Origin of the sequence: Tsuneonella amylolytica, from assembly GCF_003626915.1 — a bacterium.
GTDB classification, from domain to species: Bacteria; Pseudomonadota; Alphaproteobacteria; order Sphingomonadales; family Sphingomonadaceae; genus Tsuneonella; species Tsuneonella amylolytica.
In genome coordinates, this window is sequence record NZ_CP032570.1 from 2,045,001 (window position 1) to 2,102,671 (window position 57,671).

General features: G+C 63.4%; 42 protein-coding genes, 5 tRNA genes and 2 rRNA genes (1 of these 49 only partly in view). 28 read left to right on the forward strand and 21 right to left on the reverse strand.

All coding sequences use genetic code 11. The features are described 5' to 3' along the window. The first annotated feature begins 136 nt into the window (after window positions 1-136). The 11 genes from D4766_RS10040 to D4766_RS10090 all read left to right on the forward strand — a co-directional run bounded on the left by D4766_RS10040 (window position 137) and on the right by D4766_RS10090 (window position 9,268). Window positions 137-213 (forward strand) — tRNA-Ile (locus D4766_RS10040). Between the two features lie 14 nt (window positions 214-227). Beyond that, window positions 228-303 (forward strand) — tRNA-Ala (locus tag D4766_RS10045). A gap of 251 nt (window positions 304-554) precedes the next feature. Beyond that, window positions 555-3,347: ribosomal RNA gene (locus tag D4766_RS10050) — 23S ribosomal RNA — on the forward strand. Between the two features lie 105 nt (window positions 3,348-3,452). Further along, window positions 3,453-3,567: ribosomal RNA gene (rrf, locus tag D4766_RS10055) — 5S ribosomal RNA — on the forward strand. Between the two features lie 121 nt (window positions 3,568-3,688). Next, window positions 3,689-3,765: transfer RNA gene (locus D4766_RS10060), tRNA-Met, on the forward strand. A gap of 228 nt (window positions 3,766-3,993) precedes the next feature. After that, window positions 3,994-4,449 (forward strand): VOC family protein, encoded by a 456-nt coding sequence (locus D4766_RS10065; protein ID WP_120717336.1) that lies wholly within the window; start codon window positions 3,994-3,996, stop codon window positions 4,447-4,449. Between the two features lie 98 nt (window positions 4,450-4,547). Further along, window positions 4,548-4,931, forward strand: a complete 384-nt coding sequence (locus D4766_RS10070) for a response regulator transcription factor (RefSeq protein WP_120717337.1) — start codon at window positions 4,548-4,550, stop codon at window positions 4,929-4,931. After that, a complete protein-coding gene (locus D4766_RS10075; protein WP_120717338.1) occupies window positions 4,928-5,938 on the forward strand; it encodes a YaiO family outer membrane beta-barrel protein in 1,011 nt (336 codons plus the stop codon). Before D4766_RS10070 ends, D4766_RS10075 begins: the two co-directional genes overlap by 4 nt. Beyond that, window positions 5,878-6,963 (forward strand): HEAT repeat domain-containing protein, encoded by a 1,086-nt coding sequence (locus D4766_RS10080; RefSeq protein WP_162935738.1) that lies wholly within the window; start codon window positions 5,878-5,880, stop codon window positions 6,961-6,963. The genes D4766_RS10075 and D4766_RS10080 overlap by 61 nt, the downstream gene beginning before the upstream one ends. Beyond that, window positions 6,960-8,405 carry a glycosyltransferase family 2 protein gene (locus tag D4766_RS10085; RefSeq protein ID WP_199798084.1) on the forward strand — a complete coding sequence of 482 codons (1,446 nt, stop codon included), beginning with the start codon at window positions 6,960-6,962 and terminating at the stop codon, window positions 8,403-8,405. Before D4766_RS10080 ends, D4766_RS10085 begins: the two co-directional genes overlap by 4 nt. Window positions 8,406-8,458: 53 nt before the next feature. After that, entirely contained in the window at window positions 8,459-9,268 is an 810-nt protein-coding gene (locus D4766_RS10090; RefSeq protein ID WP_120717340.1) for a crotonase/enoyl-CoA hydratase family protein, read from the forward strand. On the opposite strand, the gene D4766_RS10095 is transcribed toward D4766_RS10090, so the two are convergent. After that, window positions 9,269-10,045 (reverse strand): acyl-CoA thioesterase, encoded by a 777-nt coding sequence (locus tag D4766_RS10095; protein WP_120717341.1) that lies wholly within the window; start codon window positions 10,043-10,045, stop codon window positions 9,269-9,271. Between the two features lie 121 nt (window positions 10,046-10,166). Between D4766_RS10095 and D4766_RS10100 the strand changes: the two genes are divergently transcribed. The 3 genes from D4766_RS10100 to D4766_RS10110 all read left to right on the forward strand — a co-directional run bounded on the left by D4766_RS10100 (window position 10,167) and on the right by D4766_RS10110 (window position 14,956). Beyond that, window positions 10,167-10,240: transfer RNA gene (locus D4766_RS10100), tRNA-Cys, on the forward strand. Window positions 10,241-10,302: 62 nt separating this feature from the next. After that, window positions 10,303-10,378, forward strand: a tRNA-Thr gene (locus tag D4766_RS10105). Window positions 10,379-10,897: 519 nt separating this feature from the next. Continuing rightward, window positions 10,898-14,956 (forward strand): HigA family addiction module antitoxin, encoded by a 4,059-nt coding sequence (locus D4766_RS10110; protein ID WP_120717342.1) that lies wholly within the window; start codon window positions 10,898-10,900, stop codon window positions 14,954-14,956. Window positions 14,957-15,059: 103 nt separating this feature from the next. On the opposite strand, the gene D4766_RS10115 is transcribed toward D4766_RS10110, so the two are convergent. Beyond that, window positions 15,060-16,997 carry a DUF2075 domain-containing protein gene (locus D4766_RS10115; RefSeq protein ID WP_162935739.1) on the reverse strand — a complete coding sequence of 646 codons (1,938 nt, stop codon included), beginning with the start codon at window positions 16,995-16,997 and terminating at the stop codon, window positions 15,060-15,062. 281 nt (window positions 16,998-17,278) lie between these two features. On the opposite strand from D4766_RS10115, the gene D4766_RS10120 reads away from it, so the two are divergent. The 7 genes from D4766_RS10120 (at window position 17,279) to D4766_RS10150 (ending at window position 23,667) form a co-directional block, all read left to right on the forward strand. Beyond that, complete coding sequence (locus D4766_RS10120; protein WP_120717343.1) at window positions 17,279-18,193, forward strand: PDZ domain-containing protein; 915 nt, start codon at window positions 17,279-17,281, stop codon at window positions 18,191-18,193. Window positions 18,194-18,207: 14 nt separating this feature from the next. Further along, the gene (locus D4766_RS14240; RefSeq protein ID WP_120717344.1) at window positions 18,208-18,909 is read left to right on the forward strand and encodes a thermonuclease family protein; all 702 of its coding nucleotides are present in this window, start codon (window positions 18,208-18,210) and stop codon (window positions 18,907-18,909) included. Window positions 18,910-19,216: 307 nt separating this feature from the next. After that, the gene (locus D4766_RS10130) at window positions 19,217-19,840 is read left to right on the forward strand and encodes a DUF4230 domain-containing protein (protein ID WP_120717345.1); all 624 of its coding nucleotides are present in this window, start codon (window positions 19,217-19,219) and stop codon (window positions 19,838-19,840) included. A 68-nt stretch (window positions 19,841-19,908) separates the two neighbouring features. Then, on the forward strand, window positions 19,909-20,187 hold the full coding sequence (locus tag D4766_RS10135) for a hypothetical protein (RefSeq protein ID WP_120717346.1): 279 nt from the start codon (window positions 19,909-19,911) through the stop codon (window positions 20,185-20,187). Between the two features lie 79 nt (window positions 20,188-20,266). Beyond that, window positions 20,267-20,653, forward strand: coding sequence for a hypothetical protein (locus D4766_RS10140; protein WP_120717347.1), 387 nt, complete (start codon window positions 20,267-20,269; stop codon window positions 20,651-20,653). A gap of 168 nt (window positions 20,654-20,821) precedes the next feature. Continuing rightward, window positions 20,822-22,285 (forward strand): AAA family ATPase, encoded by a 1,464-nt coding sequence (locus D4766_RS10145; RefSeq protein ID WP_120717348.1) that lies wholly within the window; start codon window positions 20,822-20,824, stop codon window positions 22,283-22,285. 230 nt (window positions 22,286-22,515) lie between these two features. Continuing rightward, on the forward strand, window positions 22,516-23,667 hold the full coding sequence (locus D4766_RS10150) for a site-specific integrase (protein ID WP_267896422.1): 1,152 nt from the start codon (window positions 22,516-22,518) through the stop codon (window positions 23,665-23,667). Between the two features lie 445 nt (window positions 23,668-24,112). On the opposite strand, the gene D4766_RS14160 is transcribed toward D4766_RS10150, so the two are convergent. The 3 genes from D4766_RS14160 to D4766_RS10165 all read right to left on the reverse strand — a co-directional run bounded on the left by D4766_RS14160 (window position 24,113) and on the right by D4766_RS10165 (window position 29,367). After that, window positions 24,113-24,514, reverse strand: a complete 402-nt coding sequence (locus tag D4766_RS14160) for an excalibur calcium-binding domain-containing protein (RefSeq protein WP_325049079.1) — start codon at window positions 24,512-24,514, stop codon at window positions 24,113-24,115. 460 nt (window positions 24,515-24,974) lie between these two features. Next, window positions 24,975-27,932, reverse strand: a complete 2,958-nt coding sequence (locus D4766_RS10160; protein ID WP_120717350.1) for a TonB-dependent receptor domain-containing protein — start codon at window positions 27,930-27,932, stop codon at window positions 24,975-24,977. 43 nt (window positions 27,933-27,975) lie between these two features. Further along, window positions 27,976-29,367, reverse strand: a complete 1,392-nt coding sequence (locus tag D4766_RS10165) for a carboxylesterase/lipase family protein (protein ID WP_234024770.1) — start codon at window positions 29,365-29,367, stop codon at window positions 27,976-27,978. Window positions 29,368-29,561: 194 nt separating this feature from the next. Between D4766_RS10165 and D4766_RS10170 the strand changes: the two genes are divergently transcribed. Continuing rightward, on the forward strand, window positions 29,562-30,419 hold the full coding sequence (locus D4766_RS10170) for a TetR/AcrR family transcriptional regulator (RefSeq protein WP_120717351.1): 858 nt from the start codon (window positions 29,562-29,564) through the stop codon (window positions 30,417-30,419). A gap of 39 nt (window positions 30,420-30,458) precedes the next feature. Here the strand turns inward: D4766_RS10170 and D4766_RS10175 are convergent, their stop codons facing one another. The 3 genes from D4766_RS10175 to D4766_RS10185 all read right to left on the reverse strand — a co-directional run bounded on the left by D4766_RS10175 (window position 30,459) and on the right by D4766_RS10185 (window position 34,336). Continuing rightward, window positions 30,459-31,055: a TetR/AcrR family transcriptional regulator gene (locus D4766_RS10175; protein WP_120717352.1), complete on the reverse strand. Its 597-nt coding sequence runs from the start codon at window positions 31,053-31,055 to the stop codon at window positions 30,459-30,461. A 121-nt stretch (window positions 31,056-31,176) separates the two neighbouring features. Continuing rightward, on the reverse strand, window positions 31,177-32,355 hold the full coding sequence (locus D4766_RS10180; RefSeq protein WP_120717353.1) for an amidohydrolase family protein: 1,179 nt from the start codon (window positions 32,353-32,355) through the stop codon (window positions 31,177-31,179). A 325-nt stretch (window positions 32,356-32,680) separates the two neighbouring features. Further along, a complete protein-coding gene (locus D4766_RS10185; RefSeq protein WP_120717354.1) occupies window positions 32,681-34,336 on the reverse strand; it encodes a carboxylesterase/lipase family protein in 1,656 nt (551 codons plus the stop codon). A gap of 161 nt (window positions 34,337-34,497) precedes the next feature. On the opposite strand from D4766_RS10185, the gene D4766_RS10190 reads away from it, so the two are divergent. The 3 genes from D4766_RS10190 (at window position 34,498) to D4766_RS10200 (ending at window position 40,030) form a co-directional block, all read left to right on the forward strand. Beyond that, window positions 34,498-36,150, forward strand: coding sequence for a carboxylesterase/lipase family protein (locus tag D4766_RS10190; RefSeq protein ID WP_234024771.1), 1,653 nt, complete (start codon window positions 34,498-34,500; stop codon window positions 36,148-36,150). A gap of 125 nt (window positions 36,151-36,275) precedes the next feature. Then, window positions 36,276-39,248 (forward strand): TonB-dependent receptor domain-containing protein, encoded by a 2,973-nt coding sequence (locus tag D4766_RS10195; RefSeq protein ID WP_120717356.1) that lies wholly within the window; start codon window positions 36,276-36,278, stop codon window positions 39,246-39,248. 107 nt (window positions 39,249-39,355) lie between these two features. Beyond that, on the forward strand, window positions 39,356-40,030 hold the full coding sequence (locus D4766_RS10200) for a TetR/AcrR family transcriptional regulator (protein ID WP_120717357.1): 675 nt from the start codon (window positions 39,356-39,358) through the stop codon (window positions 40,028-40,030). Window positions 40,031-40,060: 30 nt separating this feature from the next. Here D4766_RS10200 and D4766_RS10205 read toward each other — a convergent pair whose 3' ends face one another. Then, window positions 40,061-41,527, reverse strand: coding sequence for an MmgE/PrpD family protein (locus D4766_RS10205; RefSeq protein WP_120717358.1), 1,467 nt, complete (start codon window positions 41,525-41,527; stop codon window positions 40,061-40,063). 253 nt (window positions 41,528-41,780) lie between these two features. Here D4766_RS10205 and D4766_RS10210 point away from each other — a divergent pair, with 253 nt between their 5' ends. Continuing rightward, the gene (locus D4766_RS10210) at window positions 41,781-43,085 is read left to right on the forward strand and encodes a DUF3089 domain-containing protein (RefSeq protein ID WP_199798085.1); all 1,305 of its coding nucleotides are present in this window, start codon (window positions 41,781-41,783) and stop codon (window positions 43,083-43,085) included. A gap of 278 nt (window positions 43,086-43,363) precedes the next feature. On the opposite strand, the gene D4766_RS10215 is transcribed toward D4766_RS10210, so the two are convergent. The 6 genes from D4766_RS10215 to gmd are packed head-to-tail and all read right to left on the reverse strand — an operon-like array spanning window position 43,364 to window position 50,107. After that, a complete protein-coding gene (locus D4766_RS10215; RefSeq protein WP_120717360.1) occupies window positions 43,364-44,605 on the reverse strand; it encodes a class I SAM-dependent methyltransferase in 1,242 nt (413 codons plus the stop codon). A 2-nt stretch (window positions 44,606-44,607) separates the two neighbouring features. After that, window positions 44,608-45,576, reverse strand: coding sequence for a GDP-mannose 4,6-dehydratase (locus tag D4766_RS10220; protein WP_120717361.1), 969 nt, complete (start codon window positions 45,574-45,576; stop codon window positions 44,608-44,610). A gap of 7 nt (window positions 45,577-45,583) precedes the next feature. Next, on the reverse strand, window positions 45,584-46,630 hold the full coding sequence (locus D4766_RS10225) for a glycosyltransferase family 2 protein (RefSeq protein WP_120717362.1): 1,047 nt from the start codon (window positions 46,628-46,630) through the stop codon (window positions 45,584-45,586). A gap of 3 nt (window positions 46,631-46,633) precedes the next feature. Beyond that, the gene (locus tag D4766_RS13855) at window positions 46,634-47,434 is read right to left on the reverse strand and encodes an FkbM family methyltransferase (RefSeq protein WP_162935741.1); all 801 of its coding nucleotides are present in this window, start codon (window positions 47,432-47,434) and stop codon (window positions 46,634-46,636) included. Beyond that, a complete protein-coding gene (locus D4766_RS10235) occupies window positions 47,431-49,029 on the reverse strand; it encodes an oligosaccharide flippase family protein (RefSeq protein WP_120717363.1) in 1,599 nt (532 codons plus the stop codon). The genes D4766_RS13855 and D4766_RS10235 overlap by 4 nt, the downstream gene beginning before the upstream one ends. After that, window positions 49,013-50,107: a GDP-mannose 4,6-dehydratase gene (gene gmd, locus D4766_RS10240; RefSeq protein WP_120717364.1), complete on the reverse strand. Its 1,095-nt coding sequence runs from the start codon at window positions 50,105-50,107 to the stop codon at window positions 49,013-49,015. The genes D4766_RS10235 and gmd overlap by 17 nt, the downstream gene beginning before the upstream one ends. A 210-nt stretch (window positions 50,108-50,317) precedes the next feature. On the opposite strand from gmd, the gene D4766_RS10245 reads away from it, so the two are divergent. Together D4766_RS10245 and D4766_RS10250 are read left to right on the forward strand one after the other, a co-directional pair. Beyond that, window positions 50,318-50,812 (forward strand): DUF427 domain-containing protein, encoded by a 495-nt coding sequence (locus tag D4766_RS10245; RefSeq protein WP_120717365.1) that lies wholly within the window; start codon window positions 50,318-50,320, stop codon window positions 50,810-50,812. A gap of 4 nt (window positions 50,813-50,816) precedes the next feature. Continuing rightward, window positions 50,817-52,184: an ABC1 kinase family protein gene (locus tag D4766_RS10250; protein WP_120717366.1), complete on the forward strand. Its 1,368-nt coding sequence runs from the start codon at window positions 50,817-50,819 to the stop codon at window positions 52,182-52,184. Window positions 52,185-52,197: 13 nt separating this feature from the next. Here D4766_RS10250 and D4766_RS10255 read toward each other — a convergent pair whose 3' ends face one another. The 6 genes in view from D4766_RS10255 to D4766_RS10280 are tightly spaced (at most 4 nt apart) and all read right to left on the reverse strand, a layout consistent with a single transcriptional unit that may run on beyond the window. Then, window positions 52,198-52,797, reverse strand: a complete 600-nt coding sequence (locus tag D4766_RS10255) for a 3,4-dihydroxy-2-butanone-4-phosphate synthase (RefSeq protein ID WP_120717367.1) — start codon at window positions 52,795-52,797, stop codon at window positions 52,198-52,200. After that, entirely contained in the window at window positions 52,794-53,369 is a 576-nt protein-coding gene (locus tag D4766_RS10260) for an NADPH-dependent FMN reductase (RefSeq protein ID WP_120717368.1), read from the reverse strand. Before D4766_RS10260 ends, D4766_RS10255 begins: the two co-directional genes overlap by 4 nt. Further along, complete coding sequence (locus D4766_RS10265) at window positions 53,366-54,835, reverse strand: glycerol-3-phosphate dehydrogenase (protein WP_120717369.1); 1,470 nt, start codon at window positions 54,833-54,835, stop codon at window positions 53,366-53,368. The genes D4766_RS10260 and D4766_RS10265 overlap by 4 nt, the downstream gene beginning before the upstream one ends. 4 nt (window positions 54,836-54,839) lie before the next feature. Continuing rightward, window positions 54,840-55,940 carry an LLM class flavin-dependent oxidoreductase gene (locus D4766_RS10270; RefSeq protein ID WP_120717370.1) on the reverse strand — a complete coding sequence of 367 codons (1,101 nt, stop codon included), beginning with the start codon at window positions 55,938-55,940 and terminating at the stop codon, window positions 54,840-54,842. Further along, a complete protein-coding gene (locus D4766_RS10275) occupies window positions 55,937-56,851 on the reverse strand; it encodes an aldo/keto reductase (protein WP_120717371.1) in 915 nt (304 codons plus the stop codon). The genes D4766_RS10270 and D4766_RS10275 overlap by 4 nt, the downstream gene beginning before the upstream one ends. Next, window positions 56,848-57,671, reverse strand: partial view of a LacI family DNA-binding transcriptional regulator gene (locus tag D4766_RS10280; RefSeq protein WP_120717372.1) — the 3' portion only. It continues 190 nt past the right edge of the window; 824 of the gene's 1,014 nt are visible here — the last part of the coding sequence; its start codon lies off the right edge, out of view; its stop codon occupies window positions 56,848-56,850. The genes D4766_RS10275 and D4766_RS10280 overlap by 4 nt, the downstream gene beginning before the upstream one ends.

Below are 57,671 nucleotides of genomic sequence, written 5' to 3' on the forward strand. Positions count from 1 at the left end.
CTTCGTCCTTTCCAAAGAACACTGCCGTCGTCCTCATGTCCTTTCATCACTGGAAAATCACCGCGGGGTTTCTTCGCGTGTGACGCCTGAGCCGGCTCACGCCCCTCGCGGCCTATTGGCCGATCGGGTGCTGTGTGGGCCTGTAGCTCAGTTGGTTAGAGCGCACCCCTGATAAGGGTGAGGTCGGAGGTTCGAATCCTCCCAGGCCCACCACTCTTGTCGCTCATGGGGCCTTAGCTCAGCTGGGAGAGCACCTGCTTTGCAAGCAGGGGGTCATCGGTTCGATCCCGATAGGCTCCACCAGCGGCTTGACCAAGATTTCCAGGATGAAACGAAAAGCTATCCGGCTTCGGCCGGTAGTGGGTGGATCTGCCGCCCGCGTCTTTGACATTGTGAATGGGTTTTTAATCGATGCCGTGGCGCATGACGCCGCAGGTCTACGGACGTGCGGTTTATGCGACACTTTACAGATGTAATATCTGGCTGAGATTATCCTCCGCGCCATCGTGAGGCGTCAGGCATTATGCAGGCCTGTCGTTGATGGTGTGGATTCTCAAGCGTGAGGTAAGAGCATTTGGTGGATGCCTTGGCACATACAGGCGATGAAGGACGTGGCACGCTGCGATAAGCGTCGGGGAGTTGTGAGCAAACTTTGATCCGGCGATTTCCGAATGGGGAAACCCACCCTCACCATTTCCTATCGGTTTAGCTTCGGCTGGATCGGTAAGAGGTGGATAGGGTATCACCGAACCGAATACATAGGTTTGGTGAAGCGAACCCGGGGAACTGAAACATCTCAGTACCCGGAGGAAAAGACATCAACAGAGATTCCCGTAGTAGTGGCGAGCGAACCGGGACCAGGCCAGTGCCTTCAATTCAACTAGCGGAACACTTTGGAAAGAGTGGCCATAGCGGGTGACAGCCCCGTACGCGAAAGTGATGTTGAAGGACTCGAGTAGGGCGGGACACGTGAAATCCTGTCTGAACATGGGGGGACCACCCTCCAAGCCTAAATACTCGTATGTGACCGATAGCGAACAAGTACCGTGAGGGAAAGGTGAAAAGCACCCCGATTAGGGGAGTGAAACAGTACCTGAAACCGAATGCTTACAAGCAGTGGGAGCTTCTTTAGGGAGTGACCGCGTACCTCTTGCATAATGGGTCAGTGACTTAGTGTATCATGCAAGCTTAAGCCGATAGGTGTAGGCGCAGCGAAAGCGAGTCTGAATAGGGCGACTGAGTATGATGCATTAGACCCGAACCCCGGCGATCTAGGCATGGCCAGGTTGAAGGTGCGGTAACTCGCACTGGAGGACCGAACCGGTGAATGTTGAAAAATTCTCGGATGAGCTGTGTTTAGGGGTGAAAGGCCAATCAAGCCGGGAAATAGCTGGTTCTCCGCGAAATCTATTGAGGTAGAGCGTCGGACGTATGCCGATGGGGGTAGAGCACTGGATGGGCTAGGGCGGCGCGAGCTGTACCAAACCTAACCAAACTCCGAATACCATCGAGTCTTATCCGGCAGACAGACGGCGGGTGCTAAGGTCCGTCGTCAAAAGGGAAACAGCCCTAACCTACAGCTAAGGTCCCCAAGTCATCACTAAGTGGGAAAGCATGTGGGAATCCCAAAACAACCAGGAGGTTGGCTTAGAAGCAGCCATCCTTTAAAGAAAGCGTAACAGCTCACTGGTCTAAATAAGGGTTCCTGCGGCGAAGATGTATCGGGGCTAAAGTGATGCACCGAAGCTTAGGGTTCAGATCTTTGATCTGAGCGGTAGCGGAGCGTTCCGTAAGCGAGTGAAGCCGAAGGGTAACCGACGGTGGACGTATCGGAAGTGCGAATGCTGACATGAGTAGCGACAAACAGGGTGAGATGCCCTGTCGCCGAAAGACCAAGGGTTCCTGCTCAACGCTAATCGGAGCAGGGTTAGCCGGCCCCTAAGACGAGCCCGAAGGGGGTAGTCGATGGGAACCACGTGAATATTCGTGGGCCTGGAGATGTGTGACGGATCATGGAAGTTGTCTGGCCTTATTGGATTGGTCGGGCAGCCAAGTGGTTCCAGGAAATAGCCTCTCCATATAGACCGTACCCGAAACCGACACAGGTGGTCAGGTAGAGTATACCAAGGCGCTTGAGAGAAGTATCCTGAAGGAACTCGGCAAATTGCCTCCGTACCTTCGGAAGAAGGAGGCCCCATCTATGCGCAAGCACTGGTGGGGGGCACAGGCCAGGGGGTAGCGACTGTTTAGCAAAAACACAGGACTCTGCTAAGTCGGCTTCAAGACGACGTATAGGGTCTGACGCCTGCCCGGTGCTCGAAGGTTAAGAGGAGGAGTGCAAGCTCCGAATTGAAGCCCGAGTAAACGGCGGCCGTAACTATAACGGTCCTAAGGTAGCGAAATTCCTTGTCGGGTAAGTTCCGACCTGCACGAATGGCGTAACGACTTCCCCACTGTCTCCAGGATATGCTCAGCGAAATTGAATTCTCCGTGAAGATGCGGAGTACCCGCGGTTAGACGGAAAGACCCCGTGCACCTTTACTGCAGCTTCAGAGTGGCATTAGGAAAGAGTTGTGTAGCATAGGTGGGAGGCTTTGAAGCATTGGCGCCAGCCGATGTGGAGCCATAGGTGAAATACCACCCTGCTGTTTTCTGATGTCTAACCACGCACCGTTAGCCGGTGTTGGGACCCTCTGTGGCGGGTAGTTTGACTGGGGCGGTCGCCTCCTAAAGAGTAACGGAGGCGCGCGATGGTAGGCTCAGGACGGTTGGAAACCGTCTGCAAGAGTGCAATGGCATAAGCCTGCCTGACTGCGAGACTGACGAGTCGAGCAGAGACGAAAGTCGGTCATAGTGATCCGGTGGTCCCTCGTGGAAGGGCCATCGCTCAACGGATAAAAGGTACGCCGGGGATAACAGGCTGATGATTCCCAAGAGCTCATATCGACGGAATCGTTTGGCACCTCGATGTCGGCTCATCACATCCTGGGGCTGGAGAAGGTCCCAAGGGTTTGGCTGTTCGCCAATTAAAGTGGTACGTGAGCTGGGTTCAGAACGTCGCGAGACAGTTTGGTCCCTATCTGCCGTGGGCGTCGATTGTTGAGAGGAGTTGCCCCTAGTACGAGAGGACCGGGGTGAACGTACCTCTGGTGTACCTGTCATCGTGCCAACGGTGCAGCAGGGTAGCTATGTACGGACGGGATAACCGCTGAAAGCATCTAAGCGGGAAGCCTCCCTCAAGATAAGCAATCATCGAACCGTCGTAGACCACGACGTTGATAGGCCGGGTGTGGAAGTGCAGTAATGCATGGAGCTAACCGGTCCTAATAGTTCTGTTCATGCTTGGGAATTCCACCATCAACGACAGGCCTGCGGGCTTGTCTGGAGGATTTCACAGCCAGACGCTCATCATACAACATGCATCGATTAAACCCCTTTCGCTGGCTCCATTGCTTGGTGGCTATAGCGTCCGTGACCCACCCGATCCCATCTCGAACTCGGCCGTGAAACCGGACTGCGCCGATGGTACTAACGCTCAAGCGTTGGAAGAGTAGGTCGTCGCCAGGCATTGCAGCCAGCGATAGCGGGATAACCCATTCACGATTTCAGAAAGCCGCTGCCGGTGCAAACCGCGCGGCGGCTTTTTCGTCTGTTCTCGGCACGCCGGGGCGGACAAATCGTACGGTGCCGCGGGGTGGAGCAGTCCGGTAGCTCGTCAGGCTCATAACCTGAAGGTCGTTGGTTCAAATCCAACCCCCGCAACCAGTAACCTACAAAGGCCCGTCGCTCTTTTCGAGTGACGGGCCTTTGTGCGTTCTGGAAAGGCTTCGTAGCCGTCCGAACTACGAACCATTGTGCGATCAAACCCCGTTCCATTCGCTCGGCAGGGCCGGCACGAAGGACTCACTCGGCCCGTATTCGTCCTCCCCCGCTGGAACGCTGCCGATGGGCGAGGATTGGTTCCTCAAACCCTCCTCAATCAGGACTGCCCCGATGCACTACCTCCACACCATGCTCCGCGTCACCGACCCGGACGCCAGCCTGCGCTTTTTCGAATTGCTCGGTCTCAAGGAAACGCGGCGCTTCGACGTGGAGGCAGGGCGGTTCACGCTTATATTCCTAGCCGCCGACGAAGATCTGGCGGGGGAGGGCGAGCGTGCGCAGGCCGAAGTCGAGCTGACCTACAACTGGCCACCGCAAGACGGCTCGCCGGCGGAGGACTACACCGGCGGCCGCAACTTCGGGCATCTCGCGTACCGGGTCGAAGACATTTATGCGACGTGCCAGCGCCTGGCGGACGGGGGCGTGACGATCAATCGGCCCCCGCGCGACGGGCACATGGCGTTCGTTCGCTCGCCCGACGGGATCTCGATCGAGCTTTTGCAACAGGGCGAGCGGTTGGCGCCAGCCGAACCATGGGTTTCGATGCCCAATGTGGGCGAATGGTGAGCCGGCAACGGGGGCTGCAGCGATGAACCGCCCCGCTAGTGGGTTGTCATGCGATATGCTTAACCGCTTCTTCCCGATTGAGAACGTATGAAACCGGTATGACCGCCGAACGCCTGATCCTGATCGCCGATGATGAGCCGTTGCTCGTCGAACTGCTCGAGTTCCGCTTGTCGGCGCGTGGCTACCGTACCGTGTCGGCAAACGACGGGCGCGAGGCCCTGGAAGCGCTCGCGGCCGACGAAAAACCCGACGCCGTGGTGCTCGATGCCATGATGCCGGTGCATGACGGGTTCGAAGTCCTTCGCCGGATGCGGGCCGACCCCGCGACAAAGGACATTCCCGTCATCATGCTCACCGCCCGGCGCGGCGAGAAGGATGTCGTCGGTGCGCTGGAACTGGGCGCGAACGATTACCTGGTGAAACCTTTCATGCCCGAAGAACTCATGATCCGCCTCGCCCGCATGCTCGCGGTGCGCGCGTGAAGGCGCTTCTGGGCGCCTTCGCCCTCGGCACGGCTGCGATCGCCTCGCCGGGTCTCGCGCAGCAACAGAACGACTACGAAGCCGGGGTCGCCGCGCGTCAGGCCGGGGATCCGGTCCGTGCCGAGGCACTGCTGGACCGCTGGATCGCGGCGCATCCGGCCGATGCCGACGCGCTTGTTCAGCGTGGCTACGCGCGGCTTGCCCGGGGCGACCGGCGCGGGGCACAGGCAGACTTCCGCGCAACGCTGGCCATAGCCCCGGATTACGCCGACGCGCGCGACGGGCTTGCGAGAGCGCAGGCGGCCGATACCGATCGCGCACCGGCCACGCTTGCTCTCGAAGGCGCCTGGAGCGACCTGACCGGCAGCGCCCGCGACTGGCGGGAAGTCACGCTCGACGGGGAAACGTCCGTTTCCACACACACGCGCATCGGCGGCCGGGCAAGCTGGTACGAACGGTTCGGGCGCGAGGACGTCGAGCTCGTCGGCCGGGTTGGCCTGCACCCATCGCGCAACGTGTGGCTGCGTGCATTCGCGGGCGGCACGCCGAACGCGGACTTCCGGCCCGAACTGGAGGCGGGGGCGGGCATCGACTACCGGCTCAAGCCCAGCGCGAACCCGACCGTGCTGACGTTCGATGCGAGCTGGCAGCGCTTCCCCTTGCAGGAGGTCGTCACCATCAATCCGGGCATCGTCCAGTATTTCGCCGGCGGTAAGGCGTGGGCTACGCTGCGCGGCATCGGGACAGTGGCCGATGGCGGACCGTTGCAGCTCGGCGCGCTCGGCCGCGTCGACTACGCGCCGCGCGATCGCGCCCGCATCTACGCGGGCATCGCCAACGGCCCGGACACCGATCTCGGCATCGTGACGCGGGTCACTTCGCTCTTCGGCGGCGGAGAAATGCCGCTGGCCGACACGTTCGCACTCACCGGCGGGCTGTCGCACGAGTGGCGGCAGGGCGGGGCGGAACGCACCGAAGTTCGCGTAGGCGTGAAGGCGGCGTTCTGACCACGCTCGTCGCCCTGTGGAACTTCAGCCTCGCGCTGTGCGGAGTGGCGTTGCTTGCGCTGCTGGCGCTGCTGATCGGCCGTGCAATCTCCGGTGCCCGGACGGACCGCCGGGCGGAGGAACGCCGGCGGCTGTCGCGTTTGCTTCTCGAAGGCGGCGACATCGGCCGGCCCGACAGCGCCCTGGCCCGCACCGAAGCGGTTCGCCTGACGATCGAATTGACCGAACTCGTGCGCGGCTCCGATCGCGAGGCGCTCCTCGCCAACGCCGAGCGGTTGGGCGTGGTCGAGGTCCTGCGCAAACGTCTCAAGAGCCGAACGCCGCAGGATCGCCTGATGGCATCCGAAGCGCTCGCCATGTTTCCGGGCGAGGCAGACGCGGTGACCGCCATGCTCGACGACCGCAACCCCGACGTCCGGCTCGGCGCCGCACTGGCGCTGGCGCAGAACCAAGTGGCGCCTCCGGCCGCCGAACTCGTCCGCAAGCTGGGGTTGGGCACCACCGAACGCTCGCTGCTGGTCGTTTCGCTCATGCGCGATCTGGTCGAAAGCGATCCGGAAGGGGTGGAGGCCATGCTCTACGACCCCGCGCTGCCCGATTCCGCCAAGCTTGCCGCGACCGACGCGCTCGCGGCCAGCGGCCGGGTCGAGCACGCCCCCCTCGTCGCATGGATGGCCGACGCCGCGACCGAGGACAGCGCGTTGCAGCCGCGCATCTATCGCGCATTGGGGCGCATCGGGCATCCCGGCGGCCATGCGGCGATCCGGCGCGGGCTCGACAGCCCCTGGTGGCAGGCCCGTGCTGCCGCAGCGGAAGCTGCCGGCAAGTCGGGCATGGTGGCTGCGTGCGACAAGCTGGGCGAGCTGCTTGGCGACCCGGAGTGGTGGGTCCGTTTCCGGGCGGGGGAGGCGCTGTCCCATCTCGGCCGGTCGGGCAGGAACGCGCTGCACTATGCCCTCGAGGACGGCAGCGACCTGGCGCGCGAAGCCGCGAAGCAGACGTTGGCCGAGCGGGGGCTGGCGTGAGTTTCGAATACGCCGAATGGGCGAAGCAGTGGATGCTCGACGGGGCGCAGTGGATCGCCGCGGTCGTGATCTTCACCGGCCTCGCTCAGATCGCCTTCTACATCGTCCAGCTCGTGTTTGCCGCATTCGCGCTGTCAAACCGCCCGCCGGTGCCGCGCGGGGCGACCTTGTGGCGCCGCTATTCGGACCAGGCGCCGCCGATCGCCGTGCTGGCGCCCGCTTACAACGAGGAGCTGACGGTCGTCGAAAGCGTCCGTTCGCTTCTCGCGCTGCAATATCCCGATTTCGAGGTGCTGCTGATCAACGACGGATCGAAGGACGGCACGCTGGCCCGGGTCATCGCCGAGTTCGGCCTCGAGAAGGTCGACAGGTTCATCGACAGCGGCGTGACCCACCAGCCCATCCGCGGGTTCTACGCCAGCCCCCGCCAGCCGCGCCTGCTGGTCATCGACAAGGAAAACGGCGGCAAGTCGGACGCGCTCAACGCGGGCATCAACGCTTGCCGCGCCAGCCTCGTCTGTGCGATCGACGCCGACTCCATCCTCGAATCCGATGCCCTCCTGCGCGTGGTGCGCCCGTTCATCGACGAGCCCGAACTGACCGTGGCCGCCGGCGGCACGATCCGCATCGCCAACGGCTGCACGATCGACAGCGGGCGCGTGACCCATGTGCGCCTGCCGACCAACTTCTTCGCGCTCGTCCAGATCATGGAATACCTGCGCGCGTTCCTGATGGCCCGCCTGGCACTCGGCAGGATGCAGGTCTTGACGGTGATTTCGGGAGCGTTCGGGCTGTTCCGCCGGCAACGCGTGGTGGAGGTCGGCGGCTACAGCCACGGCACGGTGGGCGAGGACATGGATCTCGTCCTCAAGCTTCACCGCCACATGCGCGATCTCAAGCTCGACTACCGGATCGAGTTCATCGCCGAGCCGGTCTGCTGGACCGAATGCCCGGAAGACGCGAGGGTCCTCGGCCGCCAGCGCAGCCGGTGGCAGCGCGGCTCGCTCGAATGCTTCGTCCGGCACAAGACGATGTGCCTCAACCCGCGCTACGGCCGGATCGGCATTGTCGGGTTCTTCCAGATCCTGTTGGTCGACGTGGTCGGCCCGCTGGTCGAGGTGTTGGGCTACCTGCTCATCCCCCTGCTTTGGGCGCTGAAGCTGTTAGCGTGGCCGTGGCTGCTCGCCTTTCTCGCCGCGACCTTCACGTTCGGCATCTTCGTATCGGCGGCAACGCTGATCCTCGAGGAGGTGCAACTCCGCCGCTTTCCGCGCGCCCGCGAACTCGCGATCCTCGCGCTGATCGCGGTGATCGAGAACTTCGGCTATCGCCAGCTGTCGAACTTCTGGCGGCTGCAGGGCTGGTGGCAGTTCGTCCGCAAGCAGCAGAGCTGGGGCACGATGACCCGCAAGGGCTTCGGCGGGGCGACCGGCGCCACCTAGACAAGCCCGCCCGCTTGCGCGACGATGCGGGAAACGTGGCGAGGATACGGGCGATGCAGATGCGCGAAAACGACCGGGTGCGGATCGAACTGGGCGAAGACGGCGTGGCGCAGGTTCGCCTGACCCGCGCGGAGAAGATGAACGCGCTCGACGGCGAGATGTTCGACCGCCTGATCGAAGCAGGCCAAGCGCTCCATGACATGAAGGGACTGCGCGCCGTCGTTCTATCGGGTGAGGGCCGCGCGTTCTGCGCGGGGCTCGACCTTGCCAGCTTCGGCGGCGGCCGCGACCGCAGCCAGGAACCGCCGCTCACCGAGCGGACCTACGGGAACGCCAACCGCGCGCAGCAGGTCGCGATGCAGTGGCGCAAGTTGCCGGTTCCCGTCGTCGCGGCCGTCCACGGTGTCTGCTTCGGCGGCGGGCTGCAGATCGCCAGCGGTGCCGACATCCGGGTGGTCGCGCCCGATACCCGCATGGCGGTGATGGAAATGAAGTGGGGCCTCGTCCCCGACATGGGCGGCATCGCGCTGTGGCGCGGCCTGGTGCGCGACGATGTCCTGCGCGAGCTGACCTACACCAACCGCGAGTTCTCCGGCGAGGAAGCGCACGCGATTGGGCTCGCGACCTATGTGGAGGCGGACCCTCACGCCCGGGCGACCGAGATCGCCGCCACTATCGCCGACCGCAACCCCCACGCGATGCGCGGGGCCAAGCGACTGATCAACGCGATGGCCGACAAGTCGACCGACGACCTGCTGATGGATGAGAGCCTCGAACAGCACCCTCTGCTCGGCTCGAAGAATCAGATGGAAGCGGTCATGGCCGGCATGCAGAAGCGCAAGGCGGCGTACGAGGACGTCTAGTTAGCCGAAGATCGCTGCCGCCTGCATGCCCGCCAGCACCTGTTCGCCGTCGGCGTTCCATAGGCGCAGGCGTTCGCTGGAATAACCGTGGTCCGCATGGTCGCTCGCCGCCTCGGCCATGAACCAGCCGTCGCGCGTGCGCGCTTCGGGATCGAGCAGGTTGAAGCTCCAGTTGATGCTGGAAAGCGGACCCTGCCGCTGCATTACGCGCATCGACCCCGGCGGCAAGGCATCCCCCAGCACGATCGCCTGCGTCACGGGATCGAGCCCTTCACGATCTTTCAGCCGCACCCATCGGCGCACGATCGGTACGCCTTTCCCCGTCTCGTCCTGCGCGCGGCGGATTTCCATGTTGCTGGTGAAGAAGTTGGGATTGTTCATCCCCACGTCTTCGTTCTCTTCGGGCGCGCCGGGCCAGGGATCGGCCTTACCGGCGGGGTGGACGGCGTTGGGCTCGCGGCTCTCGCCGAACAGCATCAGCGCAGTCAGCGCGAGCTTGTCGTCGCTTGCGATGTCGCATCGTACCTGGGTGACGTTGCGGCCCTGCCGGACCATCTCGACCGAGAACACGAGGTTCGCGCCCACGGGCGCGACGAAGCCGACCTGCGCGGCGCGGAACGGGGGCAGGTCCGGCATCGCCTTGCGGATACCCTCGAGCGCGAGCGCCGCCGACGCGCCGCCGAACAGCGTGCGCCCCTGCATCCAGCGGTCGGCGCCGGGAATGGTGACCGGGCGGCTGTCCGCGGGCACTGCCGCGACGAGTTCGGAGAATCGCATGGCCCTGCCTTAGCGAGCGCCGGCCGCATGGCAAACGGCAAGCTTTTGCACGATTGCATGGCGTGCGCCGACCGGCTAGGGGGCCGCTTCCCCTTGCGGACACGCGCCGCCGGGGGAACGAGGCCCGATGGCGGAGTGGTTACGCAGAGGACTGCAAATCCTTGCACGCCGGTTCGATTCCGGCTCGGGCCTCCATTCTTTTGCGGTTCGCGACGGATTGCAGCCCCGCTGCTCTGTCGATATGAGGCCGCCGGAATGCCGCTTTAGCTCAGTTGGTAGAGCACATCATTCGTAATGATGGGGTCACAGGTTCGAGTCCTGTAAGCGGCACCAGCCTTTCAACAAACAAATCCGGCGGGTTGGGCGCAACGGCCTTTCGGCTGAGAGCGCTGCTTGGGTCCTGTTTGGGGCGCTTTGAGTAGGAAATTAGGCCTGCCCACGTAGTGCCCACTTTGACATACAGTCGATATCCCCAAAGATACGAACTCATTGAGCTTCAAGGCCTGTGGGGCAGTTTGCAGATCACTTCCGCACGACATCCCACGGTTAACCTACATTCACGCGAAGAAGTTGGACGGCTGGCAATGGGCCGGTTGCGGACTGACAGGTTACGGCACTTGAACGAGCGGATCGGACACCATCCTATTCTCAGTTGACGGCGAGACTTGACCGTCAGCAGTCAGCGCATTTTCAGCGTGAGAGCCGGCAAACCCAAACTTCAGACGGTCTGGGCGTTGGTGTCGAAAAGGATTGGAAATGACGTTAACCTAGATCTTGATGTAGCGTGTAGCGTGTAGCGCGTCGCACTACATTACCATTGATATGCGTGGTGTAGCGTGATACACTACACGTATGAAAAACGAACCTATCCATCCGGGCGAATATGTCCGAACAAACATCATTCCCGTTGGCACCAACGTCACCACAGCGGCCAAGCTGATCGATGTCAGCCGTCCAACGCTCTCAAACTTTCTCAACGGGAAAGCGGATCTCTCAACCGAGATGGCGGCTCGATTAGAACGAGCTTTCGGCGTGTCTGCCCGCACTTTACTTGATGTCCAAAGCGCGTGGGACGCTGCCAAAACCACAGCCCGCTCGGCGGCGATTACCAAGTCTTATGTGCCGCCCTTTTTGCAGATTAAGGGTGCCGACATCACCCGGTGGGCGACGACGGGCGTCACCCCTCGCCAACGGCTGGCTGTGTTCATCAGAACGTTGGTGAACTCGACTGGGGTCGGCCTGACCAAGGTCGAGTTCCCCGGCAATGACGATAGCGAGCGCTCTGGTTGGGATGGAGAGGTTACGGCAACGCAGGCGACACCTTGGGTTCCATCGGGCCATTCCGGTTGGGAGTTTGGCGTTACCGAAGACATCAAAGGCAAGGCCGATGGCGATTTCACCAAAAGCGTGAAAGCCATCCCGCCGAAACAGCGGAGCGAGATGACGTTCGTGTTCGTCACGCCACGGCCTTGGGCGGGGAAGGAAGCGTGGGTCAAAGCCCACAAGGCGAAAGGTCTCTGGAAAGATGTTCGCGTTTACGATTCGAGCAACCTTGAAGAGTGGCTGGAGCAGTCGATCGCGGGCCAAACGTGGTTCGCCCATGAGACGCGTCAAGACGCGAGCGGCGCGATCTCGCTGGACGCTGCCAATCTACTCTGGGGGGCAGACTGCGACCCACCACTTAATCCTCTTCTGTTTGCCGACGCGGTAAATAGCTTCCGGTCCACGCTGGTCCGCATGATGACCGCAGAGCCGTTTCAGCCCGTCGTCATTTCCGCGGATTCGAAAGATGAAGCTGTTGCCTTCCTGAGCGCCGCGTTTGCCACCAGCGATCCAGAACTAGGGGCATACCGCGACCGCATCATCGTGTTCCGCGAGCCAGGCACACTTAGCAAACTGGCCAGCCCGCTCGCCAACTTCATCCCAGTTATCCAATCCCGCGACGTTGAGAAGGAGTTCGCACCGTTTCGCGCATCTATGCCGTCGATCATCATCTATCCGCGCAATGCAACCACGTCGGACCCCGACATCACGCTGGAAACGCTCAGCTATGAATCGTTCAACAAGGCGCTGGAAGCGATGGGTCTGGAGAAAGATCGCATCGACAAGCTCAGTCGCGAGTCTGGGCGATCGCCTACTGTCCTTCGTCGTCGACTTTCAAAATTGCCAGCCGTTCGAACGCCTGACTGGGCATCCGATGATCAAACGGCCTCTAATCTGATTCCGTTTGTGCTTGCGGGCGCTTGGAAGGCGACGAACGAGACCGACCGCGCCATGCTGGAAATCATCTCTGGCGACGTGCCGTTCGACGAACTTGAGCGGCGTCTCAATGCCCTTTTGCCACTGGACAGCGCTCCCGTCTGGTCGGCGGGCCAATACCGGGGCGTCGTCTCCAAAATCGACGCCCTTTTCGCAATCCAAGGCCGTTTTACCGAAGCGGATTTGCGACGCTTTTTTGATGTGGCGGCACTCGTTCTTTCGGAAGATGACCCAGCCCTCGATCTACCGGAAGAGCAGCAATGGGCTGCGGGCATTTACGGTAAAACCCGCGAGATTTCCGGGGCACTCCGTGAAGGCTTGGCGGAGACGCTCGTTCTGCTTGCCGTGTATGGCCCGGCGTTATTCAAAGCCCGATTGAGCTTCGATACGGCCGCGCACGCGAGCAAATTGGTCAGGGATCTTCTCACGCCGCTTACGCGGAAGGCGCTGGAGTCTCAGGTCGATAATTTGCCCCTTTATTCCGAGGCAGCACCGGAAACATTCCTCTCGTTGATTGAAGCCGATCTGGCGACGCCTGAGCCGGTGACGCTGGAACTGATGAGGCCAATCGGCGACATTCTCTTCGGCCGATCGCACCGCACAGGTCTTCTTTGGGCATTGGAGAATCTGGCATGGACCGACGAATTCTTCATGCGGACGGTACTGGTGCTTGGCCGACTGGCGGAGCGCGTGATTGACGACAACCTGGTCAACAAGCCTAGCGGTAGTCTCTCCTCGATTTTTCGGTCGTGGATGCCCCAGACGGGGGCCAAGATGGAGCATCGCAAAGCTGCGCTCGCCAAGCTGGTGGTGAAGCATCCAGCGGTGGCGTGGCCCATCTGTATCGAGCAATTCTCGGCGCATTCTCGCATCGGTCACTACAGCCACAAGCCGCGTTGGCGGCCGGATGGTCACGGCCTCGGCAATCCGATTACACGAGGTGAAGATAACGAGTTCGCCTTGTTCGCATTCGAGCTTGCTCTCGCGTGGCCCGCGCATACGCGCGAGACTATAGGTGATCTGATTGGTTGCCTCGAAGCGATCGACGGCGAGCTCAGAAGCAAGGTCTGGGATGTGGCTGAACGCTGGGTTGCCACGGCAAGCGAAGCCGACAAGGCCGATCTCCGCGAAAAAATCCGCACATCGGCTTTGACCAACCGGGTGATGAAGCGCCGGAAGTCCGCCGGCGCAACGGCCGACGATCGCGCGCGCAAGCTGTACGACGATTTGCAACCGACCGACCCGGTCCTCCGTCACGAATGGCTGTTTCGCCAAACGTGGGTCGATGAATCGTCTGAGGAGCTTTCAGACGAGGATTTCGATTACACCAAGCGCGAGGCTCGTATCGGGAAGCTGAGGACAGCCGCCGTAGAGGAAGTGTTCTCGTATGGGGGAATTGAAGCCGTGCTCCAGCTCGCTGAACGGGGTCAGGCCAGCCACAATGTAGGCTGGTTTTTGGCGAAGGTGATCGATGATGAGGACAAGCTCGCATCAACATTGACGGAGCTGGCTGCTAGCCAAAAATTGTCCGGCCCACGAGCCTCTCTTTTGTCAGGCGCGCTGGCTTCGTCCGTTCAGAACAGCGCAGATCGAGTTCTGCGTCAGGTCGTCGATCTACTGCCTAGGGATCAAGTCGGAGAGTTTTTGACGTTATCTCCGTTTGATCGCGCGACGTGGAAGCTGGTGGATGAGTCCGGCGCGGCGATTGCCGATGCGTATTGGAACACCGTCATCCCGAATTGGAGCCGTGATGTCGAAGATCTCAAGATCGCTGTACCGCGTCTGATGGCGGTTGGTCGCCCGCGCGCGGCATTTCTCTTGGCCCATTTTGATCTCAAGGATTTGCCCGCTCGGCTTGTCTATGACCTGCTCCTCGCCATGACCAAATCACCTGAGCCATCCGGAACCTATATGCTGCAGCAGCATCACCTTCGTGACGCGTTCGAAGTGCTGAACAAAAGCGCCCAAATGTCCACCGAAGAGATGGCAGGACTTGAGTTCGCGTACATCGACATCTTCGATCATGGCGATGGTAAACCGAGCAACCTTTCGCGCGCGATCTCGCTGCACCCTGAGATGCTCGTGCAAGCGATTGCATTCGCATTCAAACGGGATGATGATGGCGTGGACCCGTCCGAACTGCTGCTCGACAATGAGGAGCTGCGGTCCAATCGCGCTACAGCCAGCTACAAGCTGTTGCAGGCGATCGAGTTGGTTCCAACGAAGCCTGACGGAGTTTTGGAGGCATCGACACTGATCGCATGGGTAGAACAAGCGCGAGCCTCCATTGCAAGCCTCGCTCGCCAAGACATCGGCGATCAAATGATCGGCAAGGTCTTCTCGACCGCTCCAGCCGCCGAAGACGGCGTGTGGCCGACACTCGCTGTGCGCGACGCTCTAGAGCAAGTTGCCAACGAACATATCGAACGCGGACTCCATGTGGCGCTCCGCAACGCGCGTGGCGTCCACTGGCGTGGCGAGGGCGGCGCTCAGGAACGTGAGCTGGCCGCAAAATACCGAGGGTGGGCTGACGCGATGGAATATACCCATCCGCGCGTCGCGGCGATCTTACGGGGCGTTGAGAAGTCCTACCTGAGCGAAGCGGAGTGGGAGGACAACGATGCGAAGATCGCTCGCCGGATGCGATACTGATCGTTTCCGAACTTGGCCTGAACGTACGGCGGCTTTCAGGCGGATACCGCGCCGTCCCGAATGGCCGACATTAGGGCGCTTTGCGGACCTGCCAAACTTCGGCTCAGACTTCTGACAAGCCGCAGTGTCTCAGAAAGTCGAAAATAAGGTCGTAGAACTCCCCGCGCCTAGTCCCGTCTGTCTTCGAACCCTCTGGCACGAACACTACCATACCCTGCCGTGCACGGGTGAGCAAAACGCGGTAAGAGTTTGCTATGTAAGTTTTACGATCGACGTCGTTGACCGCCTGCCACTGCGTTCCTCTAAACTGGAAGCTCTCCCAACCGTCGTCGTTTCGGCGGAAATTTGCGTCCCAGCAAACACAAGTCCAGTCGAGCTCCAGGCCCTGCACGTCAAACTCGGTCGCGGCATCTTCCAGGGCATCGGATGACCGTACGTCATCCGAGGGTGCAAGAAACCATTTTGCTGGTTCGATCTTGGCCTTCGTGAAGATGCCATGCGGCTTCAACCGAGCGGCGTTAGAGGAAGCTAGCAGGCCAATGCGCTCGTTGCCGCGGGCTTTGCTTCGCAGCCAGGCGCGAGCCTTTTCGATGTCGCGCGTGAGCATCAAAGGAAAGTCGATGAGGGTCTCGCCCAACTCCCTCGCCGCCTCGGCATTCCCCTCGATCACTGCTCCCACGAAATCTGATAGTCGCTCGGCACGGAAGGACCGGAGAGAGGTGGCGAGGTGCAGAGCTGGCGCCTGAACTTCGTTCCTTAAGACGAGCTGGCGATCGAGGGTCGGGGGCACGTACGCGAGCCAGTGAGGAAAGGAACGGTCTAGAGCTCTGAGCCATTCACTGATCCCCGCTTCGCCCGTGTTGATCTCCTGGCCACCGCCGACGAGACACACGATTGCGCACCAGCCGTCATGTCGATCCATCACGCTCAGCAGGAACTCCGGTTCGGACATCGAAAAGCCAAGTTGGCCCTTCTTCTGCTGCATGAATTTCGAAGTCTGAGCGACGTCCCAGGCCCGCTGAGCCTCATCGAAGATCGCCACCCTTTCTACGGGCGCCGCGTCTGAGGTTAGAGCGTCATCGCGAAAGTGATGAATGTTCTGGATGAAGGCCGCGGCTCGACGGTCTTCTTGCACCTTGGAAGTCTGACGACCAGCCGCTCGCGCTAGGGAGACGGCATCGATGGCCAGCGCTTCTCGTAGCACTTCGACCAGAGGCCCATTGCCCGACAAGAAAACCGCATGCTCGTCGCTGTGAGCCCGCTGCCGTGCTGTGGCGAGGTTTAGACCAGCGAGCGTCTTTCCAGAGCCTGGAACGCCGGTGATGAAGCAGATGATTTTCTGACCCGAGCGTTTTGCCTCTTCAATGGCTTGCGCGACGTAATCGGCGGTTTGCGTGAGATTCTCTGCCCCGGCTTCCGAACGGGAAATCTCCTCGACATCGTGCCCTCGATAGAGGGTTTGAGCAGCCTCGACGATTGTAGGCGTGGGTCGATACCGACCCGCGGCCCACTCATGGGGATCGAGGTCATCCCCGCCCCAAACACGGCAGATAAAATTGATCGCTGGCGCTAGGCCTCTGGCGTTCACTCTTAATGGCCGAGCGAGGCTGCCCTCATCCCATCTCAGTTCGTTTTGCTCGGTCGCATCGGCATGAGTAGCCACGAGGATTGGGACGATGGTCGCGCCGTGGCTTGTTTCGTGAAAGTGTTTGAGGTCCAGACCGTAGCCATAAACTTGGTCGAGGCTCGATCGGTCAAAGGTGCGTGCGCCGACCTTGTATTCGATGACGAAAACGAGACCTCCCAGGATGACAATAAGGTCTGCTCGCCTCCCCATCCTTGGGATGAGAAACTCCAGAAAGAAATGTGCTGGCGGAAGGTCTTCGGCGAGGCGCCGGAGGTGCTCGATTTGAAACTCCCAAGCCGCCCGCTGTGTCGGTTCCAGGGAAAAAGGTAAGCCAGCCGCCAACTGTCCAAGCAGTTCCGCGTCAGAAAGATGCGACAGGGCGCGGGAGCCGATCGACACATAAGATCGCTTCATTCGGCGCTACTGCTCTAGAAAAGCTCGAGACGCCAGAAGTGCGTCTCGTGCGCATCTGTGTGAAGGAACTGCGACTGGCTCCGTAAGAATTTGACCCAGAGCGATCTGAAGTGTGGTCCTGGGCATTTGGCTGCAGATGACCTCACCTCTCAATTAACTATCAAACGTCAGTCGTGCGAACCAAGTTGGGGCCTTAAAACCAGTTCCGAACACCGAAACAAGTCGTTGACGAAAGAGTCATCATCGCACGATAGAGGGCCTGAGAACTACAGGGGGTCCTCATGAAAAAGCTTGTTATCACTCTAGCGGCGTTCGCTGCCACCGTTCCGCTCACGCCTGTTTATGCCGACGAACCTTATGCTGTCACGCCGTCAGGACGGACCGAGGCCATTTTCGATACAGGTGTGACGGAAACCTCCGACAAGATCGCCAATGGCTGCGCAAACGTCGGCTGGACACTTGTTAACACTACCTCGACGATGGTCGTGTGCGAGGCGCGGATGTCGACGATGCAATCCGTTCTTGCCGCCCTCGCGATGGGTAATCAATACTCGACGCCGCCAAAGCAGTTCCTCCGGTTCAACATTGCTGGATTGGGCCAGCGCAGCCGGGTGCAGGCCACTGGATGGATGGAAACGCAAATGGCATTTGGCCAGGTGCGAACAGAAGAGATGACTGCCGCGAACTACCATAACAACGTCATGAACTTTTTTGGTAACCTGGGGGCCCATTTCCCACCCGGTACCACCTTTCCCAACCACGCCTTCATAGGGTCCGGCTTCGAACCCACGAGCCGCAATCAAGGGGTAACGCTGACGTCGATTCAACCCGGATCGCCTGCTGAGAAAGCCGGCCTTCAGAACGGCGATGTCCTCGTTCGTCTGGCCAAGGAGAAAATCAAAAGCGGGGGCGATCTGCTCGATGGGATGCGTAAAGCTGCCAAAAACCAGCAATATGAGGTCGAGATCGTTAGAGGCGGTAAGCCACTCAAAATGACTATCGCCCGCGAATTCCGGGCGCAGGTCACGGACGCCGACCTTCCCGACCTGCCGCCGTTGACCGATCCGGCCCCGGTCCAAGCGGTGATGTCCGTTTCGCCGGCCGACGAACTCGCCAAGTTCGCTAAACTCCGCGACGATGGAATTATTACAGCCGAAGAGTTTCAAAAGAAAAAGGCCGCAATCCTCGGGCAATAATGTAAGCCTATTGCATGCGATCAATTTTTGCAGTTGCTTTAGCAGCCGTCTGCTTTGCTGGCCCGGTCAGCGCGCAGACGGTTGTGGGGCAGGCTGGTGTCGTCGACGGCGACACCCTTCGCGTAGGCGAAACGACAATCCGACTTTTTGGGATCGACGCTCCTGAAGGCCGACAGACTTGCAGCCGGGAGGGCAGGGAGTGGCCCTGCGGTGAGGCTGCAACCGGCAAACTACGTTCCATGATAGAGGGCAAAACGGTCGTTTGCCGCGGTCGTGGCTTTGATCAATTTGGGCGAACGGTCGCTGTCTGTGAAGCTGGCGGGGTCGAGCTCAATCGCGCGCTCATTGCCTATGGATGGGCGACCGCCTTTCAAGCCTACAGCCAAGATTATCTCGCGGACGAGACGAGGGCAAAGACTGCTCGGCTGGGTATCTGGGATTCGACGTTTCTCCTGCCCGCAGATTACCGGCGGACTCGAGCTGAATTAGTGGAACAAATGCATGGCTATCGTGCGCCTCCGGCGAGAGATTCGACGAACGCCGCTGCGCCGGCCGTGATGGGGCGATGTGCGATTAAGGGAAATCGCAACCGCCGCGGCCAGTGGATCTACCATCTGCCAGGAATGCCGTATTACGAGGCTACGCGACCTGAGGAGATATTCTGTACAGAGGCCGAAGCGCAAGCAGCCGGATATCGACGAGCAATCGTTCGCTAGGAAGACTACCGATTGGGAACTTTGGGCGTGCGCGAACGCCTACGTTAACCGATACCAAGAGGATGCTCCGGTGATCGCGGCCATGCGATGCGACGAACTACTGGCGGAGGGTGACGTAGCGGGAGTGCGCACGTTCCAGGCGATCATCGAGCGCATCCACAAGCTGTTGCAACGGTCAGCTGGCGGAGAAAGTGTGCACTAAGTCGGCGCGCAAATGGAGCCATCTTATAAGGAGCGGCAAAATCTGCCGCCCTACCAAGCCCTCGGATGACCTCCGGGGGCTTTTCTTTGTCCGAAGGGAATTCCGATGCGTTCACAGATGCCCCTTATCATCGCCACTCACTCCATCGCGCTCGGCGCGGGATACTACGCCGCGCCACGAGAGCTCCTCGACAACGAGGTCGAGCACACCGGCTTCTTCCAGGTCGACACAAAGACGATCCTCTCGGCGACGGTCGAAAGCCTCAGGGCCGAGAACAAGCTGGTGGTGTGGTCCTTCAAGGGTACCGCCACCGTGAAGGTCGATCGCGCTAAGTGGTGGATCTTCAAAGGCAGCCAGACGCTGATCGTCCCGGCCGTTGTCACGTATCACCTCGGCCTGTCCAAAATGTCGCTGGGCGACGCTGACTACGACGAGGCACAGAAGATCGTCAGGGTGAAGCTGCCGCGGCTGGAGATGGGCGCAATCGCTTTTCAGCCTGAGAACGCGACGACCATCAACGGCGGCATCCTGACCTATAGCGACGACCAGGTCGAGTCTCTCCGCAAGCTCAACTACGCCCAAGCGCGAAGGGCGCTCATCAAGCAGGCTCAGGGCAAGGGCATGGTCGATGCAGCGAGGGCGCAGGCAAAGAAGAACGTACAGACGTACTTCGAGATACCGCTTCGCATAGCGGGGCAACCTGACGTGAAGGTTATCGCGGCCTTCTAGCAACCAACACCATCAACCCATCGAGGGCCCGGAGCGATCCGGGGCCCTTTTTTTTTGGAGCCCGCACGATGATCACACTGCGAACAGCGCGGGAGGTCGATGCCTTCCTCGTCACACCCTTGGGCCGAGAGACCGAGCCCATCATCCGACCGCACCTGGAACGGCTGGCCGACTACGAGTTTGAGGACATCGCAGCGATTGCGGTGGGCAAGAGCGGCGAAACGCCGGCCGCCCTCGGCCTCGATCCCGACCTCTACGAGTACCGCGAGGAGCACACCGGCTGGACCGAAGAGGTGTTCATCGTGTCCGACGACGGGTTCGGCTGGATCGTTCTGATCCGCTCCTAGTCCGCCCTCACAACCAGACCAAACGCAGCGTCCAGGCATCCCGCCTCGGGCGCATTTTTTATGCCTGAAGGGAATTGTAATGCGTATCGTAGATCACACTGACATCGGGTCGCTGGCCGACGCGAAGTTACGGTCGCTTATTCAAGCGCATCTTGTCACCGCTCGTGAAAGCGGACTAATCGACCTCACAGTTTTCGCGGTCGCAGAGAGTGGCGACACCAAGCAAACGATGATTGCCGCACTCGGGTTCAGCCCGCTCGATAACTTGCTCGACGGCACCAGCTATGGTGACCCGAACTATCTGCCAGCTTGGGATTGGCTCGAAATCCATCCTCGTTGGTTCGAGCTGCTTTTCACCGTTGGCGACGATGGTTTCGCCTACATTATCTTCATCTCGCGTTCCGCGGTGGGGACATCGGCGCTGGCCAACGCTTGCGCGGAGCACGTCGCAGGGCCGGGAACCTGAAATCCTGGCAACCTGCAGCACTTGACGAGCGGCACCCAAACGCCAATATCATTACTGCGCCGATCCTCAGGGTAGGCGATCTACGACTTCTCTTTTGACTGACCTACGCGCCTGGAGCGCCTTTAAAACAGCCCATACGATGGGCGTCAGTTTGAAGGGGGTTTCCCCATGAATAACGGAAATACATCGCCTCCGGGCGAGGCCGAGCGCTATTGGACAGCGTTCGGTTTTAAGAATGTGCGTCAAGATAGCGATGGAAAGCTATGGGGGGATATTCCTGATGGCACCATCGCTTTCACAAGTGTCGGTGCTGACTCAGGTCTTTCGCTTAGACGTGCGCTGCAGGCAATTGGCACAGTCCCCGATATTCTTGCCAAATTCGACGGTGATCATCGTCTCTACCTCTACGCTCTCGATCCGGAATTACCGGCCAACGCCATCAGATCGCATTTCAAAGCGGCAGGCGAGGTTCGCTTTTCCGGCGATCGGATCGCGCTTCCGCAAGGCGACGATCTTCAGCTTGGCGAATGGCCTCAAAACGCTGGAGATCTGGCGGAATTCGACACCCTCGATGGCGTAAGCGAAGTTGAAAGTTCCCCCGGTGACCTGCCCCAGCAGGTTGTCGGGGGGACCCTTCTCGACGAGTTCAGCATTCTCGATGCTGACTTGGGCGACGAGGCCGTCAAGAGCCGTCCCTTGCTCGGTTTGGTAGTGCTTTCCGGCCAGGCGACCGTCATCTACGCGCCGCCGAATTCCGGTAAGACGCTCCTGACCCTGCACCTGGTCGCGGAGGCCGTCGAGGCCGGGCGGGTGGTACCTCAGCGGTGTTACTATGTAAACGCGGACGACAGCTTGGAGGGCGTGCATGTGAAACGCTCCATCCTTGCCGAGGTCGGTGTCCATACGCTTGTGCCGGGCATGCAAGGCTTCGACGTTCGGAAACTATCAGCGTCCATCACATCGCTCATAGCTGAAGATGATTGCGGCGACGTGGTCATCATCGTCGACACGCTAAAGAAATTTGTCGATCTGATGGACAAGAAGGGGTCGGCTGCCTTCGGTGACGTTGTGCGACGCTTCGTGCTTAAAGGCGGGACGTTTCTAGCCTTGGCGCACACGCGGAAGAACGAGGGGCCGGACGGTCAGCTGGTATACGGCGGAACCTCTGACGTGGTCGAAGATTTCGACGCGGCCTGCCTCCTTGTGCCCCTTGAAGATCGTACCGACGACGGGCTCAAACTCGTGCAATTTCAATTCCGCAAGCGCCGTGGCCGGAACTTCGAGGAGGCCTACGGTTACGACGACGACCCTAGCCTCAACTACGAGGCCCGCTACGCGTCCGTGCGGCTGGTCACGACTGACGAGTATGAAGAGCAGCAAGCGCGGCAGCGCTACCGCTCCGACATCGACCTGATCGAAGGCATTTCCGCAGAGATCGCTGGCGGGTGCGCCAAAAAGATGGCCCTGGTCCGGAAAGTTGGTGCGGAGTTGGGCGCTAGCCGCAGCCAGGTACTTGCCGTGCTCGATCGGTACACTGGCGACGACCCTTACCACCATCGATGGTTCTACTCCGTGGAGGCGCGGGGGGCGAAGGTTTATCGCCTTCACGTTAAGCAGGAGGACGGCGGCTAGGTCGCCAGGATGCCAGGTTCCCAGCTCGCCGGCGGGGTTGCGTCCCTCTGGCGGGCCGGGCTTCCGGCGGGCCGGTGTGCAGCATGTGCCCGACCCACTCCAACGCTTGTCAAAACCGCTTTCTCTTAAGCTCACGGCCGCTCGGCCATCCCCGCCGTCCCTGGACCCCGCCCGCGGCGACGCGGCGCTCCGCGGTTCGGCATTTATCGCCCTTTCCGAAGGAAATTCATATGCCACGAGTTCATCTCGACCACTCATTTTGCCTTACCGCCCGGTGTCTCCCTGGCCGTAAGCGCACTGACTACTATGATCGCACGGTCACGGGCTTTGTGCTCGAAGTCCACGCGAGCGGCACCTCCAGCTACGCGTTCCGCTACCAGGACGCGTATGGGAAACTGCGGCAGCGTCGCATTGCCGGATTCGGCGATGTGACGTTCGATCAAGCCAAGAAACGTGCCCAGCGCTGGCGGGCGGAGGTGACACTTGGCGGCGATCCAGCCGGCCAGAAAGCCGAAAAAAAGGCGATCCCGAACTACGCTACGCTCGCCGATCAACATCTGGAGTACGTGCGAACCTACTCACGCAATCCCGGCAATACCGAGTCTGTCCTTCGCGTCCACGTTCGGCCGAAGTGGGGTAAGAAGCGCCTCGACGAGATTCATACGCCGGACATCGCGAAGTGGCTCGGAGACCTTCGTGCACGTGGCCTTGCTCCGGCTACGGTCGAGAAAATCCGCGTGATCTTCAATCGTTCGTTCGAGCTTGCTCTTCGATGGCAAACGCCGGGAGTGAAGGCGAACCCCGTCCGGGGCATCCAGCGCCCGAAGGTGGCCAACGCGCGTGATCGCTTTCTCACTGCCGAGGAAGCCGCACGCCTGTTGAAGGCAACTCAGGCTTCGCTCAATCCGCAACTGTACAACATCGTTCGGCTTCTGCTGCTGACCGGTGCGCGGAAACGCGAGTTGCTTGATGCTCGGTGGGTGGACGTAGATCTTGATCGGCGGGCCTGGTTCATTCCGACGTCGAAGACAGGCAAGTCGCGTTATGTGCCGCTCAGCACGACTGCCGTCGAGGTGATCGAGCAATTGCCGCGCTTCGACAACTGCCCGTGGTTACTTCCCAACCCGTCGAGCAAGCGACCCTACACGGACATTAAGCATCCGTGGGAAACCGCCCGAGCGGCAGCAGGGCTGCACGGACTCCACATTCATGACCTCCGCCACTCGGCAGCGAGCTTCATGATCAATGCGGGAATCGATTTGTTCGCTGTGGGCCGCATTCTGGGTCACGCCGATCATCAGTCGACCATGCGCTACTCGCACCTAGCTAACGACACACTTCTTGCAGCCGTGGAAGCTGGCGCTGCTAAAATGGCAATCTAACCTCTCCCCCCCCTCTCGGCCTGCGGGTCGGGAGGGGCTTCTCCTTCATTGGATTTTTTTTCCGGAGTTGAGCAATGAACAACGCGAAGGATCAAATCTGCTGGCAGCCCGTCCCGAACTGGACGACTGCGAAGTTCGTCGGTTGGGGTCGTAGTAGAGGCCTCTATCGCGCTCAGATGCACGGGGAGACGATGTTCCTTGGGTCGGCTACCAAAACGTCGCTAGCAGCCCGACTTAGAGCGTACTGTGCGCCGAACGGGACCTGGCAAAACCACGAAGCTGGGCGTCTGATCCACCGACATCGAGCTTCCATCGAAATGCAGATCGCTCTCCTCGACCTGCCGCCTGGTCAGATTCGCAGGATTGCGGAGGCACTGATCGAAGAAGAAGAGCCCCGGTGGAACAATCTCGAACGGCACCGCGAGCATCGAAGTGGCGCCAAGAATCAAAATCGGTAGGGTTCGCAGGCAATCCCGTCGCTGTCGCCGTCCAGGCCCTCGCGATACCCAGGCTCCCCGATGAATATTGGGGCAGTGCCAGCCGCACGTGCGACGTCACAACCGGACCAGTAATCGCCTTCCTGTGGAGCTCGGGCGCGTTCGAGGCCTAAGGATACAGCTGCTGGGCGCGCTACGTTGCTGGTCGCCTGCAAGCCGCCCTGCATCACAATAAGGCTGCCTGTGCCGAGGATGGCACCGCATAACGCAGCACCCGCAAGGACCTTCGCAACCCGCTTTCGCTCGGCTGCTTTTGCCTCGCGTCGATACCGCTTGCCAAGCGTGATCGGGACCGCGCGGAAGGGCTTGCGAACGGGCATTCCAGCATCGTAGTCAAAAAGGGTAAACATTCGCTTTTGGGAAGGCGGTGACCGGGCGAGAGCCGGGTCGTTCGCTGTTTCGCGTTCCTAACAAAGAGCGTTAGAAAGGAACCGACGGTATGCCCAGCAGTCGACCGATTTGGGCAGAGGCTGGTTTCCGATGCAAATTGTTAAGTCTCTCGACTTAACCGCTTGAACTTTATTGTCTTTTACGCATTCGAATAAGCCTTTCGTAATGATGGGGTCACAGGTTCGAGTCCTGTAAGCGGCACCACCTACGGTCAAAATTGGGGCCGCACCCTTCGCCGCGGCTCTCGCCGCGAAGGCTTGCACCATTGCGCCTTCCCGTAGCCAGTTGGCGCGTAGAGCACCCCGTAGGATGCAGCCTCAGCATTCGAGCGAGCCTGTCGATGCTTCATCGCCACCAAGCTGCGCTCGGAAGCGCCGTCCGTGGCCCTGCCGGAAATACCCGACAGGGGCGGTCGACCCGTCAGAACCTGACTTTCGTTCCCAGCTTGAAGGTGCGACCGAGGGCGGACCCGATATACGGATCGTACCCGTACTCGAGGCGAGCGCCCGGCGGGTCCTCGTCGAAGATGTTCTCGACCCCGCCGGTGATCGTCGCGTCTATCCCGCCGAGCCGGACATCGACCGAAGCCAGAAGATCATGTTGCGTGAAGCTGCCGATCTTTCTGCCGAAATTCGTCCCGCCGAACTCGGTAACCGCGCATGGATCGATGACCGTCCCGTCGTCGCGGTAGCAGCGATTGTCCTTCACACCGTCGATGTAGCTGAAGTTGTAGGTGAGGGTCACCGGTTCGAAACCGAGGCTGGCGAACGCATTACCCCGCCATTTCGAAATCGTACCCGGAGCGCGGCCGAAGTTCGACAAGCCCGCCGCCTGATAGCCATCGCTGAATGTCAGCCCGTTGAACTCGAAGTCGCCGATGTCGTAGTCCATCACATAGGTCGCATTCGCCCCGAGATTGAAGTCCACCGGCCCGAACCGGTTGCGGTATGTCAGCGAGAAGTCGAGACCGCGGGTGGTCACATCGGGGCCATTCACGGTCTGCGTGCGGATTCGGGCGATGTCGCGCGCGATGGTCGTACCCTGCGTGCAGGCTCCCCCCTGGAGCGTGACGTACTGCAGGAATGGGCTGGCGCAATTGACGAGCTGCGTGCCCGAGGTTCCCGGCGCGATCGCATTGGCGATAGCCTGGAAGGGAAGGTCGGCAAATCGGCCGTCGAACTCGTACGTCCAGAAATCGACGCTTGCGGTAAAGCCGCCGGCCGTCACGATCGCACCGATGTTGTAAGTGAGGGCGGTTTCGGGATCGAGATCGGGATTGCCGCCTGAATCGGTCGCGCGATATTCGTTGTTGATCGCGTTGATGCCTGCAACCGCGCTCGCGCCCCCTGGTGACAGGTTTGCGGGCAATGGACCACGGAACGTCGTGCCGATCGACCCGCGCAGGGCGAGGAAGTCGGTCGCCTGGAGACGCGCCGACAGCTTGGGATTGATGGTCGACCCGACCGGATCGCCATAATCCTCGAACCGGATTGCGCCGACCAGTTCCAGTGCATCGAACGGGTTGACCTGGACTTCCGCGAAAAGGGCGTTGATGCCCTGGCTGAGGTCCGCGGTGGGGTACTGGCCGAGGAACGTGAAGGCGCCCACCGGTACGAGGTTGTCGGTCGGGCTGATCAGGCAACTGCGATCGCCATCCACCGCGCATGGATAGGCATCGGGATCGCTGAAGCGGTTGATCGGGCGGTTGGTGAAGTGGCTGTCGCGGTGCTGGCCGCCGAATGCGTAGCCGACATCCATGCCGAAAAGCTGGGTGTTGCCGCTGAAGACGAGGTCGACCGTCCATAGCTCCTCGATGCCGATCGCGCCGTTCTGTTGCCGGACCCAGTTTATCAGCTCGGGTGAATTCTCGCTGCCGGGCACATACGCCGGATTCGTGAGCCCGAGCGCAAGGTTTCCTTGCGACTGGCTGATGAAAGGGTTGTAGAACTGGCACCCGTTCGCCCCGGCGACGGTGCTTTGGCAGTTCGGCCCGCCGAAGCCGTTCAAGGCTCTTTGCAAGCGGTCGCTGACGAAATCGTACGAGAAGGCTTCCCGTCTGCTGCGCAGGAACATGCCGTTAAGGGAGGCGCGAAAATTAGGCGAGAAATCCTTCTCGAAGCCGGCGGAGACGCGCCAGGCGTCGTTGAAAGCGCCGCCTTCGCCGGCACCGCGCGGATCGAGCGGGTTGGAACTGCTGCCGAAGGGGCGCCACAGCACGACCACCGCGCGCGAAGAGAAGCGGTCCGGCGCGGACCCCGCTCCGAACGTCTGATTGATGAAAGTCTGGAAGTTGGGATTGCTGCGCGGCACGATGAACCGCGAACTGGTGCCGGGCCCGAGAACGCTCTGGGTCACGGGGTAACTGGGTGAATAGCCGAGCTCGGGCAGTTCCGTTCGGGAATACAGCGCGTCCGCGCGGAACCGGAGAGTATCCGACAGGTCCGTCGTAAGCTGCCCGAAGACCTGATAGCGATCCTCCTTCTCGATCAGGTTCACGAACGGAATGTAGGAAAACCGGCAGGAATTGAACGTGGAGATCGGCACGACGATACCGCCCAGCGCGTCACACGCCCCGAGGTTTTGACCGTCGATGCCGATGCCGAGCGCGGTGCCGGTCGCGGTTTGGGGAAGGTACACGCCCGGGTTGTTCAACGGAGACCATCCCGACGGGTTCACTTCGTAAGGAAGCTGGGTGAACGCGCGTTCGGTGGCGGGCAGTTCGGACCGGTGTTGATAGCCGGCACCGAACATGAGGTTGGTCGAACCCCAGGTCTTTCCCACCAGAATGCTGGCCTGGTAATTGTCGTCCGACCCGTTGACGAACTGCCAGTTGCCGGCCAGCTCGACCCCGTCGAGGTTGCGGCGAGTGATGAAATTGGCGACACCGGCGATGGCGTCGGAGCCATAGGTCGATGCCGCGCCGTCCTTCAGGACCTCGACCCGTTGCAGGGCGAACATGGGGATGAGGTTGGTGTCGACCGCGCCGTCGCCGGGCTCGGGAAAGAAACGCTGGCTATTGAACAGGACCAGCGTCCGCTCCCGCCCCAAACCCCGGAGGTTCAGCGAGCCGACGCCCTGGCTGCCGCCGGCCGCGTACTGGTTGCTGTCGCCCAGCGCGATCCCGACCGAGGGCAGGCTCTTGATGAATTCGAGCGGGCTGTCGATGCCGCGTTCGCTGAGCTCGTCGGTCGAAAAGACATCGACCGGCAACACGCCTTCTTCCGAAGTGCCGCGTATCAGCGTCCCGGTGACGACGATTTCCTCCACCGGAGCGGCGACCGGCGTTTCGGACGGGAGCGTGGCATCCTGCGCAAAGGCGGGGACTGCAAGGCAAGCCGGCGCGGTGAGGGCCGTCGCCAGCAAAAGAGTCTTTTTCATCGTTCCCTCCCAGGAAGTTGTTCGGTTTTTTCTCTTTGTGGGGTCATCCGCCTTGCGCTGGCGGTCCATCGGGTAATGCGCGGGCATCCATCCGTACGGGGCCAGGGCTTCGGAACTCGGCAGCAGTGCCGTCCGGACCGTACGGTTGCCATTCGAACCCGTCGGCACAGGTGAACGACCGCGCATCCGGCGGCATTTTCATGAAGGCCGTCCAACATCCGTTCATCGTCCGGGCCAAGGCGCGATCGACGGCATCCGCGTTCTTGCCGCCCCAGCTCGAACTGTCGATCGTGTCGAATGAAAACATCAGTTCGGCGGAATGGATCGGCCCGTCCTCCCATTCGCCAGTGCGAAACGCCGGGGTGTGGGCGAAGCGATAGAGCCATGCGGGGGCGCCGCTGTCGCCCGTCATCTCGGCGAGTTTGCGCGCGGCCACGAAACCGCGCTCTCCGCTGTTCGATCCTACCATCACCGGCACATCGGTTTCGTTGCCCGCAGTCAGCGCTTCGATGGTCGAGACAGGCTTGTACGCAGGATCCTTGACGAAGAACGTCCCGCGCATGAGCTCAGGGGTCGCGGCGAAGGTCTGGGCGGACACGGCACGCAGATCGTTGGCGCTGGCATCCGCACCAATTCCGATCTTCGCAAGGCCTTCCAGCGTCTTTGCTGTAGACGCTTCGGCACTCATGTCCGGCACGATCAATGCACCCGACTGAACGATCGCCTTGTCGAACAGGCCCTTCGCGGTAGGTAGTGAAAGAAGCCCGACGACGATCCCGCCGCCGGCCGACTGGCCGGCGATCGTCACGTTGTCGGGGTCACCGCCGAATGCGGCGATGTTCTTCCGAACCCACTCGAGCGCGGCTACCGCATCCTGCAGGGCATAATTGCCATGCGGCCCTTCGCCGAAGTCGATCGCCGGATGGTTGAAGTTGGCCATCGCCCCCAGGCGGTAGTTCACCGGAACCGTAATTACCCCGTTCGCCGCGTTGGCCATGCCTTCGTAACTGCCGAGGTGGCCGGCACCCAGAAAGAAGGCGCCGCCGTGAAACCAGACCATCACCGGCGCCTTCTTCACCGCCTTGGGCGTATAGACCTGCAGGTATAGACAGTCTTCGGATTGGGCGCCGTTGACGCCGCCGGGATTGGCCATCGTGAATCCCGGATCGACCGGCTGCGGGCAGGGGGGTTCGTAAGCCACTGCGGCGCGCACGCCCTTCCATGCGGGGACCGGCGCGGGGGCTCGCCAGCGCAAGTCACCGACCGGGGGCGCGGCGAACGGCACCCCGCGAAACACCAGCACGTCCCCGGTATCGTCTCCGCGAAGCGTGCCTGCGTCCGTTTTGATATCGACCGGGTTGATAGGCGGCGGCATCTGTGCCGCCACCGGTGCAGACAGTCCCGCCAAGGCAAGCGTCAGCCATCCCTTGCGCATCCGGCAATCCTCTTCCCGATTTCGTCGACGACTGCCTAACCTCTATTTTACACTCTCACAAGAACAAATGGTCATTCTGCATAGCTACCGGGCGCGAGTGAGCCGGTCCGTCGTTCGCGGAAGGGTATTTCATGAGTACCGTCCGTTGCGGGCGCACTGGTCAAGCCGGGCGCGTTCGCGCTAGCCTGTCCGCTATGGAGATGACCCGGGAAGAGTTGCACGAACTCGTGTGGAGCCAGCCGATCACGGCGGTTGCCGAGGAGATCGGGATGAGCGGCAACGGGCTCGCCAAGTTGTGCGACCGTCTCGACATTCCTCGCCCGCCCAGCAATCACTGGACACGGGCCAGCACCAAACGGGGCGAACCGGTCGCCTTGCCAGCCGCCCCGCGCGGCATGCGAGAGATGATCCGGATCGGCGAGCGTGGTAAGGCGGTGCAATCCAAGCCGCGGTTGCGCCTTGATCTGGAGACCAGACGTGCGCAGCTGCTCGAAGCCGCCGCCCGGATCGCGCTGGAACACGGTCTGGCCCATCTGACGATGAAGACCGTCGCCCGCGAGGTGGGGATCAGCGATGCGCAGGTTCATAACTGCTTCGGCGGGCGGACCGACCTGTTGGTGGCACTCGCCCGCCGCGAGATTGCCGCCATATCGGCCAGGCGCGGTGTGTCCTTGTTCCGTAGCAAGAACCGCCGCACGCGCATCGTGATCTCTACGATCAGCTACCTGCATGAAGCGGCGGAGCGAGGACCGCTGCTGCAACTGTTGCTGAGGAATTCCGACGTGAAGCGCGCGCTGCGTCCCGAGCGGGAGGCGAAGGCCGACAGTGCCCGCGAAGCGATCGTGCGGGGGCTGACGGAGCGTGGTGGACTGGGTCGGGACGTCGCCACGGCTTCTACGATCGCGCTTACGGCGATTTCCCTGCGCGCAGGGGGCATCGTCGCTGCCCGCCGGGCACCGTTCGAGATCGTGGAGCGGCTGTGCATCGCCCTGACGATGGCCGGGATCGACAGCGACGACCGGCTCGTCCGTTCGATGCGAGGTCCACGCTGATCCGGCGCGCGGCTCCGGCCTTGTGCGTGCAGTATCGTGCTAGTCGCGTACCCGCATGTCGTCGATGAGATCGCCTACCAAACGATCGAGAATGTCGTATGCGACAGGCTCGCCCAGCGTTCCGGCGCGGACCTGATCGGCGAGCGACTCTGGTACCGCAGACAGCAGTTCGACGAAGACCAGTGCCTCTCGAGGAGTGAACTGCAGCGGGGCTGCCACTTCGCTGGCGATGGACCGGAGCATCGCCCTGAAGGGCGCGATCGATTGCACCAGGGGCGAGTCGGCATTGCGTTCGCGCATGATGAAGTGAAGCACGGGTCCTTCCGCCACGAGATGGTCGAAATAGGCACGCGCTTGGGCAACCGCCCGGGCCAGGAGATCCCCTCTTCCGCCCGCAGCATCGAGTCGCTCTTTCAGGAGATCGAGCTGCCGCAAGCAAAGCTCGTCGAGAATTTGGCCGACGCTCTCGAAATAGACGTACACCAGTGCCCGGCTGGAGCCGATCGTGGCGGCGATCTCGTTCATGCCGAAGGTCAGCGATCGCTCGGTCAAAACGAGGTCGCGGACGGCGTCGACGATCTCGTCGATCCGGTCGTCGGCAGACAGCTTGCGGTTGCGCACGCGCGCCTGATCCACGCCGATCCCCTCCGTCCGGAATACCTTGCGCGTGCCTAGTGGTTATCGCGTCAGAAAAAAAGGGCGCGCTCCGGATACGGGGCGCGCCCAGTGTTGGCCTGGGAGAGGATCCTAGGCTGTTCTATTCGGCTGCGACCGCCATCCTGTCGGCATCGCGGAACATCATGAAATCGTAGTTTGCGCGGTAGAACATGTCCTTGGTATCCTCGTCGAAATCGGCGATGGATGCCTCGAACTTGCCCAGCGGATCGCGCGTTCCTTCGGGATGCGGGTAATCGCTCGAGAACATGTAGAGTTCGGGCGACGAGTCGCGGATCATGCGGCCCACATCCTCGTTCGGGAAGGGCGTGAAGCGCACCGCGCGGCGGATGTATTCCGACGGCATCAGGTCCATCGCCTGCAGGTAGGTGTCGGTCTTGTTGAACGAGTGCCAGCCGTGGTCGAGCATGCGGAGAAACTCGGGGACCCAGCCCGCCCCGCTTTCGATCACACCGCCGCGCAGATCGGGGAAGCGCTGGAACACTCCGTCATAGACCATCGCGGTGAGGAATTCCTGCGGTGCGTACCAGAGGCACACGAAGTCCGGAAAGCGGAGATTCTCGCCGCCGCCGTGGAGGTCCGCTGCGCGTTCGCGCCCGTTGTTCATGTACCCTTTCGGCTGGCGCTTCGTGCCCGGTCCGATGTGCAACATGAAAGGGATGCGATTGTCTTCGAGATACGACCAGAACGGGTCGTGATCGGGATGGCCGGGCGACCGGTCGCCGGCGGGAGAGGCCGACACCATCACCGCGCCCGCGCCCCGCTCCACCGCGAAGCGTGCTTCCTCGAGCGCCCGCACGGGATTGTCCATCGGGCAGAAGGCGACCGCGACCATGCGCGGATCGGCGTTGCAGAAATCGATCTGCGCGCAGTTGAGCGCGCGCGCCGCGGCGTAGGCCTGGTCTTCCGACTTTGCGCGACCGATCGCGGCAAGGCCGAAGGTGGGGAACACGAGCTGGCTGGTGAAGCCGAGCCAGTCGAGCGCTTCCACCCGCTCGTCCTTGTCGAACCCGCCGAAGCCGAGCCAGCCCTTGGCACCCTGGATCGGGTTTTCCGCAGCCTTTGCGCGCGCTTCGGGATCGGTCCGGCGCGCTTCGGCCAGCTCGATCATCTTGACGATGCGCTCGCCGCCTTCGCGCTTGGAGTACACGCCCGAATACACCTCCTTGAACTCGCCTTCGAGATAGGGAGCGAGCCAGTCTTGCGTTTCCATGGTGTGCGCATCGGCATCGTTCACGATGCGGCCGTTCACGTAGGTCATGTGCTGTTCTCCAATCCCGGTTCACTCGTCGATTGCGAACTTTCGAACTTATTTGAGTGTCTGTCAACTGAGTCGGGTGGGCAAGACCTTTCTCACCATGAGTAGGGCAATTGCCAAAACTGGTGCGATTGTCGCGGAGCTAAGGGCGCAGAGGGACAACGATCAAGTGGATCGCGCGCAGTCCTTCGAGGTCTTGCGACAACACACACGTTTAATTGTTCGCGGTGGCCGAAGCGTGGCGGAATGAGCTCGATCGACTCATCTCCACAGGGTGAAGTGCGAACCTGCCATCCCGCCGATTGTGACTAACGACGTAACGAAGGAATCAATCCGTCGCGCGGCCTTCGGCCAAAGCCTGCTGCAGCAGTTCACGCTCCTTCCGATCGGGATCGACGACCACCTTGGGCTCGATATCGAAGATCATCGTCGCCCGACTGGCTTGGGTATAGCGAGGCCATTGCGGCAATGCCGCCGTGTTCGGGTTGCCGGTTTTCGCAAAGGCTATCCAGGCGTCGGACATCAGGTCGGCCAAACGTTGCTGGTCCGGCCCGGACCCGGTGATCGACGTCGATCGCGCGACATTGTCGAATACGAACGCGATATCGAGCGCATGCGGCGTCTTGAGTCGGCCGCCTTCGACAGGCGTCTCCCAGTCGAGGCGGTACATATAGACCGGGGCGCGGTTCTGCGCGCTCTTGCGCTCCGCTTGCCGCAGGGCGGTACCACGATAATTCTGGAACGTAGCGGTTTGGAAAAAAATCTCGCTCGCGTCGGCTTGGGGGTGCGCGGCGCGCATCCCGCTGATGATCCGGTCGACATCGGCGTCGCCTACGACGGTCTTGAGTTTGGCGGGAAGCTGTTCCCAAGTCAGCGAGAAATTTCCGGGATCGGCGAGGCCTGCCTGAAGTCGCATCTCGGTCCGGTTGGTGCCGACGAGCAGCGGGATATCGGCGGACAAGGGGGTCGCGTCGGGCGCGAACGGTTGGCGTTTGAGCGAACTGCCATCGACCACGGGCCGGAAATAGGCCGCCCGTGTGCGCGATTTCATCAGTACGGCAACGTATTGATCGGTGGGGAGTGCCGCGAGGCCAGCGACATCCCCGGGCTCGAGGCCAGCCGTCTTGAATATGTCTGCGGTCAGGGCGTTCGCCAGGCGCGGTTCGAAGCCCGCCAGCGACATCGAACCCGATTGCGCGATCGCCCTGTCGAACAGGCCTTGTGCGCTTTCCATGGCCATGAGGGTGGACACTTTCGCCGCGCCGCCCGATTCGCCGAAAATGGTGACATTGTCCGGATCGCCGCCGATCGCGGCAGCATTGTCGCGCACCCATTCCAGCGCCTTGACCGCGTCGAGGCTGCCGAGGTTGCCGGAATGCGCGTACTTCGGATCCTTCGTCACGCCGCCGAGGTAGAGATAGCCGAAACCGTTGAGTCGGTGGTTGATGGTGACGACGACGACGTCGCCGCGCTGCGCCAACCGCGTGCCGTCATATCCGTTGCTGGAGCCGGACCCGGTGACATAGCCGCCACCGTGCAGCCAGACCATGATCGGACGCTTTTTCCCGTCGTTCATGCCGGGGGTCCACACGTTGAGGAACAGGCAATCCTCGCTGCGCGGCAGATCGTTCACCCATGACGCGAACACGGGCACTTCGCCGCTGGGGCGTTGCGGGCAGTCGGCCCCGAACCGGCTTGCGTCGCGCGGGGCCGTCCATGGAACGGGATCGGCGGCTTCCTGAAAGCGCGTTCCTTCGGTCGAGGCTCCGTAGCGCACGCCGCGGAAGATCATGATGTCGCCGGTTGCACTCGTGGTCCCGCGCACGGGCCCCAGCGTCGTGCCCAGTATCGGAGCGGTGTCCTCCAGGTTCGCAATCGTCTGCCGGGCCGGTTGGTCGACCGTGGCACAGCCGAAAAGAGCCAGGGCGGAAAGGCCAGCTCCCGCTTTGCCGAGTGCGCTGCGTAGTTCGGACGTTCTACCCATTTCCTGATCCTTCCCCTTGCGACGGCAATCGAAAGCCGTTCTGTCCACTAACCTCTAAAGCCGAATTTACCGACAGTCACGATTGTTTTAATCTGAAATCGAGCTTAGGCAGATGGCGGATCGGGCGATGAATCCCGGCCGCGCAACGGGAGAGACTGCCAATGGCAATGCCAATCACATCCAGCCGCCGACGTTTCCTGGGCGCCACCCTGATGGGGGGGATGCTCACCGCGGCAGGGCCGTTGCGCGCAGCGGATTTCTTTCCGGTAGTGGAAACGGCGGACGGGCGTCTTCGCGGGATGATGGCTGGCGGGATCGCCAAGTTCCTGGGTGTCCGCTACGGTGCGCCCACTTCCGGCAGCAATCGCTTCATGCCCCCGCAACCGGTCCAGAAATGGGCCGGCGTGCGCGACGCGCTCAAATATTCCGATTCCGCGCCCCAGGTGCCGGGCGATCGACGTCACGATTATGCCGACCTGATCATGTTCGAAAACCAGCCGGCGGGTCCTGGCGAGGACAACCTGGCGCTGAACCTATGGTCGCCGGCGCTGTCGGCATCCGCGAAGAAGCCGGTCATCGTCGTTCTGCACGGTGGCGGCTTCTACGGCGGGTCGGGTAATGCGATCGGGATGGATGGAGAGGCGATGGCTCGCTTTTCCGACAGCGTGGTCATATCCGTCACGCATCGCCTGGGAGCGTTGGGCTTTCTGCATCTGGCCGAGTTTGCCGACGATCGCTTCGCGTCGTCCGGCACCGTCGGAATGCAGGACATCGTCGCCGCGCTTGCATGGGTAAGAACCAATGTACAGGCCTTCGGAGGCGATCCGTCGCGCGTGCTTGTCTACGGGCAGTCGGGCGGGGGCGCCAAGACCAGCACGCTGATGGCCATGCCGAGTGCGAAGGGCTTGTTTCACCGCGCCGGGGTCATGAGCGGATCGGCGCTCCGTATGATGCCCCGGGAAATTGCGTCTGCGAATGCCTCTCGTCTGCTTTCGGCGCTCGGCATTGCCAAAGGCGACGTGAAAGCGTTGCAGGCGGTACCCTGGACCACGCTACTGGAAACGCAGGCTACGCTGGAAGCCGCCGCACGAGCGAAGGGCGAAGCGCCCAGTTCCTTCGCTCCTGTGGTCGACGGATCCGTCCTGCCGCGCCATCCCTTCTCGCCCGGCGCGCCCGAGGTAAGCCGCGACGTGCCGCTCATCGTGTCGACCGCGCTGGACGAACGATCCTATCGTATGGCCAATTTTGCGATGACCGAAGATCAGTTGCTGGCCTTCGCCCGAGAGCGGGCCGGCGATCGGGCGCAGGAGGTGGTCGACATGTACCGCGCCGAGAGCCCGCAGGAGAAGCCGTTCCTGCTGGCGGCGCGGATGGACAGCGACATCTGGTTCCGCAAGAGCGCGTTCGCGCAGGCGGAACTGAAAGCACGGCAGGGCGGCGGGAAGGTCTGGTCCTATCTCTGGACCTGGCCCAGCCCGGCCTATGGCGGGCGCTTTGGGGCCGTTCACGGGATCGACGTTGCCCCCAGTCTGCACAGCGTGCGCGGGGCGTTGAACGGGCCTAGCGCGCAGAGCGTCGCCATGGCGGACCGCATCGCCGCAAGCTGGGCCGCGTTTGCGGCCTCTGGCGATCCGAACAACGAATACCTGCCCGACTGGCCGGCTTACGAGCCGACAAAACGAGCGACGATGATCCTGTCGCAAGAACCCGAGGTCGTGAACGATCCGCGCGCCCAGTTCCGCGAGGTCTGGGCGACAATAGGTGCGACGCGGCCCGTAACCGGCTCGAGCGCGAGCGCCGATCAGGACGGATGACCGCCGGGGCGGACATGCTCTCGACCGCATGATCCGACTTGTCGCGAAAAACAGACAATCCCGACTTCCGAATACGGGGTGATGGGAACGAAAAACCGTAGAAAGCGGCTAATGGGAGAGTTAAAATGCGCACCACACGCTGGGTAGCCTTGTCCGGTGTCAGTCTCGCCTTGCTGGCAATGCCCGTCCACGCGCAGCAGGTCTTGCCGCAGCCGGTCGATGACGGCGTGGAACTGGAAGACCCGACCGCCCCCATCGTGGGCGAACCGATCGTGGTAACCGGGTCTCGTATCGTGCGGCGCGATTACACCGCCGAAAGCCCCATCACGACGGTCGACGAGGAATTCATCCAGAATGCGGGGCCCGCGACGCTGGAACAATCCCTGAACGCGCTGCCGCAGTTTCAGGCGACTCAAGGGTCACAGACGAGCGCGATCGCTGGCGGTTCGGGCGGCCGTGCCAATGCCAACCTTCGTGGACTGGGTTCGGAAAGGACCCTGATCCTGTTCGACGGTCGCCGACTGCAGCCTTCGGACACGTCGGGCGCGATCGACCTGAATACCGTGCCTTCCGCACTGATCTCGTCGGTCGAGGTCATCACCGGGGGTGCGTCTGCCGTTTATGGATCGGATGCGATTGCCGGGGTGGTGAACTTCAAGTTCGACAACCGGTTCCGCGGCCTCGAACTGGAAGGAGACGTCGGCATTTCCGGGATGGGCGATGCGGCGACCTACAGCGCGGCTGCCACCTACGGAGGCAGCCTGGCCGACGATCGTGCGCGGGTTTTCGTTTCCGGATCCTATCTGGAACGGGACACCGCATCGCAGAATTCGCGCGCCTTCTTCGACAACCAGGACGGTACGTCGTCCCCGACCAGCGGGCTCATCATCCAGTCCGGCAGCAATCCGTTCGGTTTCGGCCGCGCATCCAGCGTTGCCGCTTTCCGCAATCTGTTCACGAATACCTACGGGACCGCGATCCCCGGCGTGTCCAGCAGCTACGCGGTGAACTCCGACGGCACGATCATCGGTCGCGACGGAGGGCTGAACCTGCGCGACACCGCGACGACCGGATACATCGTGGCGGACGGCGTCGTGCGGCAACGGTCGCTCAGCGATTCCACGGTCCAGTTGCCCATCAAGCGCTATACGGCTTTCGCGCGCGGCGAATTCGACGTGACCAGCACGATCACCGCTTACGCACAAGTGAACTACGCGACGTACAAGGCACGTCAGCAGTCGGCTTCCGGCGTGCTCCAGTCCGTCGTCGCCCCGATCCAGATCCCTGTATCGAACCCGTTCATCACCCCCGATCTGCGCATCCTGCTCAACGCGCGGCCCATCCCGACGGCACCGATTTCCTATTACTTCACCGGCACGCGGATCGGCAGGCTCGAGGTCGAGGAGGATTACGACGTCTATCAGGGATTGGTGGGCTTCCGCGGTTCCCTGGGCGATAACTTGCAGTTCGACCTTTACGCGACACACGGCCGGACGCGGAGCGATTCCACCACCTTCAACCAGATCAGCCGGTCCCGTTTCAACCAGGTCGTGTCCGCGCCCGACGGCGGGGCGAGCCTGTGCGCCGGTGGCTACGATCCGTTCGGTTTCGCGCGCGCCTCGCAGGCTTGTTCGGATTACCTGACCTTCGACACCGTCGACACGTCCATTTTCGAACAGACCGTGGTGCAGGGCAACCTGACGGGTTCGCTTTTCGCCCTGCCGGCCGGCACGGTGGGCTTCGCGGTCGGCGCCGAATACCGAAGGAACGCGTACGAGGCCAGGATCGACCCGCGTCGCAGCCCGACGCCGACGTCGGTCCCCGGGGTGACGACGTCTCCCGAGGCGCTCGGCACGTCGGGTGCCTTTTCGTCCGGCGGCGACGTCTCCGTGGCCGAAATCTACGGCGAATTGCTCGTGCCCATCTTCGACGGGTTCGAAGCCAACCTGGCTTACCGCTATTCCGATTACGACACGATCGGCGGCGTGCACACTTACAAGGCCGGTGCCAACTGGACGCCTCTCGACGGCTTCACGCTGCGCGGCGGGTATTCCCGCGCCATCCGCGCGCCTAGCCTGGGCAACCTTTACTCTCCGCGTGCCGGAGCGATCGGCATCATCGGGCGTGCGAGTGCCGGCGGAGGCGATCCGTGCGACGTGACGGGCGCGGCGCGGAGCGGCCAGGTCAGCGGAGTCGATCCCGCCCGGGTCCGCGCGTTGTGCATCGCCCAGGGGGTCCCCCTGGCCCTGGTGGACGGATACACGTACTCCGGTAGCGCAAATGCGGCGTTCCGCATCGGCAACCCCGATCTGCAGGAGGAGACGGCCGACAGTTACACCATCGGTGCCGTTCTGCAGCCCGCCTTCATGTCCGGCGTCTTCGACCAGTTTTCGAGCTCGATCGACTACTACAACATCAAGGTTGACGACGCGATCGGCTACCTGACCAGCCCGATCGCGCTCAACCAGTGCTTCAACTTCAGCGGACAGAACCCCAACTATGATCCCGGCAACGCCAATTGCCGGCTGATCACCCGCGACGCATCGGGCCTGCTTGCGGAGATCGCAGAACCGCTGTTCAACCTTGCGAGCTATCAAACGTCCGGCATCGACTTCCAGCTCGACGCGTCGATCCGACTGGGGCGCGGGGCGCGCGTATTCCTCAACAGTGCCGTGACATACGTGATCGACTACAAGATCCAGTCCACCGCAAGCGATCCGGTGTTCGATTATGCGGGAACGGTCGGAAACACGCAGATCGACGGGTTCTCATCGACCCATCCGGCGTGGAAGCATGTCACGACGCTGGGACTGGCGAGCGACACGGGATCGTTGTCGCTGAGGTGGCGGTACATCGGCGAACAGGAAAATTCGACGATCGTGACCGATCCCGCGACCACGGCCACAGGCGTCCCGGCGGTCAGTTATTTCGATCTGGTCGGTCGCCTGATCGTGGACGACAGCTTCGAATTTCGGGCCGGGGTGAACAACCTGTTCGACAAGCAGCCCCCCGAATTCGGCGGTCGCTCGGTTACGCCCACTTCGGCGTACGACGTTATCGGACGCCGTTTCTTCATCGGTGCCACCGCGCGGTTCTAAACGCTTCGCACGGTTCGAGATCGAAGCTAACAGGCAGGTGAAGCCGGCCCGCGCTTTCACGTGCGGGTCGGCCTGCCGCCCCCGCTTCCAGACACGACGGAACAGACATGCCGACCGCTTCCACCAACACGACCGGTCCGATGCAAGGCAGCGGAAAGAAAGTTCGCCAGACGCAAGCGGAACGAACGTCCACTTCGCGCCGACGCGCGATCGACGCGGCGATCGCCAATCTGGCAGAGGAAGGATATGCTGCCACCACGATGATGCGCGTCGCGCAGCGCGCGGGAATCAGTAGGGGCGGCATCCTGCATCATTTCGCCGGCAAGGCCGAACTGATGGAAGCGGTCGGATTTCGTGCTGTGGAACGGCTACAGGGAAAACGCGCCGAAGCTCTGCGTGGGACGAAGCCGGGCGTCGAACGGTTCCACGCGCTTACCAATGCATCGTGGGAGACGATCCGCGAACCCGAATCGATCGCCTTGCTGGAAATGCTGATCGGCTCTCGCGGCGATCCTCTGCTGGCGGAGATCATGCCGGGTTTCCTCGACCAGCTCGACCAGATCCATCTCGCGAAGACCAAGCTTATCGCGAAGGAAGCGGGTATCGAGAACGATGCCATGCTCAACACGATGAACAAGCTTCACATGGCGGCCATGCGAGGCTTGCTGCTCGAGTCCATCTTCGCGGGCTCCGCGGAAACCATCGCACAATCCGTACGACTGCTCGAATGGTACAAGGAAAAGCTGACCGAGCGTCTGATCGCCGAAAAGCACGAAACCTGATCGATCGTCGAGCGGCGATCCCCGCCGCCCTCATCCGGCAGCCGCGGCCGGAGGTTCGAACCGCATCAGATCGATGATGGGATCGACGGTGCTCATCCGGTCGAGATCGTCGCACAACCCGACCAATTGCTCCGCTTTCGCGACGCCCAGGATCGGGCGCATGAGTTCGAGCGCCTTGGTTTCGACTTCGTCCTTGCTCATGGGGTGCGTCGGAAAGCCGGGAACGTAGGCAACGTACCGCGACCGTTTCGACCCATCGTTCAATGTCAGCGTGACGCGCGCGCTCTCGGTGCGGTCCTCGCCCTCGCCGGTGTGCTGGGTCGGGTCTTCGACGACCCGTACCTTTTGTGCGAACGCCTGGGCGGCGCGGTCGCTCCTCATGCGTTCGAGCGACTGCGCGTCGACGAAATCGAGCCGCCCGTCGAGCATGATGATAGCTGCAAGATAGGGAATATTGAGCGCGGGCATGTTCGCCCGGCGAAAGGTTTCCGCCGCGCCGGGCATTTCTATGCGGATGGCTTGGACGCGGTCTGCGGCGATTGTTTTGCGCAGTTCCAGCAGGGCACGGACCGCGGGCTGCGTGGGGCCGCCCACGGGATAGCGCTTCATCGCCGCGAGCGACAGTTCGAAGGTTTCGCCCAGTCCTGCGATCAGGCTTTCCGGATCGGATCCTTCGCCCGTCAACGCCGGCCAGCGGAACCAGGCGTTTTGCGTATCGAGGCTGTCGGGAACCCCGGTAAAGCCCATTCCCGCCATGAGTGCTGCCTGCATGCCGTTGCGCGCACCCATTCCGGCAAAAACGAAGGCTTTCTCGACATGGCGCACGTCGAGCATCCATTGCCATGATCCGGATGCCTGCTGCGCGCAGTAGGCCAGCATGTGATTGCACTGGTCCCCATCCAGCCCGATCAGCGCAGCGCCGGTCGCGGCCGTCCCGAAGACCGGGCCGACTCCGTGGTTCGCGAGTCCGGCGAGCCACAGGTTGCGCGTGCCGATCGCCTTGGGGATGCGGCCCGCCAGTTCGTAACCGGCCACCACCGCGTTCACCAGTTCGTGTCCGGTACGGGCGTTGGAGCGCGCCAGTTCCAGCGCGGCGCTGACAATGGAAGGGCCCGGCTGCACGTAAGCCGAAGGAATGAAGTCGTTTATCTCTGCCGCGTGGGCGGTCATCGCGTTTGCGAATACCGCGTCGATCGGACTTGCCGTGTCCCGCGATCCGAAAATCGGGCTGCCCGCGCCGCCGCTCATCGTGCGTGCATACCGGCGTCCCAACCGTGCCGCTTCGAGCGGCTGGCAGGCCACGATCGACGCCAGCGTGTCGAGGATGTGCAGGCGCGCACGCTCGCGGATGGCGGCGGGCACCGATGCGGTACGCGCCCCGGCGAGATACCGGGTCAGGGCGGGCATGACAGCCACGAAGTCGGCATCGCCGGGGACGGGCGGCGCGGCGTCTGCGGTCGCTTCCCCATCCGTGCCATTCGCGCTGTCCGATCGCATCGCGCTTAACCGGCCACTGCCGAACAAGGCCGCTAAACCGGCACCCGCCAGTGCCGTACGCCGCGACGTGCGCAGCCCATCTTTCATGCTCGTCTCTCCCCGACTTTCGACGAAGCCTACCCGGGTGGTTGAAAAAAACAATCCTGATTGCTTGTAAGTTGCTTCGGTTCGGCGAACAGTGCATCCCGGCGTCACGGAGAGGATGGCGACCCCGCACGAAGGTCGCACCGATTCTCGTCAGGGAGAGGTAGACATGGCACCAACAGCCTTTTGCACGGCCCGCAGTTTTGCGCTGCCTTCTGCCGTGAAGCGAATAGACGGCGCAGGAAAGACCGGCAGGGGGCCCGGCATATTCCGCTCGCTCGCAGCATTGGTCGTGCCTGTATTGCTCGGCGCATGCAGTTCGGTCGCGCCTGTCGAGCAAAGCGTAGAATCCACGGCGTTATCGTCCGGACTCGCCACCAAAGATATGCCGAGTGAAGCGAACGCGCTGTACTCCGATCCCGACAAGTGGCTCTGTCTTCCCGGACGTAACGACACCTGCGATCAGGACCTGACGACCACCGTGGTCGCGGCGGACGGATCGATGGCGATCGAGACATCCACCCCGTCTGCCGAACCACCGGTCGATTGCTTCTACATCTACCCCACGCTTTCGCTCGACAATGCAGCCAACGCGGACTGGATCGCGGGACCGGAAGAAGGCCGCGTCGTTCACCAGCAGCTAGCGCGTTTTGCCGACGTCTGCCGCGTCTACGCGCCGAAGTACCGGCAAATCACCATGCTGGGCGCATCGGGCCGGTTGCCGCGCGAAACCATCGCAGCAGCGTATCGGACGGCGTATGGCGATGTCGCGGATGCCTGGGCGCATTATCTTGCGAATTACAATCAGGGGCGCGGCGTCATCCTGATCGGCCATTCGCAGGGTTCGCGCATGTTGACCGGCCTCATCAAGAACGAAATCGATGGCAAGCCGGCGCAGCAACGCATCGTTGCCGCCTATCTGAACGGAACGAGTGTCGTCGTGCCCGAAGGAAAGACAGTGGGGGGCGATTTCCAGTCCATGCCCCTATGCTCGCGCGCGAACCAATCCGGCTGCATCGTCGCCTATCGCAGTTTTCGCGACACCGTCGGCCCGGTCAACGACTACGCGGCAACCGCCACACCCGGAATGGCGATCGCCTGCGTGAATCCGGCGGCACCGGGCGGCGGCGAAGCGCCATTGCATTCCTACCTGACGACCCAGTCTATCATGGGTGGCCCGGTTCCGGAGTGGACCACGGACGGTCGCAAGGTTTCGACACCGTTCGCTTCGGTTCCGGGTTTGTTGACCGGCGAGTGCGTGTCCAATGACAAAGGGCAATATCTCACCATCCGGGTCAAGGCCGATCCGAACGATCCCAGAACCGACGACATCACGGGCGACATCTATACCGCTGGACAGATCAATCCCGCGATGGGCCTCCACCTGATCGACATGAATTTGGTGATGGGCAACTTGCTGGACCTTGCCCGCTCGCAAAGCACGGCCTGGCTGAATGCCAGGAAAGAACAGTAGGTTTACGACGGTCGGATCGAACTCTGCAGCGAAATACCCCGACACGACCGTGTTCGATCGAGGTCGATCTAGTAACCTGGTAATCGAGAGCAGGGGGAAGGGGTTTCCTGATTGGCAACGTCCGCCTTCGGGCGCTTGAAACCTAAATGCTGTACGGCTCGAATTGGGGTGCGCAGCGGTCATCGCGCCAGATCGAAGGAAATCTCCAATTGATCTGAGTGCCCCTCTTCCTCTCCTACGAGGCACCACCTCTTTCTTCGCTGACGCCCGCTCGCAACCTATTCCTCAACCACGCCGAGTCGCGGCAGCGGATAGACCAGCGTTCGGTCGGCGAACTTCGGCGACTGTTCGAAGAACGCGCGGAAGTGCCATGGCAGGACCAGCAGGTAGTCGGGCGATCGCGCCAGCAGATCGCGTTCCGAGACGATCGGGATATGCGAGCCGGGGGTGTAGGCGCCGAACTTGTCGGGGTTCACCTCGCCCACTGCGACGAGGTCGTCGGCGGTGAGGCCGCAGTATTGCAGCAGCACGTTGCCCTTGGTCGACGCGCCCAGCCCCGCGACAGTCTTGCCGGCCGCCTTCGCCCTGCAAACGAACCCGCGAATTTCCTCGCGCGCCTGTTTCACGCGCCGTTCGAAGGCGCGGAATGGCTCCAGAATATCGAGGCCCATGTCGGTCTCGCGCCGGAGAATCTCCTCGACCTGGGGCGTCCGCGCGCGCGTTCCGCCGGACTTGCGGACGGTCACCGAGAAGCTGCCGCCGTTGACGTCGTTGAATTCGACGTCCTCGATGGCGAGGCCGACGCGGTCCGCCATCCACTGGATCTGTTTCAGCGCGTAGAATTCCAGATGCTCGTGGCAGACGGTGTCGAACGAGTTGGTTTCCAGCATCGCAGGCATGTAGCTCTGTTCGAACACCCAGATGCCGTCGTCGGCGAGGATGCCGGCGACCTGTTCCATGAAATCCATCGGCGCTTCGAGGTCGTAAAACATCGAGAACGACGTCACGACTTTCGCCTTGCGGTCGCCGAATCTGTCGCGGACGAGGTCGGCCGAGAAGAAGTCCGGAATCAGCGTGATATGGTCGGGGTAGTATTCGCGGAACTTGGTTCCGGTCGGGTCGACGCCGACGAGTTGCAACCCTTCCTGCGTATAGGCCTTCAAGGTGGTGGCATCGTTGCTGCCGATGTCGATCACGAGGTCGCCTGCGACGAGGTCGACGAGCCCCGAAATCCGTTCGACCTTGCGATGGAGGTGGGCCACCATGCTGGCGTTGAGGCCCGAACGGTAACCGTAATTCTCGCCATACATCTCGTCGATGTCGTAGCTGTGCTCCAGCTGGAGCAGGCCGCACGCCTGGTCGTAGTCTCCTACGCATTTCACGAGCCGCAGCGGACCTTCCCCGACCGGTTCGTCCGGGGACTTCGGAAATACGCCGGTCAGCGCCTGCACGCCCAGGTCGAGGACCGGTTCGAGGCTGGAATTGCCGCAGATCCGGCAGGACGAAATCGGGGTCGGCATGGTTACCTCGGATTGTTCGCGGGGTGTTGAAGGATGTCCAGTTCCGCATCGACCATCGAGCGGATCAGGGTGGGAAAGTCCATCTGCGGCGCCCAACCGAGCACGCGCTGCGCCTTCGACGCATCGCCGACGAGAGGGACGGCCTCGGCCGGGCGGTAGTCGGCATCCGACGTGCGGACGTGGTCGCGGTAGTCGAGGCCGACCTGCGCGAAGGCGACCTCGCACACGTCGCGCACGCTGTGGGACTCGCCCGACGCGAACACGTAGTCGCCGGGCGCATCGGCCTGCAGCGCCAGCATCATGCCGCGCATGCTGTCGCCCGCGAAGCTCCAATCGCGCTGCGCGTCGAGGTTGCCGAGAGACAGTTCGCTCTCGAAGCCGCGACCGATGCGCGCCGCCGCGCGAGCGATCTTGCCGGTCACGAAGCCGGGCCCGCGCCGCGGGCTCTCGTGATTGAACAGGATCGCCGAACACGCGAACAGGCCGTGCACGCGGTCATAGATGCCGACCATCTCGTGGGCGTAGAGCTTGGCCGCGCCGTATGGACTGCGGGGATGGAATGCGGTGTCTTCGCCCTGCGGGCTGCGGTCGGGCTCCCCGAACATCTCGCTGCTCGATGCCTGGCAGAACCGGATGGCGGGATCGACCCGGCGCACCGCCTCCAGCATGCGCGCCACGGCAAGCCCGTTGACCTCTCCGATGCCGACCGGGTCGTCGTACATGCCCGCGCCCGATGCGAATGCCGCCAGGTTGTAGAATTCGGTCGGGCGATGATCGCGCAGGAGAGCCTCGAGCACTTCGCCGTCGCGCAAGTCCCACCGGGCGGTCACGATGCCGTCCCGGACGGGGCCGCCGGCCGCCGGATCGCGGCTCGTGCCGATCACCCGGTAGCCCCGCTCGAGCAGTAGGCCCGACAGGTACCAACCGTCCTGCCCCGTGATGCCGGTGACGATCGCGGTCTTCTCGCTCATCATCCGGTCACCGCGCCTTCGGGTTGTGCCGGCCGAGCCACAACCTGGTCACCAATCGGCTGGCCGCGTTCGAATACCGGCTGCTGGCGACGAGATCGTAGGCGACCGCGCTGCCGCCCTTGCCGACGAGCGCAAGGCCGACGACGGCCGCGAAGTTGACGAGCTTGCCGGGGAGAGCGGCAACCGTCTTCGCCATCAGCCGGGCCGGTCCGTTCAGTCGCTTGGCAAGGAAGCGGTCGTATTCCGCTCGCGAATAGGCACCGAGCGCACGGTAGCCGACGAGCCACGCGATGCTGCGCCAGGGCTCGCGCGGCACGACCGCCTTCTTCGCACGGTTGGAATACCCGCCGAAGCCCCAGACGAGGTCCGGCCACTTGAACGCCCAGATCTCGAAACTGCGCGCTTGCCACATCGAATTGCCGGCGCGGATGCGGATGAGCGGTTCGGCCAGCACTTTGGCCCGGGCGATGCCCGGCGTCTGGAAGATCACTCCGGCGTGGATGAACAGCGATCCGTAGTAGGGTTCGCGCTGACGCGCCTCCCACAGCGCTTTGCGAACGACGACCCCGCCGATGAAGGTGAGGTTGTAGCCGGTATCGGCCAGCAGGCGATCGGCATCCTGCGGGCCATAGGCGCGCGTCCCCGCGAACGGCAGGCGGCTTTCGCGCAGCGTTCGCGTGACGGACAGGTCGCGCACTTCGGAATCGACGACAAGCAGGTCGGGGTCGTCGTCCGCCAGCACTTCCAGGACGCGGTCGATGGCGCCGGGTGCGGGCAGATCGTCGTCGGGGAAGAGCCAGACGTGGTCCCCGCGCGCGTAGCCGACGGCCTTGTCGTAGTCGCCGTCGACGCCCGAATTCTCGGTCTCGCGGTAATAGCGGATCGGCTGCGCGGGGTCGAGGAAGGGGCGCACCGCGCCCTCGGTATCGTCGGGCGAGGCGCCGTCGACGACGACGATCTCGACCCCGGGGCGCAGCTGACGGGCGAGCGCCTCCAGCGTCTCGCCGATGAAACCGGCCCGGTTGAAGGTGGCGATGCAGATCGACAGCTTCATGGGTCAGCCGCGCCGTCCGCCCAGCAGCAGGTTACGCACCGCCATCGCGCCCGGGACGCGCTTGAGGATGGGGGCTACGGGTGTCGCGGCCCTCAGCAGCAACGCGACCGCGCGGCCGTAGACCATCGAGGGGTAGTAGGCGGCGCGGCGCAGCGGGCCGGCGAGTTCGGTATCCCCGCGATGCGCGTACCAGTCGTTCACGCCTGTGCGGCGGAAGCGAACATAGCCGCCGGCCTCGAGGTGATCCTTCACCGAACCTTCGCCCAGCGAGGCGTTGTCCTCGATGATGAGGATGCGCGGCCGCCAGCGATCGAGCGAGAAGCCCTTCAGCATCTCAAGTTCGTGCCCCTCGACGTCGATCGAGACGAAGTCGATGGGCCTCGCCACGGCCGCCTCTTCCAGGATCGCATCCATCGTCCGCGTCGCGACCTCGACCGGCTCGGTGCGAAAGCCATGATCCTGGAGGATCTCGGCCGCCTTGCCGCTGTCGCCGAGCGCGGACACCGCGTGCGATCCTTCCGCCCCGACCGCGATCTGGAGGACGGCCGTTCCCGGCGCGCTCGAAGCGGCGCATTCGAACAGCATCGCTGCACGCTTGGTGCGGATTTCCGCGCACAGAGACGGGTTGGGCTCAACGAGGATGCATTCCCAACCGAGTTTCTCGAAGTGCAGGGTGGTGCTGCCGTCGACACCGTTGTTCGCGCCGACCTCGATCGCGAAACCGTCGCGCTTGCCGCCGAAAATCTTCTCGAGGCCGCGATCCTCGCCGAACTGCGAGTAATAGGGGATCGGAGCCGTCGTCACCGCGCTGCGCCCCCGCGTCCCCCGGTGCCCGCGCCCGGCACGAACAGAGTGCGTGCGAAGGCGCGCAGATCGGGCGTCGTCCAAAGCACGATCGCGAAGGCGGCCGCCGCGAGGATGGCACCGAGCGCCGCCGCTGCGAGTTCGGGCAGGCCGGCCGACCGCAGCGCGTATCCGCCGCCGCCCACCACGATAAGGCTGATCAAGAACGGTCCCCCGACGTCTCCCGCAAGCCAGCGCGAACCGGTTCCGGGCAGCAGTGAGCGGTGGGTAATCCACGTTCCGAAAAATAGATAGAGCGTGTTGAGGATCGCCCACGCCATCGCCCCACCGAGGATGCCGAACCGCGTGGCCAGCACGATCAGCACCGGCACGAACACGGCGAGCAGGATCACGTTGATCAGCATCGGCAACCGCGATTGCCCGAATGCCAGCTGCAGGGCGTAGGGAAAGTGCATCGCGCAGTTGAACGCGGTGCCGACCATCAGCAGGACGACGACCCAGAAAACACTGGCCGCGAGCGCCGCATCGCCCGTCCAGATCGCGAAGATCGGGCCCGAGAAGACCGCCACGAAGAACGCGGCGGGAAAGACGATGCCCATGAGCAGCCGGGTGCCGTGGCGATAGAGCGCCTCGATCTCGGCAGTCGCGTCCGCCGCGTGGAGGGCGGAGATGCGCGGGTAGATTACGTTGAAGGCCGGCGCGGTGAGGACGTAGAGGCTGCGCGCCGCGATCCAGGCGAGCGTGTAGCGCCCGACATCGGCGAGCGGGGCGATCTTGCTCAGTACGATCTTGTCGCTCTGTACGAAGATCGCGCCGAGGATGGCGGTGACCGCAAGTCCGGCCGAAAAGCGCCAGATCCGTTTGAGGCCACCAAAATCGAAGCGCGTTCGGCCTGCGTCCGGCTTCGCGCCCGGCACCGCCAGTATCCGCCATACCGCGCTGCGGACCGCGAGCACGTTGAGCGCGGCGATGGCCGCCTGCCAGGCGAAGAACGCCTCGATCGTCGGCGACACGAACGCGAGGACGGCGAGCACCCCGACCTGGGCCAGCGTCACCATCGCGATCTCGATCCCGCTCGCCAGCCCCAGCCGGCGCGCTCCGATCAGCGCGCCCAGATACAGCCCCAACGGGAAGCGCAACGCGATGGTGAGACCCATCAGCGCGACCACCGTCGCCAGCCGCGACGGGTCGATGGTGGAATCGAGCCACGACACCGCGAGCCAGGGCGACAGCAGCCACATGGCCCCGCCGATCAGGACCGCGACGATCCAGTACCCCGCCGCGAGCGTGTGGAGCAGGTTCCGCACCGCGATCCGCTCGTCGTCCCGGGAAGCGCGCGCGACCTCCCGGTTGATCGATTGCGACAGCCCCAGGTCGAGGACGGCAAACATCGCCTGCAGCGCGATGTAGAAGCCGATCAGGCCGTAAGCTTCGACACCCAGGAAATGGAGATAGGCCGGGACCGTCGCGATCGTGACGATGGCGGTCCATGCGGTGCTGGCGACGCCGGCGGCGAGGCTCCACCCCAGCGCCGGCTCACGCGCGCTGGCATCGGCGATCGAACCCCTGTCCGAACCGTCATTCGAACTGTTCATGGACCTGGTAGCCGTGCTTCTTGACCAGCTGGTCCCGCTCCGCGGATTTCAGGTCTTCGCGCACCATTTCCGACACCAGTTCGGCGAACGATGTCTTCGGCTCCCAGCCCAGCTTCGCGCGCGCCTTGCTGGCGTCGCCGAGCAGAGTCTCGACCTCGGACGGGCGGAAGTATCGCGGATCGACGCGGACGATCGGGCGGCCGGACGCATCGCAGCCGGTCTCCTCCAGCCCTTCGCCCCGCCACGTGATGTCGATCCCCAGTTCCTTGCCGGCGATGGTCACGAACTCGCGCACGCTGTGCTGGACGCCGGTGGCGACGACGAAGTCCTCCGGCTCTTCCTGCTGCAGCATCTGCCACATCGCCTCGACGTAGTCGCGGGCATGGCCCCAGTCGCGCCGGGCGTCGAGGTTGCCGAGATAGAGCGTTTCCTGCAGCCCCAGCTTGATGCGGGCGAGGCCGCGAGTGATCTTGCGTGTGACGAAGTTCTCGCCGCGCACGGGGGACTCGTGATTGAACAGGATTCCGTTGCAGGCGTAGATCCCGTACGCCTCGCGGTAGTTGACCGTGATCCAGTAGGAATAGAGCTTCGCCACGCCGTAGGGGGAGCGCGGGTAGAACGGCGTCGTTTCCGACTGCGGGGTCTCCTGCACCTTGCCGAACAGTTCGGACGTCGATGCCTGGTAGAACCGCGTGTGCTTCTCCATGCCCAGGATGCGGATCGCCTCGAGCAGGCGCAATGTGCCGAGCGCGTCCGAATTGGCGGTGTACACCGGTTCCTCGAACGACACGGCGACGTGGCTCTGCGCCGCAAGATTGTAGATTTCGTCCGGCTTCGTTTGCTGGATCACGCGGATGAGGTTGCTCGAATCCGTTACGTCGCCGTGATGGAGGAAGAAGCGGACGTCCTCCTCGTGGGGGTCGCGGTATAGGTGGTCGATGCGCACGGTGTTGAACAGCGACGCGCGCCGCTTGATACCGTGCACGACGTAGCCCTTGGAGATGAGGAGGGCGGTGAGGTAGGCGCCGTCCTGGCCTGTCACGCCGGTGACCAGTGCGACCTTGCCGTTCTTCTTCATGGGATCCCCGCTTGCATGCGCCAGGGCGCGTGTCCGCGATGCATAGGCAAATGCCGCGCGAAATCACAACGCCCGGCCCGGGTTTGTCCCGACATAATCGGCATTGCCCGCCGCCCGCCCCTGGTGGCAATAGGGGGCGCTCGATCCCATATCGCCGGGGATGACCGAGAACCGTTCCGATCGCGACCCCGCCCCCGCCGGGCTGGCGGCGTGAGACCCCGACCGCTCCCCGCCGCGCCGGGCCAGGAAAGCGTGTGGGCTTTCCCGCGCCCCGCCATCGCGGAACCGACCTCCGCGCACGTCCGGATCGAGCACGCGGGCCGGGTCGTCGCCGACAGCAACGGCACCGTCCGCACCCTCGAGACGAGCCATCCTCCCAGCTACTACATTCCGCCCGCCGACATCGCGCCCGGAGTGCTGCAGCGCGCAAGCGGCGGATCGTTCTGCGAATGGAAGGGGCATGCCGTCTACTGGGATGTCGTGCTGGGCGACATCGTCCTGCCGCGGGTCGGGTGGAGCTATCCCGATCCCACACGCGCCTTTGCGTCGCTGCGCGATCATGTCGCCTTCTACGCCGGCCCGTTCGACCGGTGCAGCGTCGACGGCGAGATCGCGGTGCCGCAGCCCGGCCAGTTCTACGGCGGCTGGATCACCAGCCGCTATGCCGGTCCCTTCAAGGGCGTACCGGGAAGCATGGGGTGGTGAAGCGATGAGCGACGACGACAGCGGCGGAGACGACAGCGGAGACTGGACCGGGCGCGGCCGTTCGGTGCCGAGCGGGCGATTCTCGCGCCTCGGCCATTTCGGACGGCTGGCGGGCGGCATCGTGGGCGGCGTCCTGGCAGAAGGGGCGCGCCGCATGGCCGAAGGCGAGCGCCCCCAGCTCCGCGACATGCTGCTCACCCCGCGCAACGTAGGGCGGGTGGCCGATCGCCTGTCGCATCTGCGCGGTGCGGCGATGAAGCTCGGCCAGATGATCTCGATGGACGCGGGCGACATGCTGCCGCCCGAACTGGCCGAGATCATGGCCCGCCTGCGCGAGAACGCCCACCATATGCGGCCCGACCAGCTGCAAAAGGTGTTGGCCCGCGAATGGGGCAAGGACTGGCGCACGCGCTTCCGCCGGTTCGAGCCGCGCCCGATGGCGGCGGCCTCGATCGGGCAGGTTCACCGCGCCGTCACGCTCGACGGGCGGACGCTCGCGATCAAGGTGCAGTACCCGGGCGTGCGCGAAAGCATCGATGCCGATGTCGACAACGTGGCGACCCTGCTGCGCGTGTCCGGCCTGCTGCCGCGCGAGCTCGACATCGCGCCATTGCTCGAAGCGGCAAAGCGCCAGCTGGCCGAGGAAGCCGACTACCGCCGCGAGGGCGCGCAGATGCAGCTGTTCGGCAGGCTGCTGGCAGGCGAACCGGGGGTGGTCGTGCCCGAACTCGTGCCCGAGTTCACGACCGACCGGGTGCTCGCAATGACATTCGTGGAAGGCGCGCCGATCGAAACGCTGGAAACCGCCCCGCAGGAGACCCGCGACGCCGCCATGCGGACGCTGATCGGGCTCGTGCTGCGCGAGCTGTTCGAGTTCGGCACGATGCAGACCGATCCCAACTTCGCCAACTACCGCTGGCAGGCGGACACCGGGCGTCTCGTCCTGCTCGACTTCGGCGCGGCGCGAACGGTCGAGCCGGCGACGGTAGAAGGTTATCGGCGTTTGCTGGAGGCTGGCCTCGCCGGGGATCGCACCGGCGTGCGCGAGGCGGCGCTGGCGGCGGGCTTCATCGGCCCGGGCGCGATCGAACGGCACGGCGACCGAGTGGACCGCATGATCGACATCATCCTCGGCGAAATGAACCGGGACGGACCCTTCGATTTCGGCGATCGCCGGTTCGTGGGCGTACTGCGCGACGAAGGTATGGCCATCGCGCAGGACCGCGCGACGTGGCACCTGCCGCCCAGCGACGTTCTGTTCGTGCAGCGCAAGGTCAGCGGCACCGCGCTCCTCGCCGCCCGGCTGAAGGCGCGGGTCGATGTGCGTTCGATGCTGCGACCCTTCGTCGAGGAAAGCGACGCGAACGCCTGAAAGAGAGACCCGTCTAAACTTCGCGTTCGAGCAGGCGGTCGAGCGAGGCGACAGTGAGGCCGTGCTCGGCAACGAGGTTGCCGATGTCGTCGAGGCGGGCCATTTCGCCGTCGTCGCGCATGATCGAGCAGATGACCGCCGCGTCGCCCACCCCGGCCAGGCGGCACAGTTCGACCGCCGCTTCGGCCGCAGCGGGGCGTTCGCGCACGCCGCCCTCCGCCGTGATCAGCGGGAAGACGTGGCCGGGCGAGACGATGTCGCTGGCGGTCGCGCCATCGGCCGCCGCGACGGCGATCGTGTGCGCGCGGTCGGCCGCCGAGATGCCGGTCGATACCCCGCTCGCCGCCTCGATCGAGCGGCCGTGGGGCCGCCCCGACTGGTGCTCGCGCCCGGGGTTGATGAGCTCGATGCCGAGCCGCACCGCGCGGGCGGGCGTGAGTGCAAGGCACACGAGACCGCGGCCGTGGGTGGCCATGAAATTGACCGCTTCGGGCGTGATGCGGCTCGCCGCGACGCAGAAGTCGATGTCCCCGCCGCGCAGCCGGTCGCCGGTGAGGACGATCGTCTCGCCCGCCGCCAGCGCGTCCAGCGCGGCCTGCAGCTCGCCGCTCATTCCCGGTTCCCCGCCAGCGACAGCGCGCAGGCGCCGCGGAAGGTCTGCCGCCCGACGAGTTCGATCTGCATCCGCGCACGGTCTTCCAGGCATTCGCCGTCGGGCGAGAACAGGCCGTGGTACACCCGCACCGTCGCGCCCATCGGGGTCGGCCAGCCGCGCAGGGCATGGACCACCGATCGCATGGTCAGGAGAGTGCTCATCGTCGCCTGGTCGCCGTAAGCGGTCGCGATCAGGCCCACCGCGCGCCCGTCGAGATAGGGGCGCTCGTCCTTCGCCAGGTCTTCGAGATAATCGAGCGCGTTCTTGAGCAGGCCCGAAATGCTGCCGTGGTAGCCGGGGGCCGAGATAATAAGCCCGTCGGCCTGGCGCACCGCCTCGACCAGTTCGGCGCCGTCCTCGATGCCGTAGCCTTCGCCGCGGTAGTGCGGCAGCGCGCGCAGGTACTCCCCGCCGAACATGGTGGTTTCGGCGCCCGCGTCCGCCGCGACTGCGAGGGCGAGGGCGAGGGCCTGCTCGGTCGAGCTGCCCGGATGGACGGTGCCGCCGATGCCGACGATACGGGTGGTCATATTGCGGCCTCCTGCCGGATGAATTGGTCGAGCGCCAGCGCTTCCTCGGACGAGAACCGCAGGCCCAGCTTGGTACGCCGCCACAGCACGTCTTCGGCGGAGCGCGCCCATTCACGGGTAATCAGGTGGCGCACTTCGGCCTCGCACAGGCCGTGGCCGAAATCGCGGCCGGTATCGCCGGCGAAGATCTCGAACGCCGCGGTGCCGTAGGCGCGCACGATGCGGTACGCGTGCTCGGCGAACGTAGGAAATTCGCGGGCGAAGCGCGCTTCGAGCGCGGGCGCCCCCTCGACCGGGAAATCGCCCCCGGGAAGCGCGGCGGTGCCCGTCCACCCGTCGCTGGTCAGCACCGGCAGCCGGCCAGCGAGCTTGTCGACAGCTTCTTCGGCGAGATGGCGATAGGTCGTGATTTTCCCGCCATAGACGGTGAGGATCGGCGCGCCCGCGTCTTCGTCCGAAAGATCGAGCTCGTACCCGCGCGTCGCCGCCTCGGGCTTGCCCGATCCGTCGTCGACCAGCGGGCGAACACCGGCATAGGTCCACACGACGTCCGCCGGCTCCACCGGCTCGCGGAAGAAGCGGCTCGCCCCCTCGCACAGGTAGGCGATCTCCTCCGCGCTCGCCTCCACCGGCCCGCCGTGGTGGTCGGCGTCGGTCGTGCCGATCAGGGTGAAGGCGCACTCGTAGGGGATGGCGAAGAAGATGCGTCCGTCGGGCAGCTGGAAGAAATAGGCGAACGGATGATCGAACTTACGGCGCACGACGATGTGCGATCCGCGCACCTGCCGCATCTTGCGGTCGGGGCGGAGGTCGCTGCCCTCCAGCACGTCGAGCACGTGCGGCCCCGCGGCGTTGACGATGGCCTTGGCGAGAAACGTCGTGCCGCCGGCTTCGATCGCCCAGTGAGCACCGGCGCGCCGCAATGCGGTGACCGGGCAGCGCGTGCGGACCTCGGCGCCGCGGTCGGCAGCGTCGCGGGCGTTGAGGACCACCAGCCGCGCGTCATCCACCCAGCAATCGGAATAGGCGAAGGCGCTCGTGAATTCCGGCTTCAGCGGCGCGCCTGCGACGTGCCGCGTCAGGTCGATCGTCTTCGTGGCCGGCAGGCGCTTGCGGCCGCCGATGTGGTCGTAGAGGAACAGCCCCGCGCGCAGCAGCCAGCGCGGGCGCAGGCCGTCGACGTAGGGCAGCACAAAGCGCATCGGCCAGGCGATATGCGGCGCGATCCCGAGCAGGACCTCGCGCTCCTTCAGGCTCTCGCGCACGAGGCCGAACTCGTAGTGTTCGAGGTAGCGCAGGCCCCCGTGGATCAGCTTGGTCGACTTCGACGACGTGCCGCTGGCGAGGTCGCCGGCCTCCAGCAGCAGCACGCGCGCGCCCCTGCCGGCCGCATCGCGGGCGATGCCGCAGCCGTTTACCCCGCCGCCGATCACGGCAAGGTCGTAGAGGGGGGCGGGATCGGTCAAGACGTCAGTCGAAGCTCAGCGGTCCGTGTTCGATGTGGGGCAGAACGTGGCGGGCGAACAAGTCGCATTCCTGCATGTGGGGGTAACCCGACAGGATGAAAGCCTCGATCCCTTCGGCCTGGTAGGCGCGCAGCTTCGCCAACACTTGGTCGGGATTTCCGACGATCGCCGCTCCGCAGCCGGAACGCGCGCGCCCGATGCCGGTCCACAGGTTCTCTTCCACGAAGCCGTCGCCGTCCGCCGCGCCGCGCAGTTCGGCCTGCCGCTGGACGCCGTAGTTCTTCGCGTCGAGCGACGCCTCGCGGATTGCGCGGCCCTTCTCGTCATCGAGCTTCGACAGCAGGCGGTCGGCATAGGCGCGCGCCTCGTCCTCGGTCTCGCGCACGATCACGTGGACGCGGTAACCAAATTTGAGCGTGCGGCCGTAACTGGCGGCACGCGCGGTCAGGTCGGCGATGTTCTCGCGCACCTTGTCCATCGTGTCGGGCCACATGAGATAGACGTCGCACGCCTCCGCGGCGCACTCGCGCGCTTCGTGGCTAAGGCCGCCGAAGTAGAATGGCGGGCACTTGCCACTGATCGTGGTGATCCGCGGCGGGTCGAGCGTGAGCTGGTAGTGCTCGCCCTGGTGGTCGATGCTTTCCCCGTTGAGGAGCTGTCGGACGATCTTCATCACCTCGGTCGCGCGGCCATAGCGCGGGCCACCGGGCATCGACTGGCCGGGCATGTCGGAGGAGATGATGTTGACGTTCAGCCGCCCGGCCGTCCCCGCGGCGTTCGGCCCGAGAATACGGTCGAGCGTGGCGATCCGGCGCGCGAGCTGGGGCGGCCAGTCCTCGCCGATGCGGGTCGCCCACAGCAGCTTCATGCGGGTCAGCATCGGCGCGATCGCGGCGGCGAAGACCGTGGTGTCGAGCCCGAGCTGATAGCCCGACGGCAGCAGCACGTTGTCGAACCCGCCTTCCTCCGCGCGCAGCACGATGTTGCGACAATGCTCCCAGCTCGACTGGAGCTGCGGATCGGGAACGCCGAGGAATTCGTAGTCGTCGTCGCACAGCGCGGAAAACCACGCGATCTCGCATGGTTGGCCGGGGTTCGTCGTCATGGCATGGGTGCTCCTCTGGCGGCGACGAGCACCGCGTACCAATCCTGCCGGGTCCAGCGCATTTCAAGCGCCTGTGTGGCCTCCGCGATGCGTTCGGCGTTCTGCGAACCGACGATGGGGACGATGCCCGCCGGGTGCGCCATCAGCCAGCCGTAGGCCGCTACGCTGCGACTGACGCCCTGTTCGCCGGCGATGCGGTCGAGCTCGGTCGCCACCGCGATATCGCGCGCGCCCTTTGGCGAGATCAGCGCCCCGCCGCCCAGCGGCGACCACGCCAGCGGGGTCAGCCCCATCCGCATCGCCTGGTCGAGCTCGCCGTTCTCGAAACAATCTATCCGCAACGGGCTGATTTCGGGCTGGGTGCTGACGAGCGGAACCGTCAAGAAATGCGCCAGCGCATCGATCTGCGCGGGCGTGAAGTTCGACACGCCGAGCGTGCGGACCTTCCCGGCCGAGACCGCATCCTCGAGCGTGCGGGCGACTTCCTGCGGATGCGCCAGCAGGTCGGGGCGGTGGATCTGGTAGAGGTCCACCGTATCGACCTTCACCCGCGCCAGCGACTTGTCGAGCGCTTCCGTCAGGTAGCTGCGCGACTGGTCGTACGGCAGCGGCGGCATGATCCCGCCCTTGGTCGCCAGCACCATCTTGTCCCGCAAACCCGGATCGGCGGCCAGAACCTCGCCCAGCAGCGCTTCGGCGTCGCCGAAACCACCTGTCCCGTCGAAGCCGTAGATGTCGGCGGTGTCGAGCAGGGTGATCCCGGCGTCGAGCGCGGCATGGACCAGCGCTGCCGCATCGGCCCTGCTGCGGCTACCTTCGGCGAGGCGCCACATGCCCCACGCGATCGGCGAGATCGCGATGTCGCTGGTGCCCAGCGTGCGGCTGGCAGGCGGGGCGGGAAGCTGGCTCATGCAATTCTCCGGGAAGGCGGCGCGACCGATACGCGCTCGACAAGCTGGTGGGGCAGGCGGCGGTGCTGGGTCTCGCCGCCCGCGATGAGGATTTCGGCCGCGGTCCGAGCGAGCTCGGCCATCGGCTGGTGGATCGTCGTCAGCGGCGGCCAGACGGTGCGCGCGAGCGTGGTATCGTCGAAGCCGCCGACCGACAGCGCGCCGGGCAGGTCGATCCCGCGCGCGTGCGCTTCGGCCAGCACGCCGGCGGCCATGTCGTCGTTGGCCGCGAAGATGGCGGTGGGCGGATGGGCGAGGTCGAGCAGAGCGGCTGCCGCCGCCACGCCGCTGTCGAAATCGAATGTCCCGTCGAGCACCAGCGCGGGCTCGTAGGCGATACCGGCGCGTTCCAGCGCCTTGCGATAGCCGTAAAGCCGCTCCTCGCTCGCCATGTGGTTGGGGTGGCCCTTCACGAACCCGATGCGCCGGTGGCCGTGGTTGATGAGATGGGTCGTCATGTCGTCGGCGGCCTGCGCGTCGTCCATGAACACGCTGCTGGTGAGCGCATGGTTGGTGCCGGGCGAGATGCGCACGAACGGGATGTCGAGCGTGTCGAGCACGCGCAGCACCGGCTCGCAGTCGGTCACCGGGCTGGACAAAACGATGCCGTCGACATGGGTCTCGGAAATCAGCCCGCGCACCTGCTCGCCGACGTCGGGATCGTCGATATCGACCGGCTGGGCGAGCAGGCGGATGCCCTTCTCGTGGCACACGTCCCAGCAGCCCTTCTGGATCTGGAACATGTAGTAGGGGCTGTGATTGTCGTAGATCAGCGCGATCT

What these genes read in the sequence shown, in the direction of transcription:
- D4766_RS10065 (WP_120717336.1), top strand. Translation starts at nt 3,994, where the DNA reads ATGCACTACCTCCACACCATGCTCCGCGTCACCGACCCGGACGCCAGC.
- D4766_RS10070 (WP_120717337.1), top strand. Translation starts at nt 4,548, where the DNA reads ATGACCGCCGAACGCCTGATCCTGATCGCCGATGATGAGCCGTTGCTC.
- D4766_RS10090 (WP_120717340.1), top strand. Translation starts at nt 8,459, where the DNA reads ATGCAGATGCGCGAAAACGACCGGGTGCGGATCGAACTGGGCGAAGAC.
- D4766_RS10095 (WP_120717341.1), bottom strand. Translation starts at nt 10,045, where the DNA reads ATGCGATTCTCCGAACTCGTCGCGGCAGTGCCCGCGGACAGCCGCCCG.
- D4766_RS10110 (WP_120717342.1), top strand. Translation starts at nt 10,898, where the DNA reads ATGAAAAACGAACCTATCCATCCGGGCGAATATGTCCGAACAAACATC.
- D4766_RS10115 (WP_162935739.1), bottom strand. Translation starts at nt 16,997, where the DNA reads ATGAAGCGATCTTATGTGTCGATCGGCTCCCGCGCCCTGTCGCATCTT.
- D4766_RS10120 (WP_120717343.1), top strand. Translation starts at nt 17,279, where the DNA reads ATGAAAAAGCTTGTTATCACTCTAGCGGCGTTCGCTGCCACCGTTCCG.
- D4766_RS14240 (WP_120717344.1), top strand. Translation starts at nt 18,208, where the DNA reads ATGCGATCAATTTTTGCAGTTGCTTTAGCAGCCGTCTGCTTTGCTGGC.
- D4766_RS10130 (WP_120717345.1), top strand. Translation starts at nt 19,217, where the DNA reads ATGCGTTCACAGATGCCCCTTATCATCGCCACTCACTCCATCGCGCTC.
- D4766_RS10135 (WP_120717346.1), top strand. Translation starts at nt 19,909, where the DNA reads ATGATCACACTGCGAACAGCGCGGGAGGTCGATGCCTTCCTCGTCACA.
- D4766_RS10140 (WP_120717347.1), top strand. Translation starts at nt 20,267, where the DNA reads ATGCGTATCGTAGATCACACTGACATCGGGTCGCTGGCCGACGCGAAG.
- D4766_RS10145 (WP_120717348.1), top strand. Translation starts at nt 20,822, where the DNA reads ATGAATAACGGAAATACATCGCCTCCGGGCGAGGCCGAGCGCTATTGG.
- D4766_RS10150 (WP_267896422.1), top strand. Translation starts at nt 22,516, where the DNA reads ATGCCACGAGTTCATCTCGACCACTCATTTTGCCTTACCGCCCGGTGT.
- D4766_RS14160 (WP_325049079.1), bottom strand. Translation starts at nt 24,514, where the DNA reads ATGTTTACCCTTTTTGACTACGATGCTGGAATGCCCGTTCGCAAGCCC.
- D4766_RS10160 (WP_120717350.1), bottom strand. Translation starts at nt 27,932, where the DNA reads ATGAAAAAGACTCTTTTGCTGGCGACGGCCCTCACCGCGCCGGCTTGC.
- D4766_RS10165 (WP_234024770.1), bottom strand. Translation starts at nt 29,367, where the DNA reads ATGCGCAAGGGATGGCTGACGCTTGCCTTGGCGGGACTGTCTGCACCG.
- D4766_RS10170 (WP_120717351.1), top strand. Translation starts at nt 29,562, where the DNA reads ATGGAGATGACCCGGGAAGAGTTGCACGAACTCGTGTGGAGCCAGCCG.
- D4766_RS10180 (WP_120717353.1), bottom strand. Translation starts at nt 32,355, where the DNA reads ATGACCTACGTGAACGGCCGCATCGTGAACGATGCCGATGCGCACACC.
- D4766_RS10185 (WP_120717354.1), bottom strand. Translation starts at nt 34,336, where the DNA reads ATGGGTAGAACGTCCGAACTACGCAGCGCACTCGGCAAAGCGGGAGCT.
- D4766_RS10190 (WP_234024771.1), top strand. Translation starts at nt 34,498, where the DNA reads ATGGCAATGCCAATCACATCCAGCCGCCGACGTTTCCTGGGCGCCACC.
- D4766_RS10195 (WP_120717356.1), top strand. Translation starts at nt 36,276, where the DNA reads ATGCGCACCACACGCTGGGTAGCCTTGTCCGGTGTCAGTCTCGCCTTG.
- D4766_RS10200 (WP_120717357.1), top strand. Translation starts at nt 39,356, where the DNA reads ATGCCGACCGCTTCCACCAACACGACCGGTCCGATGCAAGGCAGCGGA.
- D4766_RS10205 (WP_120717358.1), bottom strand. Translation starts at nt 41,527, where the DNA reads ATGCGATCGGACAGCGCGAATGGCACGGATGGGGAAGCGACCGCAGAC.
- D4766_RS10210 (WP_199798085.1), top strand. Translation starts at nt 41,781, where the DNA reads ATGGCACCAACAGCCTTTTGCACGGCCCGCAGTTTTGCGCTGCCTTCT.
- D4766_RS10215 (WP_120717360.1), bottom strand. Translation starts at nt 44,605, where the DNA reads ATGCCGACCCCGATTTCGTCCTGCCGGATCTGCGGCAATTCCAGCCTC.
- D4766_RS10220 (WP_120717361.1), bottom strand. Translation starts at nt 45,576, where the DNA reads ATGAGCGAGAAGACCGCGATCGTCACCGGCATCACGGGGCAGGACGGT.
- D4766_RS10225 (WP_120717362.1), bottom strand. Translation starts at nt 46,630, where the DNA reads ATGAAGCTGTCGATCTGCATCGCCACCTTCAACCGGGCCGGTTTCATC.
- D4766_RS10235 (WP_120717363.1), bottom strand. Translation starts at nt 49,029, where the DNA reads ATGAACAGTTCGAATGACGGTTCGGACAGGGGTTCGATCGCCGATGCC.
- gmd (WP_120717364.1), bottom strand. Translation starts at nt 50,107, where the DNA reads ATGAAGAAGAACGGCAAGGTCGCACTGGTCACCGGCGTGACAGGCCAG.
- D4766_RS10250 (WP_120717366.1), top strand. Translation starts at nt 50,817, where the DNA reads ATGAGCGACGACGACAGCGGCGGAGACGACAGCGGAGACTGGACCGGG.
- D4766_RS10255 (WP_120717367.1), bottom strand. Translation starts at nt 52,797, where the DNA reads ATGAGCGGCGAGCTGCAGGCCGCGCTGGACGCGCTGGCGGCGGGCGAG.
- D4766_RS10260 (WP_120717368.1), bottom strand. Translation starts at nt 53,369, where the DNA reads ATGACCACCCGTATCGTCGGCATCGGCGGCACCGTCCATCCGGGCAGC.
- D4766_RS10270 (WP_120717370.1), bottom strand. Translation starts at nt 55,940, where the DNA reads ATGACGACGAACCCCGGCCAACCATGCGAGATCGCGTGGTTTTCCGCG.
- D4766_RS10275 (WP_120717371.1), bottom strand. Translation starts at nt 56,851, where the DNA reads ATGAGCCAGCTTCCCGCCCCGCCTGCCAGCCGCACGCTGGGCACCAGC.